We start from the raw sequence: 57,671 nt of genomic DNA on the forward strand, positions 1-57,671 counted from the left end.
GGCTCCTACGCCTTCGGCAGAAGCAGATCGCGAAAACGATACAGGCCCTGTAGGAGCGAACTTGTTCGCGAGAGATCTACCTGACGCCATAGATGCGTCGCCCTTACCAACGCCTCGCGAATGAATTCGCTCCTACAGAGCAGTCACGAAACCATGCGAATCCGTTGTGTCAGGTTCACCGCATTCACAGGGTTTTCTGCCGCTTCGCGCCAGATCGCCTGCAAGCAAGGCTCCTACGCCTTCGGCAGAAGCAGATCGCGAAAACGATACAGGCCCTGTAGGAGCGAACTTGTTCGCGAGAGATCCACCTGACGCCATAGATGCGTCGCCCTCACCAACGCCTCGCGAATGAATTCGCTCCTACAGAGTCAGGCACAAAACCCGTGAGAGCGGCCCCGTCCGCAAATAGGCCCGGACAGACGCCCCCTCTTCATCGCCTGCAACAGCATTCGCGGACAGGTCCGCTCCCACGCCTTCGGCAGAAGCAGATCGTCATGAAGTTCCGGCTTCTGATTCTGGCCGCAGGCCGTAGGAGCTCGGCTTGCCAGCGATTGGCTGCGCAGCAGTCATAAAACCATCCGCATCCGTTGTGTCAGGTTCACCGCATTCACAGGGTTTGCTGCCGCTTCGCGCCAGATCGCCTGCAAGCAAGGCTCCTACGCCTTCGGCAGAAACAGATCGCGAAGCCTACCGCCGAAACAGTTCGTGACGCTCAATCACGTCGCCCGGATAAGCGTCTGCATCAATTCCGCTTCCGTGGACAGGGTTTTTGAATTGGCCTGGTAAGACGTCTGAGCCTGGATCAATTCCACCAGCTCATCGGTCAATTGCACGTTGGATCCCTCCAGCGATCCCGAAATCACCGCCCCCATCGAACCCGTCCCCGCCCCGTCGTATTCGGCGACGCCGGAGTCGTGGGTTTCGCGCCAGCGGGTGTTGCTGGTCGGTTGCAAGCCCTGCTCGTTAGCGAACGATGCGAGCATGACCTGACCGATCTTGCGATGCAGGCCGTTGTCGAAACTGGCGCTCATCACGCCCTTTGCGTCGATGACCAACCCAACGATATGACCCGACGCATGCCCGTCGATCTGTGGAGAAATCCGCGCGGTTTCAGCGTTGTGCTGCGTGAGTTTATTGAAGTCGATCGTGATGCCATCGACATTGCCGGCCGCACCGTTGGCGATCCAGCGTCCGCCCTTGTTCACACCCTCCATTTTGGAAGGCACCCATCCGGCCAGCGTCAATTTCCCATTGCTGGCAGCAAGGCCCGGTCCGCCCACCAACGACTGCACGCCACCGTTGGAATCGAACACCACGCTGGCGGTCAGCGGATCGGTGCGCGATGGGTCCGCAGGATTGCGCCCGTTGACCAGCACATGCAGCTTCCAGCTGTTGCTGCCGTCCTTGACGAAGTACTGATCCAGGTCATGCCGATTGCCAAGACTGTCGTAAACGCCGCTGGTAAATGTCTTGTTGTAAGTGGTGATGTCGGTGCGGTCGAACGTCGGAACCGGTCGTGTCATCAGCGCATCGGCGTCATCGAGCAAGGGCGTGGCGCCGTCGACCAACGGCAAGCTGATCGGCCCGGTGCTGGCCGCGCCACTGGCACTCCAGTTGCCATTGACGATGTGCGCCGGCTTCCAGTCCCGCAGGGCAAGTTCGGTATCGGACACCTTGTCGATCGCCGCGCTGGCCGTGCTCAACACCACATTGCCGGACGGCGATTTGGTCAGGCCCATTTGCAACGGCGATCGTGTAGACGGGTCCAGCGGATTGACGCCATCGATCAGCAGGTAAGACGTCCACTGATTGTCGTCCGTGCGCACAAAATATTGCCGCAGCTCATGGTCCTGAGGCGGGATGGCCGCTTTGGCGGGCGTGGTGATCTCGACGTTGCCCTGATCGTCCTTGCCGGTAACTTCCTTGACCGCAGGCACCCCTGCATCCTGAACGGTCTGCGTGCGCATGCGGGTGTAGGTGCGCGCATCATCAGGATCGAACACCGGCAATGCCGCCAGCGACGCCGCCGATGAATCCAGATTGATGGTTTGCCCTACCGTGCTGGTGGCTTTGGGGGACATGTTGGCGGTGTCGATCCTGAGGTCGGTACGCACCCCGCTGATGACTTCGCCTTTGGCATTGACGCCATAACCCTGCAAACGGCTGCCGTGATTGTCGATGACGTAATCATTGGCATCCCTCTGAAACGCCCCGGCGCGGCTGTAACTCAAGGCGCCATCGTCGCTCATGACGAAAAACCCCTTGCCCTGAATGCGCATGTCGAGCTGCCGACCAGAGCTTGAGAGGACCCCACCGGCGCTGAAGTCCTGCGAGACGTTGGCCAGTTGCACCCCACTGCCTGCCGCTGTCCCTCCGCCCAGATGGGTTGACGCATACACGGCCGAGAATTCGGCGCGGGACGATTTGAAACCTGCTGTCCCGACGTTGGCGATGTTGTTGCCTGCCACTTCAAGCCGTTTATGAGAAGCCTTCAAACCGGCCACTGCAATACTGAAAGACATGAACACTCCCGAGCCGTCTAGGACGACACTTCCATTGATAGGCGTATTTATTCCCGCGAACCGCTCAGTTGCTCATGACTTAATGTGCAGTACCGGTGATTCGCGATTTTTATTCTCGCAGTATCGAAAGTAGGAATTTTCTAGTTATAGAGTGGGACGGCTCTATATATTTCCCGGCAAAACAAAGTTCTCACTGTATTCAAATCATTCAAATTTCAAGCAAAAAAAAGCCCCTGCGAGAGGGGCTTTTTCATTCGATTGCAGCGAGGGTCAATTAACCATCTGAATAGTGGTTTGCAAGAGCGTGCTTTCAGTCGAAATGGTTTTCGCGTTGGCCTGATAGTTACTTTGCGCTTTGATCAGGTTGACCAACTCGCCAGTCAGGTCGACGTTGGATTCTTCCAGCGCGGAACCGGTAATGTTCCCCAAGACACCAGTTTCCGGCGCGCCCGTCACGGGAATGCCTGAGGCATAGGTTTCACGCCATGCAGTGCCACCGGCAGGCGCAAGCCCTTGGGTGTTGGCGAAGCTGGTCAGTGCAACCTGGCCGATGGTGCGCGACAGACCGTTGGTGTACGTGGCGAACATGCGGCCGGAAGCATCAACGTTCATCGCGCTGATTTGCCCTACCGAGTTACCGTCCTGGGTTTTGCTGATGGCGCCCGATGCCGAATTGTTCTGCGTGGTCGCCAACATGTCCAGTTTCAGGCCGCCGGTGTTACCCACCGCGCCATTGGCCGTCCACGTCGTGGTCGCCCCAGTGGTGGTCTTGGTCGCCGGCACCCAGTTGTTGATCTGGAAGGTGCCATCGGCATTGACTGCAACGTTCGCCGTAGACGTTGGTGCAGGTGTAGTCACCAGCTTGCCGTAGGAGTCAAAACTGATCTGAGTCTGGTCAGCCACGACTGGCGTAGCGCCCGGATCGGAAATGCCACGACCGTCGATCATCGAATACATGGTCCAGGTATTGGTGCCCGTCTTCGTGAAGTACTGGTCCAGGGTGTGCTGGTTGCCTTGGCTGTCATAGATCGGCGTGTGCAACGGCGAGTTGTAAGTCGTTACATCATCGGGGTCAAACGCTGCGGTAATGACTTCCGACGTCGAGTTCAGGTTCGAGGCGATACTGACCGTACCGGTCGCCTTGGCAGCCATATCGGCGGTGTCAACGCGCAGATTGGTCAGCACGCCGGTCGCAAGATTGCCAGTGCCGTCCAGGCTGTAGCCCTGCAAGTTATTACCGCTGTTATCAACGATGTTGCCGGTAGTGTCGGTATGAAAAGCACCGGCGCGTGTATATAACTTCTCGCCGTTGTTGCTCATCATAAAGAAACCGTTGCCGTTGATTGCCAGATCCAGGTCGCGGCCTGTTCCAGTCGTCACAGCGCCTTGGGTGAACTGTTGAGTGACCGCTGCAGTCGTTACACCACTGCCCACATTACTGGTACCGGAAGTGCCACGAATCGAATTCGAATATTGGTCGGCAAACTCCGCACGGGAAGATTTGAAACCCACCGTCGCCACGTTGGCAATGTTATTGCCGGTAACGTCGAGACTTTTATTCGCTGCATAGAGCCCTGTAAGGCCGATATTGAAAGACATGTTTCAAACTCCTGCGCCGTCGAGTCGGCTCTATATTCCGATTTGTTTAACTTTGTCCATGAGGATACTGCTGCCATCAGCCAGATTCAGGGTCATGCCTGTGCTGGCAGTGCCCATGGTGACGCTGTTAACAGTGGCTGGCAGGTAGGTCGCCAACGATGTGCTGGTGCCATCGATGGTGGCGTCTGCCTTGAAGCTGTAAGTCCCGGACGGCAATACGTTGCCGCTTTCATCTGCGCCGTCCCAGGTGAACTTGGCATTGGTGGCCTTGGTTTGCTCGCCCATGTCGATGGTGCGAACGATGTTGCCGTCCGCGTCGTAGACCTTGACCGAACTCATGGTCGCGGCGCCCGGAACGATGACGGTACCGGTCAGCCCCTTAGCGGTATCGACCGTGGTCGAACCAACATCGACGATCACCGAACTGCCCACCAGCGACGAGGCTTGCAGTGCCTGCGACGACTGATACATGCCGCCGATCGCATCGACCGAGGTGCTCAGGTTCTGCATGGTTTCCAGGCTACTGAACTGAGCCAGCTGGGCCACGAACTCACTGTTGTCCTGTGGATCGAGCGGGTTCTGGTTCTGCATCTGGGTAACCAGCAATTTCAGGAACGAGTCCTTGCCCAGGCTGCTCGCGCCCGTCGCCGAATCACCCGCCGTGGTAGATCCCGGCGTTTGCAGCGACGTCAGGTAGGCGCTTGAGGCGGTGCTATCAACTGTGGTTGTCATTGCTTTCGTCCCTTATCACTGACCCAGGGTCAGGACCTTCTGCATCATTGTCTTGGCGGTGTTCATGATTTCCGCGTTGGTCTGGAACGAACGACTGGCCGAGATCATGTCTGCCATCTCGTTCACCACGTTGACGTTCGGGTAGTACACGTAACCGTTCTTGTCGGCCGCTGGATGATTGGGCTCGTAGCGCGCTTCAAGGTTGGAGGCGTCTTCGACGATGCCCGACACCTGCACGCCGGAACCCGACGCGCCCTGGTCTTCGAACAACGATGCGCTGCCACTGGAATCCTGACCCTGAAAAACGGTAGCAAACACCGGGTGACGGGCGCGGTAGGTCTGGTCCAGGCTCGAAGACACGGTCTCGGCGTTGGCGATGTTACTGGCGACGGTGTTGAGACGAGTGTTCTGGGCACTCATGCCGCTACCGGCGATGTTAAAAACACTGGCTAGAGACATGGCTTATTCTCCGCGAAGGGCTGCGACCAGCCCTTTGAACTTGCTGTTGAGCAACGTGAAGCTGGCCTGAAAACCAATGGCGTTTTCGGCGTAGTTGGCGTTCTCGACCTGGGCGTCGACGGTGTTCTGGTCCAGCGACGGCTGCGACGGCGTGCGATAAAGCAGTGAGCCTTGGTCGTTGCTCAAGCCTTCAGCTTCGATGTGATGGCTGTTGGTCATGTTCAGCGCGAACGTGCCCTTGGTGGCCTTGTCGTTTTCCGCCGCCAGCACCTTGGAAAAGTCCAGGTCACGCGCCTTGTAGTTAGGCGTGTCGGCGTTGGTGATGTTGTTGGCCAGCACCTCTGCACGTTGAGCGCGGAAGTTCAGCGCTTTCTCGTGGATGCCCAGTGCGTTTTCGAAGCTGATGCTCATGTCGGGAAACCTTTACCGGTTGACCAGATTTTCATGATTGAGTCATAGCAAACGCCGTGCCATCTACGCGAACGCTGATATTCCGGGGGTTTCAGGGGAGGTGCGATGGGCTGATGCCAGAAAAGCGGCAAGGGATTTCCGCTGTTAAGGGCGGAAGCGGCAAGGGCGGTGCCGTTTTTTTGCCGCTTGATGGGCTTGATCGTCGTAGGGCGGGTCACTCGGTCCCCTGTAGGAGCTGACGAGCCGCCGAAGGCTGCGATTGCGGTGTGGCTGACACTCCTCGGGATCGGGATCGGGATCGGGATCGGGTGAATATCCGTTATCGAGGGTGTTGCTGACATCGGTTCCGCCCTTACGGCGCGTCACTTTGTCGTGGCAAAGTAACCAAACCGTTTCGCTCCCGTGTCCGGCCCCTCCTTCGTCGGGGTTCCCTTGCTCCGGCATTGCTCCGGGGACACGCCGCCATCGGCCATCCATGGCCGGGGGCGGCTAGCGCGGCATCCATGCCGCGCTGTCCCCTACGCAACGCCTACGCTCGGCCTTCCAAAGTCGCACTTTGTGGCGCTCACAAAATCTCGGCACGGCTCGGATAAAAAGTGCAGAACGTTTTCCTGATCGCTCCCACGCTCCGCGTGGTAGCGCTTGTCGTGACGCTCCGCGTCACAGGGACGCGGAGCGTCCGGCTGCATTCCCACGCGGAGCGTGAGGAACGATCAGAGCAGAAGCGGAACGCGCGTTACTTTTGATCTTCATGCGCAACAGTCCAGACACCACAAAACGCGACTTGGGTGCAGGCCGAACGCAGGCGACGCGCAGTGGGATGGCGGGCAGGGACGCCCGCCAAGCGCCGTCAGGACATGGATGTCCGTTCGGCGCGTGCCCACGGAGCGTCGCCGGAGTGAGGGAACGCGACGAAGTCGGGCCAAACCAGGAGCAAATGGTTTTGGTTACTTTTCCCGAAAGAAAAGTGACCCGCTGTAAAAGCGGAACCGGTGTAAGCCCCACCTCCGATAACGGATATTCACACGATCCCAATCCGAAGCATGTCAGACCCACCGCATCGTCCGAATGCGGCCCAGACCGTCGTTACCTCCGAATGCTCCTACAGGGGACCGCATGATTTGCGCCCATAAAAAAAACCTCGCCAAAGCGAGGTCATCTTTCAATCCAGCTACCAGACTTCACTTGGCCTGATAAATAATCCCCGGACTGCACTGCACCATCTGATAGTGATCCGGCAACCCGTTCAGCGCCTCCGAAGCACCCAAAAACAGATACCCCCCGGGCTTCAACGTACTGTGAATCCGCAGCAGGATGTCCTTCTTCACCTCGGCCGAAAAATAGATCAGCACGTTGCGACAAAACACGATATCGAACTTGCCCATCACCGCATAACTGTCCAGCAGATTGAACGAGCGAAACTCCACCCGGCTCTTGATTGGCGTCTTGATCGTCCAGCGACCCGGCGTTTTCTGATCGAAGTAGCGCTGCAACCGCTCCGGCGACAAACCACGGCCAATCGCCAGACTGTCGTACTCCCCGGTCTTACAGGTATTGAGCATGCTGCCCGACAAATCGGTGGCGATAATCTGCGCGCCGCCTTTGAGCTGACCAGGATTGCTGCGCTCGAACTCATCAATCGACATCGACAGTGAAAACGGTTCCTGCCCCGACGAACACGCCGCCGACCAGATCCGCGGACGCAGGCCCGGGCTGGCTTTGAGCTGCTCAGGCAAAACCTTGTTCTTGAGCACTTCAAAAGGATAGGTGTCGCGAAACCACAAGGTTTCGTTGGTGGTCATGGCGTCCACCACCTGCTCGCGCAAACCGCTGCGGGGCTGGGACTGAATACGCGCAATCAACTCACCCAACGATTTGAAGCCCTGCTGTTCCATCAGCTTGTTGAGGCGGCTGGAAACCAGATATTGCTTATTTTCACCCAGCAAAATGCCACAGGCTTTTTCCAGGAATACCCGGAACTGTTCAAAATCCAAATTACCTGTAGACATGCCGCCTCTCAAATTTCGTGAACTACCAGGGACGACGCCCCTGGCTTGTCTAGCTGATGTCTGCTGCCTTGATGCGATCTACCACGCGGGCCGCCAGATCATCCGGGCGGAACTTGGCCAGAAAATCGTCAGCGCCCACTTTCTTGACCATTGCCTGGTTGAAGACACCGGACAACGAGGTGTGCAAGACGATGTGCAGCTTCTGCATGCGCGGATCATTACGAATCTCTGCAGTCAGGGTATAGCCGTCCATTTCCGGCATTTCAATGTCGGAAATCATCATCAGGAATTCTTCTTCCGGCTTCTTGCCCTCGTCCACCAGTTTGCGCAGGAATTCAAGCGCCTGACGACCGTCATTCAACGCGGTGACTTCCACACCGACCGTTTGCAGACAACGCGTAACCTGCTTGCGTGCCACCGATGAGTCGTCCACGGTCAAGACCCGCAGCGACAGCGCCTTGTGCTGAGTCTCCGCATCAATGACGCCTGCCGAGATGTTTTCGGAAACCGGCGCAACTTCGGCCAGAATTTTCTCGACGTCGATGATTTCCACCAGCTCGTTATCGATCCGCGTCACTGCCGTGAGGTAGTGATCGCGCCCCGTTCCCTTGGGTGGCGGATGAATGTCTTCCCAGTTCATGTTGACGATGCGTTCGACCGAATGCACCAGAAAACCCTGAATCTTGGTGTTGTACTCCGTGATGATCACGAAGGCATTTTCAATGCTGTCCAACGCTTTTGAACCGGTTGCCAAAGCCAGGTCGAGAATGGGAATGGTCCCACCACGAATATTGGCAATGCCGCGCACGATCGGACTGGATCTGGGCAAGTGGGTAAGTTTTGGGCACTGAAGCACCTCTTTTACCTTGAACACGTTAATCCCATACAACTGCTTGCCGTTCAGACGGAACAACAGCAATTCAAGGCGGTTCTGCCCTACCAGTTGAGTGCGCTGGTTCACTGAATCCATAACACCAGCCATGCCCAACTCCTTCCCAAAACGACCAATGACCCATCACCTGTCGGCAAGCGGCACGGGCCTTGCTATTTACCTTGTCATGAACAGACAAACGACAGTATTTCGACGCCTGACATCCGTAACCCGCAGCTTACTCTGCGCGACGGCCGCGTTGTGCCTGTTGAGCACTGCGGGCCTGAGTCGCGCCGACAACGTGACGTTGCCTGAAACCCTTATCGGCGTCACCCAGGGCTTTCTTGAATTCACAGTTGAAGACTACCTGGCAACCAGCCAGACCGCCGGGCGTTATGAAATCGAAGTCAAGCAGCTGGACCCGCGCCTGCGCATGCCACAGTGCGACAAGGATTTGACGGCATCCCTGGAAAACTCTCCCCGCCCTGTCGGCCGCGTCACCGTGAAGGTGCGTTGTGAAGGCAGCTCTCCGTGGACGGTGTTCGTGCCCGCGCAGGTACATCTGTTTCGCGAAGTGGTAACGGTCGTGCGCCCCATGAAGCGCGATGCGATCGTGTCCGATGGCGACGTTGCCTTGCGCGAGCGAGACGTAGGCCTGCTGGGGCAAGGCTTTCTGGATTCGCTCGATCAGGCGGTAGGACAGAAACTCGTCCGACCAACGGTCATCGACCAGATTTTGACCCCGGTGCACCTGCAACAGCCGGAAATGATCCGCAAAGGCGATCAAGTGGTGATCAGCGCACGTAGCGGTTCCATGAGCGTGCGCATGCCGGGTGAGGCTCTCTCTGACGGCGGTTTCAACGAGCAAATACGGGTGAAAAACCTGAATTCCCAGCGCGTGATAAAGGCTAACGTGACCGCTCCGGGACAGGTGGAGGTGCCTATGTGATGCGATGACCTCTGGCGCTGTGCCTGCGCTTTTTCTAGACTGGGAACCGATGCGCGCTGTGCGACGTCCATTTGAGACTGTTTTCGCACGGGCCCTAAAGTTATTCCGGGTTTGGCCGAAACCAAAGGCAAGCGTCCAAGAACCCAGAGGTTTTCTATCATGGTCATCGACTTCAATCGTTTAAATAGTTCCACTACCGTCGGCAGTACAACCCGTACTGCCGCCACCAAAGAAGCTGGCAAAACCGAAGCGGTAGCAGCACCGGTGAGCACTTCTGAAACGGTAAGTAGTGGTGAGGCAGTACATCTGAGCAGTGAAGCTCAACAGTTGCAGAAGATCACTGATTCGCTGCGCGATCAGCCAGCCGTCAACTCCGCCCGTGTGGCTGAATTGAAAGCGGCTATCGCAGACGGCAGTTACAAGGTCGACAGCAACCGCGTTGCCAGCAAGCTGCTTAATTTCGAAGCCCAGCGCTAAGCCCGCGCCGGGGCTTCTGGACGCTTAAATCCCAGAGCATGCGATGCAAGACACTACTTTGCTGCAACTGATCACCGACGATATCGCACCGGCCCAGCATCTTCTTGAGTTGCTCAAAGCCGAGTCGATTGCGCTGCATGGCCGCGACATGGTCGAAATGGAACACATCCTGGCGCAGAAACAGGCGCTGGTGATTGTTCTGGACCAGCACGGGCGCCGCCGCAGCCAGCTTCTGGCGAGCCTTGGGTTACCTACCAATCGTAACGGGCTGGAAGAAGTAGCCAAACATTCGTCAGTCGGCGCAGAGCTGCTCAAAGCAGGCGATGAGCTGAACGCCCTGATGACTGACTGCAAGGCGGCCAACGAAGAAAACGGCACGCTGATCCAGCTGCAGCAAATCAAGACTAGCCACCAGCTATCCATCCTGAACGGTGGCGACACGCCGACGCTGTATGACAGCCGAGGATCGACTTCCGGAAAAGCACGGCCACGTCCGCTTAGCCAGGTGTAAGTTCCTGTATCAAGGCGTGAAACATGCTGGCAAAATGCCGCACGCCTCACGCTGTCGTATTTTGCCTGGAGATGGATTACCCGTGAATGCCTCAAGCGCGGAAGATGTTCCGCAGCCCCCGAAGGTACTTGCAACGCCTTTGGAAATTGCCGCCACCCTGCGACTGCTGCTGGAAAGCCATGATCCGCTGATCATCACCTTTCACGAGCGAAGCCAGCGTTTCCAGAGCTACATCACCGACATTGACCGGGATGGCAACTCAGTTACCTTCGACGAAATGATCCCCCGCGACGGCGAACGCTTTTTGGCTGCCGGGGAGCCTTTCAAGGTCGAGGGTTTTCACGACGGCGTGCGCATCGCCTGGGAATGCAAAGCTCAACTGACCACCATCGACGATCCGCGCTGCTATCGCGGGCCGCTGCCTGAGGAAGTGGTTTATCACCAGCGCCGTAATGCCTTTCGCGCCGCCTTGAAGCTGGCGTCACTGGTGAACATCGAGATCGGTGGCGAGAGACTCAAGTCGCCGCTGCGGGGCAAGTTGTTGGACATTTCCGCCACCGGTTGCAAGCTGCGTTTTGAGGGCGATGTGTCCGAGCGCATGCAATTGGGCCAAGTGTACGAGCGGTTCATCGCCGCCCTTCCCTTCGGCAACATGACTGCCCCGGTGGAACTGCGCCATCTGCATTTCGAAGAGCGTATCAACACCACCTTCGCCGGCGTGCGCTTCCACAACATGAGTGGACTGGTGCAGCGCCAGGTCGAACGTTTCGTCTACCAACTCCAGCGCGAAGCCCGACGCTTCGACAAAGACGACGACTTCTGATCGCACGTCCTCACGGGGGCTGGTACCCAGCCCATCGCGAACAAGTTCGCTCCTACGGCCTGCGGCCAGAATCAAAAGCCCTCGCGAACAAGTTCGCTCCTACAGGGCCTGTGCTGTTGGCGCGATTCGCTTCTGTCGACGCGCGGGAGTTGTCCGGGAGTCGCTTCTGCCGAAGGCGTAGGAGCCCTGCTTGCAGGCGATCTGGCGCGCAGCGGCAGCAAAACCTGAAGAGCCGGTTTCGCCTGACACTCTTCGGTCGCCTATTTCAGGGCAGCTGCGCGCCCCATCGCGGACAAGTCGCGCTCCTACGGCCTGCGGCCAGAATCAGAAGCCCTCGCGAACAAGTTCGCTCCTACAGAGTTTTCGCGCTCTGCTTCTGCCGAAGGCGTAGGAGCCTTGCTTGCAGGCGATCTGGCGCGAAGCGGCAGCAAAACCTGAATCCGGTTTCGCCTGACACTCTCCAGTCGCCTATTTCAGGGCCGCTACGCGCCCCATCGCGGACAAGTCGCGCTCCCACGGCCTGCGGCCAGAATCAAAAGCCCTCGCGAACAAGTTCGCTCCTACAGAGTTTTCGCGCTCTGCTTCTGCCGAAGGCGTAGGAGCCTTGCTTGCAGGCGATCTGGCGCGAAGCGGCAGCAAAACCTGAAGAGCCGGTTTCGCCTGACACTCTCCGGTCGCCTATTTCAGGGCCGCTGCGCGCCCCATCGCGGACAAGTCGCGCTCCTACGGCCTGCGGCCAGAATCAGAAGCCCTCGCGGACAACTTCGCGCCTACAGGGTGTGTGTCATTTTGGCGATCTGATGCTGACCGGAGCCAACGCCTACCTACATCGGTCGATCAATACCCAGATCGTGTGACGCTTCGTGGGCGGGGTTTGGCCGTGCGGGTTGTGGCTCGGTGCTGGCTTCTTCCGAGGTCGCAGGCGCCATGTAGTCATCACTGAGCGGTGCTTCAGATTCCGACTCCGCTTCAGCTGCCGGCTCCCCACTTGGCTCGACTTCTGGCTCCGCGGTAGTCTGCATCTGGTCCTGAACCACCTGCTCATCCACGCGTGGATCAAGCGCCACAACCAGCGGCGAGCTGGACATACTGTCCGGCATGGCGATGTGGTGCAGCGGCGCGTCTTCGACCTGGTGCAGGTTGGTGACCGCTTTCGGACGGATTCTCAACGTCAGGATCAACGCCGTGAAGCACACGAAGGCGTAGAGCATGTTGCTGCCAAACATCTTCATCAGCACGCCAGAGGCCAGCGGCCCGATACTTGCGCCCACCCCGTAGGTCATCAGCAGCATGGCGGTCAGCGAAACGCGGCGCTCGCCTTCAACGTGGTCGTTGGAAAACGCCACCGCCAGCGGGTAAAGCGAGAACTGCAGCAGCGACGCTGCAAACCCCACCGAAAACAGCACTTCTATCGGCACGTCCGGGAAAATCGCCAGCGGCAGCGAGGCCAGCACCAACAGCCCCGCCACGCCACGGATCAACCACGCCCGGTCATAGCGGTCCGACAGCCAGCCCAGCGGCCATTGCACCAATAGCCCCGCGCCGATACAGCAACCCATGAACACACCGATATGTTCAGTAGTCAGGCCTTGTTGCGCGGCATACAACGGCGCCAGGCCGTAGAACGAGCCGATAATCATGCCCGCACTCAATACCGTAGTCAGCGACTGCGGCACCCTGCGCATAAAAAACAACGGTTCAAGCGGCGCAGGGTGCATCGGCGCCGGGTGAATGCTGCGGGTCATGGCGACCGGCACCAGACATAGCGCAAAACACAGCGCCACCAGCATCAGCAGTTCGAGGCCCAACTGCGGATGGATCACCAGAATCAACTGACCCAGCACCAGTCCCAGATAAGAGGCAATCATGTAGGCGCTGAAGACCAGGCCACGCTGTTTGGGCGAGGCCTGTTCGTTGAGCCAGCTCTCGATGACCATGTACTGGCACATCATGCCCAGGCCGACAATCATCCGCAGGAAGATCCATGCCGGCAGATAGTTGATCAACCCGTGCCCAAGCACCGCGGCTCCGACAATACCGGCGCAGGTAGCGTACGCCCGGATATGCCCGACACGACCAATCAGTCGGTGGCCGATCTTGCCACCCAAGGCCAGACCCACATAGTTGGCGGCCATCAGCGCGCCGACCCACAGGCCGTCGACCTGATCGGCAGCCAGACGCAACGCAAGGTAGGTACTCAACAGGCCCGAGCCGATCAACATCATCAGCGAGGCGAAATACAGCGCTCGAAAGGACTTCCAGATTTGGCGCATCAGTGTTCCAAAATCGTCCCTTCATCAAGAAAGGACGAACAACGGTTCTTAAGCCTGAGCCGCCAGAACGCGACGCTCCCAGGGAGTGATTTCATCGAAGAAACTGGTCAGTTCCAGGGTCTTCGATGCGACGTAGCCTTCGATGAACTCGGAACCGAACAGTTCCTTGGCCAATTGACTGCGTTTCAGACGTTCAAGCGCTGCGTGCAAGGTACATGGCAGCGACAAATGGTCCGGCACCAGAAACTCGCCTTGTATCTGCTCCGACGGTTCAAGGCTGTGCTCGATGCCATACAGACCAGCGGCCAGACTCGCCGCGATGGCCAGATACGGATTGGCATCGGCGCCTGGCAGGCGATTTTCTACCCTTCTGGCCACCGGCGCACTGGCCGGAATGCGCAAACCGGCCGCACGATTGTCGTGGGACCAGCAGGCGTTATTCGGTGAGGCGAAAGGATGACACAGCCGCTGGTAGGAATTGACGTTCGGCGCAAATAAAGCCGTGAAGTCTGCCATCGCCGCCTGCTGTCCACCGATGAAGTGACGGAACATCGCAGTCGGTTGGCCATCGGCGTCGCTGAATACGTTCTCTCCCGTCTCGGCGTCCACCACGCTTTGATGAATATGCATCGAGCTGCCCGGCGTGTGCGCCAAAGGCTTTGCCATGCACACCACGGTCAGGCCGTGTTTGAGGGCGACTTCCTTGAGCAGGTGCTTGAACAGAAACGTCTGATCGGCCAGCAACAGCGGATCACCGTGCAGCAGATTGATTTCGAACTGACTGACGCCCATTTCGTGCATGAAGGTGTCGCGAGGCAAGCCCAGCGCGGCCATGCATTTATAGACTTCGCTGAAAAATGGCCTCAGGCCGTTGTTGGAGCTGACGCTGAAGGCGCTATGGCCATCCTCGCGCCGACCGTCCAGACCCACCGGCGGCTTGAAGGGCTGGGTCGGATCAGGATTAGGCGCGAACACAAAGAACTCGAGTTCGGTGGCGACTACCGGAGCCAGGCCGAGCGCTGCGTATCTGGCAATGACCTTTTTGAGCTGGCCGCGAGTGGAGAGATTCGAGCTGCCCCCCTCAAGTTCGTCGGCGTCGCAAATCGCCAGCGCGCGGGGCTCGTTGCTCCACGGCAGGCGATGGACCTGAGCCGGGTCGGCCACCAGTGCCAGATCGCCGTCGTCGCTGCCGTAAAATTTTGCCGCTGGATAACCGCCCATGATGCACTGCAACAGCACCCCACGCGCCAGTTGCAGCCGGCGACCTTCGAGGAATCCCTCGGCGGTCATCACCTTGCCCCGCGGTACACCGTTGAGATCGGGTGTCACGCATTCAATCTCATCAATGCCCATCAATCGCTGCGCGAGTGAATTGTGGCCATCGCTGCTCATGACTCAAGTCCTTTGTCTTTACACAGGCCGCTCAGCGGCGAGGCGTACAAAATAAGCGGCAGGCGTTCGGAATATCAAGCGCGGTGACCACAGTTGACCGATCCCGCTTCAGGGCTTTGGTGAACTGGCCGGTACTTTCGGGGCTAAAGCGCGGCCCGCCCGGTAATGCCCCGGGCTTTCCCCTGTCCACTTTTTGAACGCGCGGTGAAAAGCACTGGGCTCCTGAAAGCCGACCAGAGAGGCGATGTCGACCACGCTCAAATCCGTCTCGCGCAGTTTTTGCTGGGCAATCCCCCGCCGCACATCGTCCTTGATCCCCTGAAACGCACAGCCCTCGCGCTCCAGACGGCGGCGCAAGGTGGTCGGGCTCAGCTTGAGTTCATCTGCCATTTCAACCAGCGTCGGCCAATGCCCGTAATGACGTGCGCGTAGCCGCTGGTACACCTGCGCCGCCAGACCGCGCTGATTACGAAAGCGGATGACCAGCCACTGGGGCGCCGTGCGCAGGAAGGTTTTCAACGTGGGCAGCGTTTGCACCACGGGCATGCGCAGGTAGTGGCTGGAGAATTCGATTTCGGTCTTTTCAGCCCCGAAGCTGAGGTTGAAGCCCCACAGCAACGAGTCGTCGCTTAACCGCTCGCGGGTATGGCGAAACTGCGCTCGGTCAATGCTGATGCGTCGCCCGCCGACCCAGCAGAGCAGACTGATCATTAACAGCAGGAAGGTTTCTTCGCCAAAGCGCTGTTTGATCGGGTCATCGCAGTGAGTGTCCACGGCGATGATCGCTCGCTGGCCGCGCACCACCAGACTGCCGCGAAAATCCCGCAGGAACAGGCCAAAGTTCGCCAGGCACTGGCGCAGGGCTTTTTCCAGATTCGGCTCCTGGATCAGGGCGCGGCAGATCAGCGCAAAACTGCCAAGCGGCATGCCGTGGGAGTCGAGGTCAAAAAACTCGTCGTTCAGCTCCTTGATCTGGATCAGCCACAACGCTGCGAACGCGGAAGCCGAGACCCGAGCCGCGGGATCGTCCAGCAGCGCCATATCGATGCCTGCCGCTTCCAATACCGATTGCAGGCGCAAGGGCTGGTCACGTAAAGCTTGCACGATCAATTGGACGAAGTAGATCGAGACTGAGTCCTTTTCCCGCATTACCAGCGCTTCCTTTTGTGAAGACATTCGCCATCCCGTGGGAGCGGACCTGTCCGCGAAGACAATCTGAAAGACGACATATTTCTATTAGCTTCAGGGCCCTTTCGCGGACAGGTCCGCTCCCACGGTTGATCGGTGTGAATCGGCCTGATTCTGTAGGAGCCAACTTGTTGGCGAGACGAAACATCAGGTGTATCCAGGCCTATCGCCTCACGAACAAGTTCGCTCCTACAGAAGCGGGGATTGCATTCGCCCATGGTAAAGAACGCCAGCGGATCTGGACAGTTTTGGCATAGGCCGCCGTCAGGGGTGCGATCTAGACTTGCTCACTATCACGACCGCGCTGCCAGGCGCCGGCCTCCTCAAACACAATAATTTCAAACACCTTGGAGTCGACATGAGCACTACTGCCACCCAGACCACCGACGTCTTCGTCGTCAGCGCATTGCGCACCGCCATTGGCGCTTTTGGCGGCTCGCTCAAGGACGTCTCGCCCATCGAACTGGGCACCCAGGTCAGTCGCGCCGCGCTGGCCAAATCGGGCCTCGCTGCAGAGCACATCGGCCACGTCGTCATGGGCCATGTCATTCCCACCGAAGTGCGCGACGCCTACCTGTCGCGGGTCATCGCCCTTGAAGCCGGCCTGACCAAGGAGACCCCAGCGTTCAACGTCAACCGCCTGTGCGGCTCCGGTCTACAGGCCATCGTGTCCGCCGCTCAATCACTGATGCTCGGCGACGCCAAGGCGGTGCTCGCGGGCGGTGCCGAGTCCATGAGCCGCGGCGCCTACATCATGCCGCAAGCCCGCTGGGGTGCACGCATGGGCAACATTCAAGCGCTCGACTACATGCTCGGCGCGCTGCATGACCCGTTCGCCAATATCCACATGGGCATCACTGCCGAGAACATCGCCGAGCATTACGGCATCACCCGCGCCGACCAGGACGCGCTGGCACTGACCAGCCAGCAACGTGCGGCTCACGCCATCGCCGAGGGCCGTTTCGAAGGCCAGATCGTGCCGATCGAAGTGCCTACGCGCAAAGGCCCAGTGTCATTCTCGGTGGACGAACACGTGCGCGGCGACGTCAACGCCGAGCAACTGGCGAAGATGAAAACCGCATTCAAAAAAGACGGCACCGTGACCGCCGGCAACGCTTCCGGGCTCAACGATGGCGCCGCCGCGCTGGTCATGGCCAATGGCGATATGGTTCGCGAACATGGCCTCAAGCCGATGGCACGATTAGTGGCCTACGCCCACGCAGGCGTTGACCCGGCCATGATGGGTCTGGGTCCGATTCCAGCCAGCCGCAAAGTGCTGGAGCGTGCGGGCCTGACCGTCGCCGATCTGGACGTCATCGAATCCAACGAAGCCTTCGCCGCGCAAGCCTGCGCAGTGTCCCGCGAACTGGGGTTCGATCCGGCCAAGGTCAACCCCAACGGTTCGGGCATTTCCCTCGGGCATCCGGTCGGCGCCACGGGTGCAATCATCGCCACTAAGGCCATCCATGAGCTGCACCGCATTCAGGGCCGCTACGCGCTGGTGACCATGTGCATCGGTGGCGGTCAGGGCATCGCCGTCATCTTCGAACGCGTGTGAGGAGTCAGTCATGAGCATGCAACAGATTGCCGTGATCGGCGCGGGCACCATGGGCAACGGCATCGCGCAGGTCTGCGCGCTGGCGGGTTTTGACGTCACGCTGCTGGACATCTCCGACGCCGCACTCGAACGCGGCTTCGGCACGGTGCGCAAAAACCTCGATCGTCAGACCAGCAAGCAGACGATCACCGCCGACGTCGCCGCTTCAGCGCTAAAGCGCATCCGCTGCACCACCGATTACGCTCAACTGGACGGTGCGCAACTGGTGATCGAGGCCGCAACGGAAAACCTGGAACTGAAGCTGCGGCTGTTGAAGCAGATTGCTGAACACGTCAGCTCCGAGTGCGTGATCGCGTCCAACACCTCGTCGCTGTCGATCACCCAACTGGCGGCCAGCGTCGCGCACCCTGAGCGCTTCATCGGCCTGCACTTCTTCAACCCGGTGCCGATGATGGGGCTGATCGAAGTCATCCGCGGCCTGCAAACAACCGACACCACCCACGTGGCCGCGCTCAAGCTGGCGGAGCGTTTGAACAAGACCGCGATCACCGCAGGCAACCGGCCAGGCTTTGTGGTCAATCGCATTCTGGTCCCGATGATCAACGAAGCCATTCTGGTGTTGCAGGAAGGCCTGGCCACCGCCCAGGACATCGACGACGGCATGCGCCTGGGCTGCAATCAACCGATCGGCCCTTTGGCACTGGCCGACTTGATCGGGCTGGATACGTTATTGGCGATCGTCGAAGCCTTTCATGAGGGCTTCAACGACAGCAAATACCGCCCTGCGCCGCTGCTCAAGGAAATGGTTGCAGCGGGCTATCTGGGCCGTAAAAGCGGGCGGGGATTCTTCGTCTACAACTGAGACAGCGGGCGCGGCGTGTTCGTCAATCGGCCAGGCCTTAGGGCAAAAAGAGGCTGAACAGGCCGCCGCCCAATACGCCGCCGTTGGCGATTTCAATGTGTCCGCGCACGCCTTGGCGTTGATGCTGATCGGCGATTTGCGCAGCGAAGTAAAGGCCTAGCCCCGTGCTGCCGGTGCTCTGGTTTATACCCAGAGCGCAATTGGCTTGCTCGATCATTTTCGCCGCGAACCCTTCTCCGTCGTCATTGACGCTGATGACCAGCTGTTCGCCAACCTGCGCGGCGCTGATCAGGATGTGCTGGCGGGCATAACGGATCGCGTTGACCAGCACATTCGAGATCACCGAGCCGATCAACTCGCGATCAAAAAAACCGGGCAATGACAGAGCATCCACCTCATAACGGGCGACGATGCCGCGGCTATTCAGCACCTCTTCATGCAACGCCAACTGCCCTTCGAGGAAGTCATCCAGCTCGTGGTAATCCGGGCGCAGGGGCAACTGATTGACGCCCAGTTTGTAGAGCCCGAGCAACTGCACCAGCATGCCGTTCAGGTGCGCGAACTCGTAATCGATGACGCCCTGCTCCGGCGTTTTACGCAAACCGGGGGGCAATTGCGCCTGCAACTGTCCATGGGCATGGATCAGGCTCGCCAGCGAGTTCTTCATGTCGTGAACGGTGGAGGCAATCACCATCGAAAAGTCGAGCCCCGGAGCGCGCGGCGTCATACGCCAAAGGCCCTGATGCGCAGTTTTTTGAAGCGCTCGAAACGCGAATCGGTGTCCGGCATCTTGCCGACCAGCTTCAGGCTGGCCTGGCATTCCTGAAGCGCCGCCGCATCCAGATTCTGCACCCCGATGTGCAACAGCGACTGCGCCATGTTCAACGCAATGCTGATGTTCCTCGGCTGCAACGCCAGGGCTCTGCGGAATAAATCCTGAGCTTCACCGAGATTGCCGGCGCGGTAACTGCGAATGCCCTGCGCATTGAGGTCCAGGGCAGCTTGGCCGATACCAAGGATTTGCGGATCGCTGGTCTGCAGGGAAATGCTTTTCATCACTGCCGGGTCGTCACCATAAATTTCGGCGCAACTCTTGAGAATGCCCGCGCCGACGTCGTCCAGACCCAACTGCTTGAGCTGAGAGGCGACCGCCAGTGCGGTGTCAGCGCTGAGCAATTGATCGGCGCCATCCAGACGCGCCACGGCTTCGTCAATCAATTTGGCGGCCAGCTCGGGGTCCGACGCTTTCACACTGGTGGCCTTCATCAGCCGCGCACGCACCTGCAAACCGTTGTCCTGCGCGTTATCTTTGGCGACTTCGGTCAGTGTCTGGTTGATCTCGATGCGAGCACGGGCATCAAGCCCGCGATCACCGCCTTTGCTGATCAGCGATTGAGCCAGACCGAGGTTGCTTTCCGGGTCTTTGAAGCGCGAGAACTGACCTTGCGCAACGGCATGCCGGTAAGCCTTGGACGCACCGTCAAAATCCTCGTTGGCCAACGCCAGCTTCCCGAGCAGACGCTGGCGTCGAACTGCATAAGGCGACAGGCGCACGGCCTCTTCGAGCGCCTGTTGTGCGCCTTTGGCATCGCCGTCGGCGACCAGCACATCCGCCAGCCCGTCGTACAACGCTGGCATCATGGGGAACGCTTTGATCGCTTGCTCGTAGACGACCAGGGCTTCTGAATGACGCGCGAGCTTGAACAGCAATTTACCCAACGCCGCATAAGCCCATGGCTGTGGGCGGTCGGCGATCAGAGTCTTGAGCAGCGCTTCGAGAGGTTCGTACTGATTGAGGTCACGCAAGGCGTCGGCCTTGTAGCGCAGGCACAGCGGGGTAAAACGCGGGTCTTTTTGCGCGATCTGCTCGCAGGCCGCCAACACCTCTGCCGGCTTGCGGCGATCAAGGGCTTGCAGAATCGGCTTCAGCAAATCCTTGCGCTGGACAATCTTCTCCAGCCGCTGCGCCAGACCGCCACGGTTGAACGGTTTGGTGAGGTACGCATCCGGCTCCCACTCCAGCGCGCTCATGACCATGGCCTGACCGTTTTCGGCCGTCACCATGACGAACACACTTTCATGGCTGATCAGCCTGTCGGTCATCAAGTCCTCCAGCACTTGTTGGCCGTTCTTCTTGCCGTCTCCGAGGTTGAAGTCATTGAGGATAAAATCGTAGCGCTTCTGCGCACACATCTTCAGCGCCTGCTCGCCCGAGTCGGCCGTATCCACTTCCTTGACGCCCAACTCGCGCAACATCGACCTGACCGAACTGCGAAAATCGGAAAAATCATCGACGATCAGAAAACTTCTTTTGTTCCACGCCAGCATCGAGATTCCTGTCAGGGGAAGGAGGAAAATTGCCGCTGCCCCGGCAGTGTGATTCCGCCGGGAGCGACTTATTGGGGTTATCGGCAGCCAAAGGGCGAAGCTTAGAGAAGCGAGGGCGCAAATGCGACACAGGCCACATGAATGTCGCGGGGGCGGGAATTAAAAACGGCCGCGTTCGGCGGCCGTGTTGTGGTGGTAAGCAGACGTCAGCGTGAACGGCGACGCCACCAGAGCCCGATAGCAATAACAATCAACAGAGCAACCACCGCGCCCAGCCCCAGCAGATAAGGCATGGCCTTGATCAATAACGGCGCCGGGCCGCCATTGCGCAGTTCCTGCACCTTTTGGGCTGAAACGCTTACGCCCTGATTGCCGAAGTGCTCGAGCACATAATTGCTGACTGCGGCGATCTGCTCGTTGTTCATCTGCTCGCCGAACGCCGGCATCGACACCTTGTAATCATTGGTATCGCGATGCACGCCGTCGACGATTGCCATGACCAGATTGTCAGCGCGCACATCCCCTACTGCGCTGTTGTTCATCAGCGACGGATAGAACTGATCGGCGGTGCCCTTGCCGTCAGGCTGATGACAACTGGCGCACGCGCCGCTGTACAGCTGAGCACCGTTGACGCTGCTGCCATCGGCCATATCGGTCGGCGTGCGGGGCGGCAACGGTTCCAGCGTCGAAGGTAACGATTGCGCATTGCTCTGCACGGCGGAACGCTGAACGGTCTGGCCGGCTTCGCGCAATGCGGGGACGGTTTTCAGATACGCCGCCATCGCTTGCAGATCGTCGTCCTGAAGATGGCGCAGGCTATGTTCGACCGCCTCAGCCATCCCGCCCGCTGCTTGTCCTTTGCCCTCGACGTGACCACTGCGCAGATACCGGGCCAGCTCATCCTCGCTCCAGTTACCGATACCGCTGACGGTGTCGGACGTGATGTTCGGCGCATACCAGCCGCCCACCGAACCGCCGCCCAAATTTTGGCTGCCGGACTCGGCCATCAATACGTTGCGCGGCGTGTGACAGGAGCCACAGTGACCGAGGGTGTCCACCAGATATTTGCCGCGTGCAACCTTGTCCTCAGCCACAGCATTGCTGGCAGCGGGTTGACCATGCAAAAACAGCAGGTTCCAGCCCTTCATCAGCCAGCGCTGATTGAACGGAAACGCCAGCTTTGTCTCGGGCACCGGCTGATCCACCGGCTGCACGCCGTGCATGAAGTAGGCATACATTGCATGGATGTCGGCGTCGGACAAACCGCGATAGGCGGTATAAGGCATGGCCGGGTAAAGGTTGGCGCCATCAGCCCGCACGCCATCACGTACAGCGCTGGCGAACTGGGATTCGCTGTAATTGCCGATGCCGTTCTGTGTGGAGGGCGTGATGTTGCTGGAGATGATCGCGCCCATTGGCGAATCGATCACATAGCCACCGGACAGCGGCAACTTGTTGGCATCTTCGGGGGTGCGGTGACAGGCCTGGCAATCCCCCGCCGTGACGAGGTATTTGCCACGCGCGATGAGGGCCTGTTGTTCGCCGTCCGCTGCCTGAGCGCTGGAAATCGCAATGCTTGAAAGGGCAGCCAGCAAAAGACCGAGGGCGAGAACTTTCATGTTCATAGCTCCCGTCCGATGATGTCGGCAATCCGGATGCTCAAGGCCACACCTGGCAAAGTCGGATTGATGACACCGGAGGCAGGAATCACTCCGGTCGTCGCCAGGAACAGGTTGTTGTGGTCCCAAGTCCGGCATTCGCCGTTGACCACCGAATCCTTGGCGTCATCGCCCATGATCACTGCACCCATCAGGTGGTCGCGGTTCTGCCAACCGGTTTCATCCTCCACCACGGTCCCGCCCATCAAACGCACGAAGTTGGCGTAGTCGCGCTTGGCGACATCCTTGCCCGCCTTCACGTAGTCATCCACGTCGTAGTTGATTTTGAGCATCGGAATACCGAGCGCATCCTTGCGCGCGCCGTTCAGGGTGACCCGATTGGCGGCGTGGGGGAGCATTTCAAATACCGTTGAGATGTCCACCCAGCGTGCGGCGTCGTGACGAATGCGGCTGTCGAGTTCTTCACCGACTACGCCCTGGGACAGCAGACGACGGGTGACGGCCTCGTTGGGAACCATGTTGGTCAAAGCGTGCTTGATGGCGGCGTGGCGCTTGCGGAAATCACCGTCGCGCCAATTGAAGATCCCGCCTTGCTGGACCTGTCCACGGCCCGGCCACAACGGCTCATCGGCGAGGAATTGCAGGCCCATGCCCGTGTGGTCCATGAGGTTGCGCCCGACCTGGTCAGAGGAATTGGCGACGTCGGAGAGCAGCAGTAATTTCGGCGTTTCAATACCATTGCACGCGACGATGAAGTAACGCGCAGTGAGGCGCACGTCACCGCCTTTCGACGTGCGGTAATGCACGGCGACAATCTTGCCGCCCTCGCCTTTCTCCAGCTTGTAGGCGGTCGCATCGGTGAGCAGCTTGGCACCTGAATTTTCGGCATGCCGGGCATGGACATCGCCGCTGTACATAGCGCCGATCGGGCACACCGGCATGCAGTTGTTGTTGCCGCTGCACGCAGGGCGACCGTCATAGGGCTGATTGGTACGGGCGTTGGGCTCGTGAATGAAGTTGTAGCCTTCAGGCGAGATACGGTCTTTCAGGCGCTGAAAGTAGTAGGTCTCCCCTTCAGGCGGGATTGGATATGGCGCCGATCGCGGCGGAAACGCCACACCACTGCCATGCCCGCTCTGGTCATCACTGTTGCTGCCCGCCACGCCCATCGCCAGTTCGGCGCGTACGTAATAAGGCTCCAGCTCATCGTAGGAAATCGGCCAGTCGCGTCCCACTCCGTAAAGCGTCTTGAGCTGCATGTCGTTGGGCAAAAATCGCCAGGTAGCCGCTGCCCAGTGCCAGGTGGTACCGCCTACCAGCTTGAGCATGCCAGGCAGCAAGTCGAACGAGCCGGTGTTTTCCAGATAGCCCTTGGCGAACGAGGTCGGCGCCCAAGGCTCATTTGGATAAGGGTCGTTGAAGTTGCCTTTGCGTGAAGAGTTTCGGAAGTTCTCGACGACTTTCCAGCGTGGAATCCGTTCGCCGGCTTCCAGGATGATCACTGACTTGCCTTTGCGCGCCAGTTCATAGGCAGCGTTGCTGCCCAACGCTCCCGAGCCAATGACGATGACGTCAGCGTCGTATTCAACAGCCATTTTTTACCTTCCAACAAATCGATAGCGGGACGCGAACCCGATCCGGGCCCTCGAAGACAACTGCACGAGCGCAGGCTCAGTCAGTGGCGAGAGTCGCTGGCGGCTTGACCCAATAATTGGTCTTGCCCCGCGAATAGGTCGGGATGACCGTGGCGTCAAGCGTGGGCTGGTACATCAGCGCATCGCGAAACGCTACAAAACGGGTCGGGTCATCGCTGCTGTGGCTGATAGGTTCGCCGGTGTAACCCAGGTACCAACCGGAGATGATGGTCATGGCCGTGCTCTTGACCTGAGGGTCATGCCGTTTCGCGAACGCAGCGAACTGATGCATGTCGCTGAAATTATCGGCAGTGATAGCTTGCTGCAGGGCCTGGAGACCGCTGGCGAAATTCGCGTCACCGGCTGATAGCGCGTCGAACAGACGCTGACCCTGCTCGGAACTGAGCGTGGTTCGGGTCGTCAGCAGAAGCGACAGATGCATGAAGTCATTGGCGGGGGTAGCGGCGAACGCACTGCGCGAAAAAGGCAGCATCGAGAGGCCGCCGACCAGCAGCGCACCACGTAAAAGGCCCCTGCGAGTGAGGGCGGAGGAAGAATCATCATTCATGGGTGAGGGGCTAACCTTTCAGGCAATACGGCGCGGTAGGAGCAGATCTAATAGGTATATGTGCGACAACCTACCGCAGGTGCTGAATCAATTCAGCAGCAATCGTATTAAGTTTTTTTAATGTGGGGGCAGGAGTAAAAGTCAGTGCAGGGAGATGCCCGCAACTGAAGATAGACTGTAGAGAAGGCCTTGAAGGCAAAAGGGTACTTAAATGGAGAGTGACGGCGATGCGAACAATATGGTGTCCCAGGGCAGGTTCGAACTGCCAGCCTTCCCCTTAGGAGGGGGATGCTCTATCCAATTGAGCTACTGGGACACATGGTCGGCACGCAGGGCGGCGCCAACAGAACGGCGTGCATGTTAACGGCACGCCATGGTTTTGTCATGTCGTCATTGGCGCCCAAGGCTGTAGTACACCGCCTGACGCAAGTAGTTCAGAAAATCATCGTGCAATTTGCAACACCCCAAAATGACATCATTGCAATGTGCAATGGGAGGAGCGTCGAGCCCATTCCTATCCAACTGATTTTAAAGGATATTTTTCTAAGATAATCATGGCATGCAGCGTGCACTATCTCCTTGTAGGAATTTCCCTTCAGAACAAACTCCAAGCTAGCCGCAGGTACCTTGAGATGAATAAGACACTCTCCTTGCTGAACGCCATGGCGCTGGTCGCACTGGTTGCTTTCCACTTCCATGATGATGGCAGCAAAACCGAGAATGTCGCCGTTCAGGCTCAACCGCACTACCTGATGAAGCAGGCTCCGCGCATTGCCTCGACGCAGGTGCAACGTGCTGATGCGATGCTGGCTAATGATGCCGACGCACCGATCAGCGTCGATCGCTCGCAGCGCTGGGTATTCTGAATACAAAAATTATCAGCTCAATTACTTTCAAGGGATGCGCCATGTCCAAAGCAGCATTATCGTTTTTCATCCTGACCATCATGGCTCTTGCCGTGGACCAGCTGCTATCCCCATCCATGGACACCTTCAGCTTGGTGGTTAAGTCCATCGCAGGCGTTTTCGCCGTTCTGTTCGTTGTCGCTCTGGTATTGGGAAGAAGAATAAAGTTTGATCCTGTGCTGCGCTGATTTGTACTCGGGCACCAAGGGCACAACATCTTGCCGCGATACGTTCGCCTCTCGCCAAAATACCCCGCCACCCTCAAGAAAGACCCTTCGTCTCTTTCTTGCCTGCGTTCTCGATAATTTCTCAGTACCCACCTACGCTGAAGACAGATAGCCATCACAGCACGCTTTCTGTGGGATCATGGCGTCGGCATGCGATCAGCGGTACGTAGGAACTTTGCATACTGGAACGCATTCCTGACATTTTGTGCTGGCTATACGCCTTTACGTGGTTCAATATTTGTCACAGATTTGACGCCAAGGATCCGTCAGAGTGATGCATTATGGCGGCCCCATTTGTTGGCTGGTTGAACATTTCGCCAAAATGACAGTCACAGGATGACATCTTGCGGCCAATGCTAGAACCGCCTCCCTCTTTGAACTAATTTGGTTAAATATATGAGCCCTATGAAACAGGCCAATTATTCAAGTCGCACAGCTGACAAGTTTGTTGTCCGCCTTCCAGAAGGCATGCGCGAACGTATCGCGGACGTCGCCAAGCAACATCATCGCAGCATGAATTCGGAAATCATTGCTCGTTTGGAACAAAGTCTTATCCAAGAAGGCGCACTGGGCGACGAGCCTACCCTGCGCCTTGACAGCCCTGAGCTGTCGCTGCACGAGCGCGAACTGCTCCAACGTTTCCGCCAGCTTGCACATCGTCAACAGAACGCCTTGGTTTCACTTATCGCTCATGACACCAGCCTGGCTAACGACGGCGAATAAGCTGACGCTACCCAGAGACTTAAAAGCCAGCATATAGCTGGCTTTTTTGTGCGCACGTTTTTTATTTAGTTAGTTAAATTGTGCATAACAAAAAACCGCCTTTAAGGGCGGTTTTTTTGTGCTTGCATCAAAGCAGAAAGATCGTGGCCAGACCCAGGAAGATAAAGAAACCTCCACTGTCGGTCATTGCCGTAATCATGACACTGGCGCCCATGGCCGGATCACGGCCAAGCCGTGCCAGGGTCATTGGGATCAGCACCCCCATCAGCGCAGCGAGTAGCAAGTTAAGCGTCATGGCAGCGGTCATCACCACGCCCAGCGACCAACTGCCGTACAGCAGGTACGCGACGATACCGATCACTCCGCCCCAAACCAGACCGTTGATCAAACCCACGACCAGTTCCTTGCGCATCAATCGCGAGGTGTTGCCGGTGCTGACCTGATCGAGCGCCATGGCCCGTACGATCATAGTGATGGTTTGATTTCCAGAGTTGCCCCCAATCCCCGCCACGATAGGCATTAGTGCAGCCAGCGCTACCAGCTTTTCAATGGAGCCTTCGAACAGCCCGATAACCCGCGAAGCAATGAACGCGGTTACCAGATTTACAGCCAGCCATGCCCAGCGGTTACGCAGGGATCGCCATACCGATGCGAAGATATCTTCCTCTTCACGCAGACCGGCCATGTTGAGAACTTCGGTCTCACTCTCCTCGCGAATCAGGTCGACCATTTCGTCGATGGTCAGACGGCCAATCAGCTTGCCATTCTTATCCACGACCGGAGAGGAAATAAGGTCGTAGCGCTCGAACGCCTGCGCAGCTTCATACGCATCGCCGTCCGGGTGGAAACTCACCGGATCATTGGCCATGACGTCGGCCACTTGCTTGTCCGGGTCATTGACCAACAGACGCTTGATCGGCAGCACACCCTTGAGCACGCCGTCATAATCGACGACGAACAACTTATCGGTGTGACCAGGCAGTTCTTTAAGACGACGCAAATACCGCAGCACGACCTCGAGACTGACATCCTCGCGGATCGTCACCATCTCGAAGTCCATCAGGGCGCCGACCTGATCTTCGTTATAGGACAAGGCCGAGCGCACACGTTCGCGCTGCTGGCTGTCAAGGGCTTCCATCAATTCGTGAACGACGTCGCGCGGCAATTCAGGCGCAAGGTCAGCGAGTTCGTCCGCGTCCATTTCTTTGGCGGCGGCCAGCAACTCGTGATCGTCCATGTCGGCGATCAGGGTTTCACGAACGGAATCGGATACTTCGAGAAGGATGTCGCCGTCGCGATCGGCCTTGACCAGTTGCCAGACCGTCAGACGATCTTCAAGGGGGAGCGCTTCGAGAATATAGGCGACGTCGGCAGAGTGAAGGTCTTCGAGCTTGCGTTGCAGCTCTACGAGATTCTGCCGGTGAACCAGTTTTTCAACCCGGTCCTGGTGCTGGCCTTCCTGGCGATGCGTCAGGTCTTCGACGACCCGCTGGCGCTGCAGCAAATCGATAACTTGAGCGAGACGATCCTGAAGGCTGTCCTGCGTTTTTTTTACTTCTACTTCGGTCATAGGCGAACTCCACTCCCAGCAGTGGAACACGCCGAGAGATCAATCAGTCGATTCTTGATTGGTGCAACTTAATTCAGAGTAACTACTGGGTAAGTCCATGGAGGTATTCCATAAGCCCCGGCGAGGCTGACGGGCGCAATCATACACCGCTTGCTGGAACTGCACGCTAAAAATTCACCTTGGAACAATCGGTTGCAACACAATCTTAACGAGTGTCCGAGTCGTTATTGCTACGGCGTCACATCCCGAGAGAAAAACACGCTCGCGTCACGAATATCCTCTGACTAGTCTGCCCGGACACCCGTCACGGAGGACGCAGAATGCTACCTACTCGCCCGCTGATCTTCAGCAGTTTGCTGATGCTGCCACTTTGCGCACTCGCCACCACAGTGCATCGCTGTGAGGACGAAGCCGGAAAAGTCACCTTCACTACGCTTGGCTGCCCGGAAGGTCAGGTGCTGGAATTGCAGGAAGCCTTCAACGCCCCGCCCGGTACGCCAGCGAGTTACCTGCCTTCTGCCGAGGCGACCTCTCGTAGCACTCAATCAGCGACCAGCACGCCAAAGGACCTGGTTGTTGTAGGACAGCGCGACGATGGCTGCGGCAATCGCTTGAACGCTGATCAACGAAGACGAGCGATCATCAATCTGCAGACCCCTGCCGGCATGACTAAGCGGGATGTGGAAAGCATGCTCGGCAAACCGGACAAGATCATCAGTCGCAATGACGAAGAACGTTACGTGTACAACCAGAAGAAAGGTCGCAGCAACCAAGTAACGTTCGACGAGAATGGCTGCGTAAAAGGAAAACGCTAGACAGCAAAAAGCCCGCATTTTCATGCGGGCTTTTCGTTTGTTGGTGCACTCGACAGGATTCGAACCTGTGACCGCTCGGTTCGTAGCCGAGTACTCTATCCAGCTGAGCTACGAGTGCAGATGGTGCTTGTTAAACCAGATCGCCACTGGGAAAAACATTAGCGGTTAAGCTAATACCTGTTGAAGCCAGGCTCTTTCAAAAGTAGTTGCTTATATTGCTATAAACAACTCTTAAATGGTGCACTCGACAGGATTCGAACCTGTGACCGCTCGGTTCGTAGCCGAGTACTCTATCCAGCTGAGCTACGAGTGCATTTGTTGCCGCGCATTATAGGCCGTCGAATCCTTTGGTCAAGCGCTTTTTCCAGTAAATTCAAACACTTACGGATCAAGCCAGAAACAACGTACTACGCAAATAATGGCGGAGAACGGGGGATTCGAACCCCCGACACCCTTTTGAGGTGTACTCCCTTAGCAGGGGAGCGCCTTCGGCCACTCGGCCAGCTCTCCGCAACACGGGGCGTATAATAACCACCCTTTTCCCCGTTTGCAAACCGAAAATTCAATAAAAATTAATGGCTTGGTTCTTCATCCTTCTCTTTCTTTATCCGCAGGTAAATCTCTTCGCGGTGAACAGCCACTTCCTTGGGCGCATTGACACCGATTCGCACTTGGTTACCTTTTACGCCCAGCACGGTCACTGTGATTTCACCATCACCAATGATCAGGCTCTCAGCGCACCGACGAGTCAGAATCAGCATACTTTTCTCCTCACGCCTTACATTCAGGGACAACAGTCTGCATAACGAACAGGCAACGGCCCGAGCCAGAATCAGCAGAGGTCACACCTGAGTATTGACGGGCGCCGGGACAATCAGAATTCTTGCGCGCATCAAAAAAAGCGAAGGGCGCCTAATCCGCGCCCTTCTTGTAGGCATTACTCGCCTTGGCGAGGAGCATCCAGTTCAAACGCGGTGTGCAATGCACGCACCGCCAACTCCAGATACTTTTCTTCGATCACGACCGACACCTTGATCTCCGACGTCGAGATCATCTGGATGTTGATGCTTTCCTTGGCCAGGGATTCGAACATGCGGCTGGCAACGCCCGCGTGGGAACGCATGCCGACACCGACGATGGAAACCTTGGCAATCTTGGCGTCGCCCTTGACTTCACGCGCGCCGATTTCGCTGGCGGTGTTTTCCAGGACCTGCAGGGCAGCCTGGTAGTCATTGCGGTGCACAGTAAAAGTGAAATCGGTGGTGTTATCGTGCGCAACATTCTGCACGATCATATCGACTTCAATGTTCGCGCCGCTGATAGGCCCGAGGATTTTGAACGCAACGCCCGGGGTGTCTGGCACGCCACGGATCGTCAGCTTGGCTTCGTCGCGATTGAAAGCGATGCCAGAAATGATCGGCTGTTCCATGGATTCCTCTTCATCGATGGTAATGAGGGTGCCCGGACCCTCTTTGAAGCTGTGCAGTACGCGCAGCGGGACGTTGTACTTGCCGGCGAATTCGACCGCGCGGATCTGCAGCACCTTGGAACCGAGGCTGGCCATTTCCAGCATCTCTTCGAAGGTGATCTTGTCCAGACGCTGAGCTGAAGAGACCACACGCGGGTCAGTGGTGTAGACACCATCGACGTCGGTGTAGATCTGGCATTCATCCGCCTTGAGCGCTGCGGCCAGCGCCACGCCCGTGGTGTCTGAACCACCGCGACCCAGGGTCGTGATGTTGCCGTTCTCGTCGACACCCTGGAAACCTGCGACCACTACCACTCGCCCGGCTTTAAGGTCGGCGCGAATTTTCTGATCGTCGATCTGCAGAATACGCGCCTTGTTGTGCGCGCTGTCGGTCAGGATGCGAACCTGGTTACCGGTGTAGGAAACCGCCGGCACGCCACGCTTGATCAGTGCCATCGCCAACAGCGCAATGGTCACCTGCTCGCCGGTGGACACAATCACGTCCAGCTCACGAGGCACCGGTTGATCATTGATCTGTTTGGCCAGCGCGATCAGGCGATTGGTCTCGCCGCTCATGGCCGAAAGCACGATCACCAGGTCATCGCCTGCTTCGCGGAATTTTTTCACTTTGTCGGCCACTTGCTCGATGCGCTCGACCGAGCCCACCGAGGTGCCGCCAAATTTCTGTACGATTAAAGCCATCTCAAAGCCGCCTCAGCCCGTGTGGGCGCCCATTAAACTTCTTCGACCTCTAATGTCAAAACCCGCTGACTGGCAGCGGGTTCCGGGAGATCGACTTAAATACCCTGCCCGGCAAACGGAACAGCCAGCGCAAGCGCTGCGTCCAGTGCAGAGGCGTCAACGCCACCGCCTTGTGCCATGTCAGGACGACCGCCACCCTTGCCACCCACGGCGGCGGCCGCTTGTTTCATCAAATCACCGGCTTTGAGTTGGCCAGTCAGGTCCTTGGTTACCCCGGCAACGAGGACGACCTTATCTTCATGCACACTGCCGAGCAGGATCACTGCGCGGCCGAGCTTGTTCTTCAACTGATCGACCAGCGCCAGCAGCGCCTTGCCATCCTGACCGTCGAGACGGGCAGCGAGGACCTTGACGCCGTTGACATCCACCGCAGAGGACGACAGATCGTCGCCTGCTGCGCTGGCCGCTTTGGCCTGCAATTGTTCCAGTTGTTTTTCCAGCAGACGATTGCGCTCAATGACAGCCGCAAGCTTGTCCAGCAGGTTGTCGCGGTTGCCTTTGACCAGCGTCGCGGCTTCCTTGAGTTGTTCTTCGGCGCCGTTCAGATAGGCCAGAGCCGCAGCGCCGGTAACCGCTTCGATACGACGCACGCCAGCGGCCACGCCACCTTCGCTGATGATCTTGAACAGCGCGATGTCGCCGGTGCGATTAGCGTGAATCCCGCCGCACAGCTCGACGGAGAAATCACCGCCCATACTCAACACGCGCACGTTGTCGCCGTACTTCTCGCCAAACAGCGCCATGGCGCCTTTCTTCTTGGCGGTCTCGATATCGGTTTCTTCGGTTTCGACCGGGGTGTTCTTGCGCACTTCGGCGTTGACAATGTCTTCCAGCGCCTTGATCTGCTCAGGTTTGATCGACTCGAAATGGCTGAAGTCGAAACGCAGACGCTGACTGTCAACCAATGAGCCCTTCTGCTGAACGTGATCGCCCAGCACTTGACGCAACGCGGCGTGCAGCAAGTGAGTAGCAGAGTGGTTCAGCGACGTGGCCTGACGCACTTCGGCCGCGACTTGCGTGCTGACCGTTGCGCCGACTTTCAAACTGCCCGACACCTGAACGCCGTGATGCAGGAACGCACCGCCGGTTTTGGTGGTGTCGCTGACGTCAAAGCGCACGTCGCCCGCGGTCAGATAGCCGCTGTCGCCAATCTGGCCACCGGACTCGGCGTAGAACGGCGTCTGATCAAGGATGACGACGCCATCCTCGCCTTCGTTCAATTGCTCGACCGCAATGCCTTCTTTATAGAGAGCAACGATTTTCGCGTCACCGGCAGTGGCTTTGTAGCCGGTGAATTCGGTGGCCACATCGACCTTGACCAGGCTGTTGTAGTCCATGCCGAACGAACTGGCAGAACGTGCGCGAACCCGTTGCGCGTCCATCTCGCGTTCGAAACCTTCCTCATCGAGAGTCAGGTTGCGCTCGCGGGCGATGTCGCCGGTCAGGTCCATCGGGAAACCGTAGGTGTCGTAGAGTTTGAACACCACATCGCCTGGCACGACGGTGCCTTTGAGCTCGGCCAGATCCTGCTCAAGGATTTTCAGGCCCTGCTCCAGGGTCTTGGCGAACTGCTCTTCTTCACCTTTGAGTACGCGCTCGATGTGCGACTGCTGGTTTTTCAGTTCCGGGAACGCGTCGCCCATTTCGGCGACCAGCGCTGCAACGATCTGATAGAAAAAGCTGCCGGAAGCGCCCAGCTTGTTGCCGTGACGGCAAGCGCGACGAATGATCCGGCGCAGCACGTAGCCACGGCCTTCGTTGGACGGCAAAACGCCGTCGGCAATCAGGAAGCCGCACGAACGAATGTGGTCGGCCACGACTTTCAGGGAAGCCTGATTGTCGTTGCTGCAACCGATCGCCTTGGCGGCAGCGGCCAGCAGGCTCTGGAACAAGTCGATCTCGTAGTTGGAATTTACGTGTTGCAGGACAGCGCTGACGCGCTCCAGGCCCATGCCGGTATCGACCGAAGGCGCTGGCAGCGGATGCAAAACGCCATCGGCAGTCCGGTTGAACTGCATGAACACGTTGTTCCAGATTTCAATGTAACGGTCGCCGTCTTCTTCAGGCGAACCCGGTGGGCCGCCCCAGATGTCGGCGCCGTGGTCGTAGAAAATCTCGGTGCAAGGGCCGCACGGGCCGGTGTCGCCCATGGTCCAGAAGTTGTCGGAGGCGTATGGCGCGCCTTTGTTGTCGCCGATGCGAACCATGCGCTCGGCAGGGACACCGATCTCTTTGGTCCAGATGTCGTACGCCTCATCATCTGACGCGTAAACCGTGACCCAGAGTTTTTCCTTGGGCAGGTTCAGCACGCCGGTGAGGAAGGTCCAGGCGTAAGTGATGGCGTCGCGCTTGAAATAGTCGCCGAAGCTGAAGTTGCCCAGCATTTCGAAGAAGGTGTGGTGACGCGCGGTGTAGCCGACGTTTTCCAGGTCGTTGTGCTTGCCGCCGGCGCGCACGCACTTCTGGCTGCTGACGGCACGGGTGTAGGCTCGTTTTTCCTGACCCAGAAAGCAGTCCTTGAACTGGTTCATGCCTGCGTTGGTGAACAGCAGAGTTGGGTCATTGCCTGGAATCAAGGAGCTGGAGGCTACACGGGTGTGGCCTTGCTCTTCGAAGAAGCGAAGGAAGGCTTCACGGATTTCTGCGCTTTTCATAGGTTCTTCCACGGGAACTGCGGCCAGAGGCAAATGCATAACGTCATCGACGTAGCGACGGCAAAGGGCCGCATTATATAGGCGTTGCACGCTCGGTACAGCGTGTTTATTCGATAGAAACAAGCAATTGGATTATCGGTCGTTCAAGCACCGGCGAACTCGGCAAATGCCGCAACGACCTGCTCGACTTGCGTGCGGCTGACATTCAAATGGGTGATCATCCGCAGGCGCGGTGCGGCGCTCAGAGTAATGCCCCGCTCGGCGCAGAATGCCTTCAACTGGTCGGCCTTATCGCCAATCTGCACGTACACCATGTTGGTCTGCACCGGCTCGATCTCGTACCCCAACTCGCTCAGGCGTTTGCCGAGCAACGCTGCGTTGTCATGGTCTTCAGCCAGCCGCTCGACGTGATGTTCCAGCGCATACAACCCGGCAGCCGCCAGGAAGCCCGCCTGACGCATGCCGCCGCCCACCATTTTGCGCAGACGGCGCGCTTTGCCGATCAGCTCTTTGCTGCCACACAGCACCGAACCCACCGGCGCGCCGAGGCCTTTGGACAGGCATACCGACACCGAGTCGAAATGCTGCGCGATCACTTGGGCATCGACGCCGAGTTTAACGGCGGCGTTATACAAGCGAGCGCCGTCCAGGTGCAGCTGCAAGCCCTTTTCAGTGGTGAGCTTGCGCGCGGCGGCGAGGTATTCCAATGACAGCACTTTGCCCTGCATGGTGTTTTCCAGCGCCAGCAGTTTCGTGCGGGCGAAGTGGAAATCGTCGGCCTTGATCGCGCCGACCACCTGATCCAGGTCCAGCGAGCCATCGGCCTGATTATCCAGCGGCTGGGGCTGAATTGATCCCAGCACTGCCGCTCCGCCGCCTTCGTATTTGTAGGTGTGCGCTTGCTGCCCGACGATGTATTCGTCGCCACGTTCACAATGCGCCATCAGGCCCAGCAGGTTGCTCATGGTGCCGGTCGGGACGTACAGCGCAGCCGCGAAACCCAGTCGTTCGGCCAGCCAGGACTCCAGACGATTGACCGTCGGATCCTCGCCATACACGTCATCGCCCAGCGGCGCACGCGCCATGGCTTCGCGCATGGCTGCTGTGGGCTGGGTCACTGTGTCGCTGCGCAGGTCGATAACCGTCACGAAGAAGCTCCCTGAAAAAGATGTCGAACCTCAGTTTTGAGGTCTTGAGGGAAGATAATCAAGGCAGCAGGCTGCAATTCCAAGGATTCGTTATAAGAAAAAGTCTGGTTCACTGTAAGAAAGCGTCCATGCACATCCGCGAAAACTGTGATAAAAACTGCCCGCCGACAACGATTAATGTCGGCAACGTTCTCAGGGCGGGGTGCGATTCCCCACCGGCGGTAATGGCGCGCAATGCGTCTAGCCCGCGAGCGCTTGGTTGGGTTCAATGCCCAGACAAGGTCAGCAGACTCGGTGTGATCCCGAGGCCGACGGTCATAGTCCGGATGAAGAGAGAACGGGATTGGCACCACAGGATCGCGTCGAAAGCACAGCCACGGGCGTACTACGCTCGTTCAGCGGCCGACCGAAACTGGCATCCCCTTCGATCCAAAGCGCCCTGTTTTTTAATTAAACAGGAGACAGAACAGATGCAACCCACAGCAATCGATAGCAAAAGCAAAGCCCACCCCAACGAACGCGTCGCCTTTATCCAGGCTTGCTGGCACAAGGATATTGTCGATCAGAGCCGTAAAGGGTTCGTCGCTGAAATGGCCAACCATGGTTACACCGAGAGCGACATCGACTTTTTTGAAGTCGGCGGTGCTTTTGAGATCCCTCTGCACGCCAAGCTGCTGGCCAATACCGGTCATTACTCAGGCATCGTTGCCGCCGGTCTGGTGGTCGATGGCGGGATTTATCGTCACGAGTTCGTCGCGCAATCGGTGATTAGCGCGTTGATGCAGGTTCAGCTGGAAACCGAAGTCCCGGTGTTCTCGGTGGTACTGACGCCGCATCACTTCCACGCAGGCGAGGAGCATCACAAATTCTTCTTTGATCACTTCGTGCACAAGGGCCAGGAAGCTGCGAAAACCGTTGCTGACACCCTGAGCAAACTGCGCGCGATTCGTCGCCCGGAAGCACAGAAGAAAGTGGCAAGCTAAAGCAAAGTCACTTCTGTAGGAGCCAACTTGTTAGCGAGGCAAGCGCTGAGGTACATCAGGCGAAATGCCTCGCGAACAAGTTCGCTCCTACAGAGATCCGCAGTGCCCCGGTAACCACCCCTACCCCAACTGCTCATCCGTCGTCGGCACGATCAATATCCCCGCCCGCAGTCCGTTCTTGACGTTTGGATTGGGAAAGATGATGCGTGCGCCCTCCTCCTCGACGACCCAGCGTGAGCTGGACGCGTCTTCAGCCAGCACAAAGCCCTTCTCCAGCACTGTGAAGTTCTCGACGTCGTTAGGCAGATTGAGCGTGAAAGCGTCGCTGCGCTTGATGATCTCCCGGGCAACGCTGAACAGCTTGAGCCCGTCGATCTCGTCACCCACCAACGGCTCAGTGCCACGAATCAGGTTGCTCAACAGCGTTCTCAACGGCGCAAGATTGACCGACTGATTCTGCCCAAAAGGCCGCGCCTTACCGAGTTCCAGCGTGAAGGATTCAGCGCCCAGCTGGTCGTAGGTGTAGGCGCTGAACACGATGGACGGTTTGTTCTGCAACAACACCGCCTCCATACCCGCGCCATGCAAACGCACCAGTTCGCGGCGCGAATGCCGGCGGCCTTCTTTCCAGGGATACAGCGCAAACTGCTCGATTTTCGAGCCGCGAATCGCCGTGTGCAGGTCGTAATGCAAACGGTCGCGATCCGGTTCGCTGAAAAACCCGGAGGCTAGACGCTCAAGCTCTCCGGCACGCAAGGCTTCTGCGCCGCTGCTCTGCTCGTGACGCCCGTTGAACAGACGGTTCACATCCTGCTCGACATACCGCTCACCGCGACGCATGGCTTCGGGGTTGCCGAACAGGAAAAGAAGACGTGCGCGTGGCTTGAGTTCGCCGCGTGCGATGCTCTGGATCAATTCATCCAGTAACTCGATGGGGGCTGTTTCGTTGCCATGGATGCCGGCCGACAACAGCAGATCAGTGCCATTGTCCCGCGCCTCTGGCGGTGTTACCTCCAGCGCGCCTTCGGCCAGCCAGCGCAGACGCACGCCTTCGACGGTGAGCTGAGTTTTCTCTGCCGGTTCATCGCCCGCGAGGGTCAGTTCAAGCAGTTTGCCGAGTGCGAGCATGGGCGCAGTTCCTGCTTAGTCGTGGGTGCAATCGGGGCCGTGGACGTGCTCGTCTTCGTCATCGCCCGCGTCCGCAGGTTCCATTTCCAGTTGCAGGCTGACCAGATTGGTGGCCAGAGGGCGCAGCAGCAGGTTGGCGTATTCGGCATCGCCTTCTTCGACGTCAACGCCGATCAGCAGCTGACCACGGCCGTCTTGCTGAATCCACAGCTCTTTGCCCTGCCAGATAACGGCAACGCGGGTGCAGGAAGTTTCCAGCTGAGTGCCATCGGTGTCTTCAAGGATCAAACGCAGGGCGTCGGTCATTTTTTACTCTCTCTTTAATTCAAGACCTGCGCGAACGGCGCGCAGGTCTGCGGAAATTCAATTGATCTGGAAAGGATAGACCGCGCCCAGCTTAAGGTGCCGGGTCAGTTCATCCAGCGCTGTGCGGCATTCGAGCAACAGTTGCGGATCAGCGAGATCGTTCTCGCTCATGCGGTCGCGATAATGCTTGTCCACCCACTGCGTCAGGGTCTCGTACAACGGGGCGGTCATGATAACGCCTGGGTTGACCGCCGCCAGTTCGGTTTCATTCAGCGCAACGCGCAGTCGCAGGCAGGCCGGCCCGCCGCCGTTCTGCATGCTCTGCTTGAGGTCGAAGACTTTCACTTCACCGATCGGGCTGTCGTCGGCGATCAGGCGTTGCAGGTAATTCCACACGCGCTCGTTGCCCCGACACTCCTCCGGCACGATCAGCAGCATCGAGCCGTCCTCGCGCGACAGCAACTGGCTGTTGAACAGATAAGAGCGGACTGCGTCTTCCACCGCCACTTCGCTGCGTGGCACGCAGATGGCGTGGAAACGTCCGCCGCGACGGCTGAGTTTGTCGTGAAGTTCGGTCAGCATGTGCTCGGTGTTGAGAAACGCATCCTCGTGGTAGAACAGCACTTCACCGTTACCCACGGCGATCACGTCGTTGTGAAACACGCCTTGATCAATCACTGCCGGGTTCTGCTGGGCATAGACCGTGCCCTCCTCGCTCAAGCCGTGCAGACGCGCCACCGCTTGCGAGGCCTCAAGGGTCTGGCGCGCCGGGTACTTTTGCGGCGCTGGGTAACGGGTATCGAATGCGCTGCGCCCGAAGACGAAAAACTCGACGCCAGCCTCACCGTAGTCACGGCAGAAACGCGTGTGGTTGGCCGCGCCCTCGTCGCCGAACTGGGCGACGGCAGGCAGGGCGGCATGATGGGCGAAGTGCTGCTGATTGGCGAACATCGCCCCCAGCACGCGGCTGGTCGTCGGGTGTTCGATGCTGCGGTGGTATTTGCAGTTGAGATTGGCGGCGGTGAAATGCACGCGGCCATCTGCAGTGTCAGCGCTTGGGCTGACTGTCGCGGCATTGGCTACCCACATGCTCGACGCTGAGCAACTGGCGACCAGCAACGGCATGTCGTGTTTGGCTGCGCTCTGGATCACTTGCGCATCGGTCCCGCCAAAACCCAGCGTGCGCAGGCCGGCAACGTCCGGACGTTCCTGCGGCGCCAGCACGCCCTGGGTGAAACCCATGTCCATCAGCGCTTTCATTTTCGCCAGGCCTTGCAGCGCGGCCTCGCGGGGATTGGACGATTGCTGGCAATTGCTCTGAGAGGCAACGTTGCCGTACGACAGCCCGCCGTAGTTATGGGTAGGCCCCACTAGACCGTCAAAGTTGACTTCACAGGATTTCATCGGTGAGGCTCCGTGGATCTGTTTTTATGTGCACATTCTTTGTGTAATACGACGCCCCGTGGGAGCGGACCTGTCCGCGAAGACTGACTTTCAGCCGACAGACATGTGTTGGTCTACCGGCCTCTTCGCGGACAGGTCCGCTCCCACGGATTCGTGCCAGACAGGGATTACATCGTGATCCCGGGCGTCAAACTCGCCGGCAGCGTCAACTGTTCAGCCTCAAGCGACGCCACCGGATACGCGCAGTAATCGGCCGCGTAATACGCACTCGCACGATGATTGCCTGACGCCCCTACCCCACCGAACGGCGCACTGCTGGCAGCGCCCGTCAGTTGCTTGTTCCAGTTGACGATCCCGGCCCGGCTTTGCAGCCAGAATTGCTGATAGCGCGCTTGGGAGTCGGACAGCAAACCCGCCGCCAGCCCATATTGCGTAGCGTTGGCTTCGGCAATCGCGGCATCGAAATCAGCGTAGCGGATAACCTGCAACAGCGGTCCGAACAGCTCCTCGTCCGGACGATCCGCGACATCGCTGACGTCCAGGATGCCGGGCGTCAGCAGCGCGGATTGCGCGGCCGGTTGCGTCATTTCCAACAGCGCCACAGCGCCGTTCGCCAGCAGGTGTTCCTGCGCATCGAGCAGCGCCTGCGCAGCAGCCAGAGAAATCACCGAGCCCATGAATGGCGCAGGCTGTTGATCGAACGCGCCCACCGCAATGGTCGCGCTCACTTCAACCAGCCGCGTCAAGAATGCATCACCCCACGCGTCTTCCGGCACCAGCAAGCGACGGGCACAGGTGCAGCGCTGGCCAGCAGAGATGAACGCCGACTGAATCACCGTGTACACCGCCGCTTCAACGTCCTGCACTTGATCGACGATCAGCGGATTGTTGCCGCCCATCTCCAGCGCAAGAATTTTATCCGGGCGCCCGGCAAATTGCTGATGTAACGCATTGCCCGTGCGGCTTGAACCGGTAAAGAACAACCCGTCGATACCCGCGTTGGCTGCCAGCGCGATGCCGGTTTCCCGCGCGCCTTGCAGCAGGTTGAGCACCCCCGCAGGCAGCCCGGCTTCGATCCAGCATTTGACGGTCAGCTCGGCGACTTTGGGCGTCAGTTCGCTGGGCTTGAACACCACGGCGTTACCCGCCAGCAGCGCCGGCACGATGTGACCGTTAGGCAGATGCCCAGGGAAGTTGTAGGGACCAAACACCGCTACCACACCGTGGGGCTTGTGGCGCAACACGGCGGTGGCGTCGCCCAGCGGGCCGCTCTTCTCGCCGGTGCGCTCGCGATAGCTCTGGATCGAGATCGCGACCTTGTTGACCATGCTGGTCACTTCCGTGGCCGATTCCCACAGCGGCTTGCCGGTTTCCTCACCGATGCAGCGCGCCAGTTCGTCGGCATGATCCTTCAGGCTGACAGCGAACGTTTCGAGCACACCGATTCGCTCTTCCAGGGGCAGCGACGCCCAAGCGGGAAACGCCTGACGCGCAGCAACAACGGCGGCATCGACCTGAGCAGCACTGGCGCCCTGGCCGGACCAGATCACCTGTTGCGTGACCGGATTGAGCGACTCGAAAGTCTCACCCTGCCCAGCTTGCCAAGCGCCTGCGATAAAAAGCGTGCTCATCAGATACCCTCCCGAGCCGGAGACAATGGAACCGCGCGCACATGATCACCCGCGCTCAGGCGCAGGCGTTTGGCGGTCTGCGGGTCAACCACCAGCGTGCCGGCGGCGAAACGGGCAGGCGCAGCAGTCACGCGGCAATCTTCGCGTTTGCGGTTATGAATAAGGAATGGCGTCGCGTCATCGCCCGGCGTCCCCACGGCCAACACCAGTGGCTGGCTGTCGCGAACTGCGCGAATCTTGCTGGTTTCGCACTCGATGGCCGGGCCCGCGTCGAAAATGTCGACGTAGCCCTGATAGCTAAAGCCTTCCGCCTTGAGCATGGCCAACGCCGGCTCGGTGCTCGGGTGAACGCGGCCAATGATGTTGCGTGCCTCTTCCGACAGGAAGCAGGTGTACAGCGGGAATTTCGGCATCAGTTCGGCGATGAACGCCTTATTGCCAACGCCGGTCAGGTAATCGGCCTGGCTGAATTCCATCTTGAAGAAGTGCCGACCCAGGCTTTCCCAGAACGGCGAATGACCGTGCTCGTCGGACATGCCGCGCATCTCGGCGATGATCTTGTTGCCGAACAACTCTGGGAATTCGGCGATGAACAACATCCGCGCCCTGGACAGTAAGCGACCGTTCAAGCCAGTACGGGCGTCATCGCGCAGAAACAGCGAGCACAGCTCCGAATTGCCGGTCAGGTCATTGGCCAGAAACAGCGTCGGGATCTCGCGATAGATGTTCAGCTCCTGGGACGCGCTGACAGTCAGGCCGACACGGTAGTTGTACCAGGGCTCACGCAGACCGACGGCACCTGCGATGGCGGAAATACCCACCACGCGCTCATCGTCGTCTTCGAGCACGAACAGGTAATCCGCATCGCCACGTCCGGCTTCGCCGCGGAAGGTTTTTTCCGCCCAGCCGACCCGGTGCGCCAGACGCTCTTCGTTGGCCGGTAAAGTGGTCAGGCCGGGGCCAGTGCTGCGCGCCAACTCGATCAGCGCCGTCAGGTCACTGCTGCGTACGGGACGAACGATCATGCTTTCTCCTCAACCCGGCCTCCTTGGGAAACCGGCGAAACTCGCTAACCTGCGATCCGCCGTCCGCGCTGGTCATTCAGCGGGCGGACAACGGTAATCAACCTGTCAAACCGCGACGATGCGCACGCTGGCGCCTTCACCCACGCCCAATGCTTCAGCCGCCCCGACACTGAGCGTGACCGGTTTGCCGGGGACCCAATCGAGCTCCAGCAACACAGCGCGGTAGTCCTGCAACTGACCATTGGCAACCAGATAAGGCCGCCCGCCCTTGACCGCATCGCCACTGTTGACGGTGTCGATCTTGACCGGCACCACGCGGCTTTGGGAGATCGAACGAATGCCCGAGACGCGCGCGTGCAAGGTCGGGCCGCCGTCGAAGATGTCGATGTAATGATCGGTCTCGAAGCCTTCGCGCATCAGGATGTCGAAGGTGATCTGCGCACGCGGATGCACTTGGCCCATGGCTTCTTGCGCGGTGTCCGGCAGCAGCGGCACGTAGATCGGGTAATGCGGCATCAGCTCGGCAAGAAAGGTCCGGCTTTTCAGGCCGCACAGACGCTCGGCTTCGGCGTAGTTCAGGTCGAAGAAGTTACGGCCAATGGCGTCCCAGAACGGTGAGTCGCCGTTTTCATCACTGTAACCCACTATTTCGGTGACCACCGAATCAGCAAAACGCTCGGGATGGTTCGCGACGAACAGCAAGCGGCCTCGGGAGTTGAGTTCCGACCAGGTCGTGCCCACCAGTTCGCGTACCACGTAGAAGCTGGTCAGCAGGCTGTTGCCTGTCAGGTCGTGGCACTGCGAGAGGACGTGAATCTTGTTGTGAATTTTCAGTTCACGGGAGGCATGAACGAAGGTTTCGTTACGAAAGCTATAGAAGGGCTCGGAGTAGCCCGCCGAGGCGACGATCCCTGAGCAACCGACCAGACGATTGGTTTCCAGGTCTTCGAGCACAAAGAAATAGGTTTCTTCGCCGTTGAAACTGACTTCTGCCGAAAACGACGCTTCCGAAGCGGCAATCTTGTCGCTCAAGCGGCCGGCGTCATCCGGCAAGGACGTGACACCAATCGGGCTGTCGGCAGCGAGGCGTTGGACCTCGGCCAGATCAGCCATTTGCGCGGGGCGCATCACCAGCATGGTGTCACTCCTAAAGAAAAAATCCGCCGGTGGTCCGGCGAGAGAGAAAACAAAAGCAAGCGCCCTGTAGGAGCCAACTTGTTGGCGAGCCAGACACCGCGATGTGTCAGGCAGGACGCCTCGCGAACAAGTTCGCTCCTACAGGTTATTTGTCGCCGGTTATGCCGCAGTCAGCTTCGCAATCGCACGCTCGAAGCGATTCAAACCTTCTTCGATGTCAGCTTCTTCAACCACCAGGCTTGGCGCGAAACGAATCACATCCGGGCCGGCCTGAAGGATCATCACGCCTTCATGCTCGGCAGCGTTGAAGATGTCCTTGGCGCGGCCTTTCCAGGCCTCGGTAAGCACGCAACCGATCAGCAGGCCAAGGCCACGCACCTGAGTGAAGATGCCGTACTGCTCGCCGATCTTTTCCAGACGGGTCTTGAACTGCTGATGCTTGGCATTCACGCCCGCCAGTACTTCTGGAGTGTTGACCACGTCCATCACTGCGTTGCCGACCGCGCACGCCAGCGGGTTGCCGCCGTAAGTCGTGCCGTGAACACCGACTGACAGGTGCTTGGCGAGCTTTTCGGTGGTCAGCATCGCCGCCATCGGGAAGCCGCCGCCGATGCTTTTCGCGCTGGAAAGAATGTCCGGGGTGACGCCGTAATGCATGTAGGCGAACAGATGACCGCTGCGGCCCATGCCGCTCTGCACTTCATCGAACACCAGCAGCGCGTTGTGCTTGTCGCACAGTTCGCGGGCGCCTTGCAGGTAGGACAAATCGGCCGGCAACACGCCGCCTTCGCCTTGAATCGGCTCCAGCACGACAGCGCAGGTCTTGTCAGTGACGGCAGCTTTCAGGGCTTCTAGGTCGTTGTAAGGAACGTGGGAGATACCGGTGATTTTCGGGCCGAAACCATCGGAATACTTCGGCTGCCCACCGACGCTGACGGTAAACAGCGTGCGGCCGTGGAAGCTGTTGATCGCCGCGACGATTTCGTATTTTTCAGTGCCGTACAGATCGTGGGATACGCGGCGGGCCAGCTTGAAGGCGGCTTCGTTGGCTTCGGCGCCGGAGTTACAGAAGAACACGCGCTCGGCGAAGGTCGAGTCGACCAGCTTACGGGCCAGTTGCAGCGCAGGCTCGTTGGTGAAGACGTTGGACACGTGCCACAGCTTGTTGCCCTGCTCGGTCAAGGCGTTGACCAAAGCAGGATGGCAGTGACCCAACACGTTGACGGCGATGCCACCGGAGAAATCAACCAGTTCTCGACCCGACTGATCCCAGACCCGGGAGCCGGCACCGCGCACTGGAATGAAAGCGGCCGGTGCGTAGTTGGGGACCATCACCTGGTCGAAATCGGCGCGTTGCACCGGAGCTTGCTCAACGGACATCGGAGTCTCCTGAAGAGGAACGCCTGCCTGGAACTGGCGAGCGATGAAAGGATTGTAGGGACAGTTTTCAGCCGGGCCTTGCCGCCAAGCGACAACTTGTTACAGCGCCAACCCGGCTTTTTTCGTGGCTTTCAGCAATGCGACAAATAGCGTCGCAATGGCGCAGTTTAAACGCTGAAGAGCTGTAGGAGCCAACTTGTTGGCGAGGCAATCGCGCACATGCCACGACTCGATCCCGTGGGAGCGGACCTGTCCGCGAAGCTTTGCCTGAGCCGGTGAACATGCGCTGAATGTAAGACTGTCTTCGCGGACAGGTCCGCTCCCACATTTGAAAGCAGTAAAAAGCTAACCCCGCTCTGCAGGCACCGGCGACAATTCGAACGGGCTGCTGCTGCGGCGCTGGTTGCGGTCTTCGCGGGGGGTGGCGCCGAAGAAGTTGCGGTAGGCGCTGGAGAAATGCGGGCCGGACGAAAAGCCGCAGGACAAACCAATCTGAATGATCGATTTGCTGGTCTGCATCAGCATCTGCCGGGCCTTGTTCAGGCGCAGTTCCAGGTAATACTGACTCGGCACGCGGTTGAGGTACTGCTTGAAAATCCGCTCCAACTGACGACGCGACACGCACACATGCTGGGCGATCTCGTCGGTGGTCAGCGGTTCTTCGATATTCGCTTCCATCAACAGCACTGCCTGGGTCAGCTTCGGATGACTGGAGCCCAAACGGTTCTGCAACGGAATGCGCTGACGCTCGCCGCCTTCACGAATGCGCTCGACCACCAGCTCTTCCGACACCGCTCCCGCAAGCTCAGCGCCATGATCACGGGCCAACACGGCCAGCAGCAGATCGAGTACTGACATCCCGCCGCACGCGGTCAACCGATCCCGATCCCAGTCGAACAAGTGGCTGGTGGCGATAACCTTCGGAAAGCGCTCGGCAAAATCGTCCTGCCAGCGCCAGTGCACCGCCGCGCGATAACCGTCAAGCAAGCCCAACTGCGCCAGCGGATAAACGCCCGCCGACAGCCCACCAATCACACAACCGGCGCGCACCACTTGCTTGAGCGCACTGCTCAGGGCGGAGGTCATGGGCGCTGGCGGCTCGTCGGCCAGCAGGAATAGCTTCTGAAAACCTTCCAGTCGCCCGGTCCAGGGCTCACCGGGCAATTGCCACGCGCCACCCTCAAGCGGCGGTTCTGCCTGCAGGAACGACAGTTCGTACACCACCTCCGGGTGAACCCGCTGGGCAACACGCAAGGCTTCCTCGGCCAGCGCCAAAGTCAGGGCTTTGGTGCTGGGCCAGATGAGAAAACCTATTCGATGGGCAGTCATGGCGGGCAGTCCGAAACGTGTCACAAGGGTGGGTCAAGCGCCGATGCGCTTGAGCTAAAACGGGTCCAGCCAGGTCATGTCGCTAACAGAGTTGCCGCGCAGCATGACCTGTTCCAACGCAAAAGGCACCGACGGTCGCTACTTGAGACTGCCCGAGAGAAACCCCTGCAACCGCTCGGATTTAGGATTGACCAGCACTTCGCGCGGATCGCCTTGCTCTTCGACCACGCCTTTGTGCAGGAAGATCAACTGGTTCGACACTTCTCGCGCAAAGCCCATTTCATGGGTCACGACGACCATGGTGCGGCCTTCTTGCGCCAGTGCCTGCATGACTTTGAGCACATCGCCGACCAGCTCCGGATCAAGCGCGGACGTAGGTTCGTCAAACAACATGACCTCGGGTTCCATCGCCAACGCACGGGCAATCGCCACGCGCTGCTGCTCGCCACCGGACATGTGGCCCGGATAGGCTTGCTTGCGATGGGAAACGCCGACCTTGGCCAGGTAATGTTCGGCTTTTTCCAGCGCCTCTTTCTTTGAAAGACCGAGCACGTGCATCGGCGCTTCGATGATGTTTTCCAGTGCAGTCATGTGCGACCACAGGTTGAAATGCTGGAACACCATCGACAGCCTTGAGCGCATGCGCTGCAGTTGCTTGGGGTCTGCGGCTTTCAAGCTGCCGTCTTTGTTGGCAACCAGTTTGAGCTCTTCATTGTTCAGCAGGATGCGGCCGGCATGGGGCTGCTCCAGCAAGTTGATGCAGCGCAGAAAGGTGCTTTTGCCCGAACCGCTGGAGCCAATGATGCTGATGACATCGCCGGCCTTGGCTGTCAGCGAAACGCCCTTGAGCACTTCGTGGCTGCCGTAGCGTTTATGCAGGTTCTGGATTTCCAGTTTGTTCATGCTTTCGGTTCTCAAAACTTTCGGTTAGCAGCGTTCAGTTCCCAAGGAACGTCAGTCGCTGAGCAAGCGACCCTGACGCAGCGCAATCCGCCCCGCCACTTTGGCCAGCCAGAAACCAGGCTGGGCGTAACGCAGTCGCTCGATAGCGAACAACACGCCTGCGGTGCCGGCACAGACGGTGGTGGCCTTGTCGGAGAGCGGATCAATCACCTCAAACAGCGGCTCACCGACTTCGACGCGGTCGCCGGCCTGACGCAGAAACGTCACCACGCCAGGATGCGGCGCGTACAACAATTCAGTGCCTTCGAAGGGCACGCCTTCGCAAGCCTCGGTTTCAGGCTTGGGCCACTCACCGTTGATCAGACCCTGCTCGGCGAGGAACGCCAGAATGCCCTCGGCATGGGCTTCGGCTTCCAGCCTGCCGGTATCAGCCTGACCGCCCAGTTCAACGGTGGTCGCCAGACACGCCAGCGAAATCTGCGCGTCGAGAAAGCGCCGCGACAAGCGCAGCCAAGGCAGCGAGCAGGCCTCATCGAACGAGCTGCCACCGGAATCTTCAGCCAGCAAACCGACGCGCACATCCAGGTGCGCTGCCAGCGATCGCCATTGCGGCCAGTGCTGCGGCAAGGCATACATGTGCAGCGCGGCGTCTGCATCGCAATGCAGATCGAGGACGATGTCGGCGGTACAGGCATGGCTCAGCAACAGTCGTTGCAAGCCCTGCAACTCACTGCTCGCAGGCGGCAATTGTTCAAGTACCGAGGTCATCGCCTGACGAATCAGGTGGATGTTGGCCCGCGGGTCATCGCCCAACTGGCCTTCGAGCATTTCTGCGACCGGTTCGCTTAACTCAGCGAAATCCCGGTTGAAGTTCTTGCCGCTGCCGAACTCAAAACGCCCCTGGTGGGCGCCTTGCAGCAGTTGGCCCAGGCCGATGGGGTTAGCCACGGGCACTAACTCGACAACGCCGTTCAGCAGGCCCTGCTCTTCAAGTTGGATCAGGCGTTTTTTCAACTCCCAGGCGGTGCGCATGCCGGGCAATTCATCGGCGTGCAAACTGGCCTGGATGTAGGCCTTGCGCTCGCCTTGGCCAAAACGAAAAACGCTCAGCGTGCGTTCGGTGCCGAGGGTGCTCCACGGCAGGACATGGTCGATGCGTTGCATATCAGTGCTTCCTCGGCGCGAGATAGCTCAGCCAGCGGCGTTCTGCCAGCTTGAACAGTCGCACCAGAATGAAGGTCAGGCACAGGTAGAAAACCCCTGCGGTGATATACGCCTCGAAAGGCAGATAGAACTGGGCATTGACCGTGCGGGCCGCGCCCGTGATGTCGATCAGCGTCACGATGGAAGCCAGACTGGTGGTCTGCAACATCATGATCACTTCGTTGCTGTACTGCGGCAGCGCGCGGCGCAAGGCCGAGGGCAGCAGAATCCGTCGATACATTTTGGCCCGCGACATGCCCATGGCCTTGGCCGCTTCGATTTCACCGGCCGGCGTGGCTTTAAGGCTGCCAGCGATGATTTCAGCGGTATAGGCGCTGGTGTTGATGGCAAACGCAAGGCATGCGCAAAAGGTCGCGCTGGACAGCCACGGCCAGAGGAAGCTCTCGCGCACGGCCGGGAATTGCGCCAGCCCGTAGTAGATCAAAAACAGCTGCACCAGCATTGGCGTGCCGCGAATCACGTAGGTGTACAGCCAGGCGCTGAAGTTGACCCAGCGCACTTTCGAGACGCGCATCAGCCCCAGCGGCAATGCGGCCAACAACCCGAAGAACAGCGAAATCGCCAGCAGCTTGAGGGTGATCAGCAGGCCGCCGAAATACAGTGGCAGGTTTTCCCAGACCACGTTGTAATCGAAAATCATAGGTCTGCCGCCCGTACGCCCACGGAGTAGCGTTTTTCGAGAAAGCGCAGTGCCAGCAGCGAAACGCTGGTGATCAGCAGGTACATCGCCGCGACTGCGAGGAAGAAAGTGAAGGGTTCGCGGGTGGCATCTGCCGCCTGCTTGGCCTTGAACATCATGTCTTGCAGACCGACCACTGAAATCAGCGCGGTGGCCTTGGTCAAAACCAGCCAGTTGTTGGTGAAACCGGGGATTGCCAGACGAATCATCTGTGGCACCAGAATGCGGAAGAACACCCGCGAACTGCTCATCCCATACGCCATGCCGGCTTCGGCCTGCCCTTTGGGAATCGCCATGAACGCGCCGCGAAAGGTCTCGGACAGGTAAGCACCGAAGATGAAACCCAGTGTTCCAACACCGGCTGCCAGCGGGTTCAAATCGATGTAGTCGTCATAGCCCAGCAACGGCGCGACGCGGTTGAGCAAATCCTGGCCGCCGTAAAAAATCAGCAGGATCAGCACCAGATCGGGGATGCCACGAATGACCGTGGAATACAGATCGCCCAGCCACGCCAGCCAGCGCACAGGGGAAAGGCGCAAAGCCACACCGATCAGGCCTAGGACGATCGCCAGGGCCATGGACGACAAAGCGAGCTGCAAGGTCAGCCATGCACCGTCGAGGATGACGGCCCCGTAGCCTTTCAACATGTTGTTTGGCCCTCTGGCGTGGGAAATGAAAATGGCGCAATCAGACAGCGCTTGGCCCTGCTGTTTGCGCCACTGGCGGCATTACTGACCGTAGATGTCGAAGTTGAAGTACTTGTCCTGGATCGCTTTGTACTTGCCGTTGGCGCGGATCGCAGCGATAGCGGCGTTGATCTTGTCCAGGTTGGCTTTGTCGCCTTTGCGCACGGCAATGCCGACGCCATCACCGAAGTAGTTCACGTCAGTGAAAGCCGGGCCCACGAAAGCGTAGCCTTTACCGGAATCGGTGTTGAGGAAACCGTCCTGCAGCAGCGTCGCGTCCGCCACGGTGCCATCGAGACGACCGGCGCCGATGTCCAGGTAGATTTCGTTTTGCGAGCTGTACGGTTTGATTTCAGCGCCCAGCGGAGCCAGGACTTCTTTGGCGAAACGCTCGTGGATCGAACCGCGCTGCACACCGATGTTCTTGCCCTTGAGTTCGGTCAGGCCGTCGGTGACGACAGTGCCTTGCTTCATGACCAGGCGGGCTGGGGTGTTGTAGTACTTGTTGGTGAAATCGACTGATTTCTTGCGGTCTTCAGTGATCGACATCGAGGACAGGATGGCGTCGATCTTGCGCACCTTGAGCGCCGGGATCAGGCCGTCGAACTCTTGCTCGACCCAGGTGCATTTGACTTTCATTTCTTCGCACAGCGCATTGCCGATGTCGTAGTCGAAACCGACGATGTTGCCGTCCGGCGCTTTCGAAGCGAACGGAGGGTAAGCTGCCTCGATGCCGATTTTCAGAGGCTTTTCATCGGCGAAGACTGGCTGGGCCAATACGGACAGCGCCAGTGCGCCAAGAAGCATGAGCTTTTTCATGGGTGAGACTCCATCGGTACAGCACGAAATAGGCAGAGTGAGCGAAACGCTCAATGTGCAGAAGGAAGATCATGAATTGCGGCGCAAAGTGCCATCGAGTCTTGGCTCGACATGCCCTGGGCGAAAGATCGGCATTTTAGCGGCAGGGCTGAAGTCGATATTTCCTCCAGGCGACAACTAGTTACAGAAGCACCGAGAAAGCCGATCAGCTTGATTGACAGCCCATTTTTTTCATGAGAAGGCGACGACATTCGCCTTTACGCAGCAAAAGCGCGCGCATTATTGGCAAAGTCACTGCAAGAGGCAAATCTGTGGGGGCCAACGTGTTGGCGAGACGACCAACGTAACCGTTAGCGATATGGCGTTGGCAGGGTTGGGGCCGCTGCGCAGCCCATCGCGACCGTCGTTACCTCCGATTGCTCCCACGCGCTTCGCACAGAAGCGGATCGCGGTGCATACGCAAGCTCCACTCAGAACCGGGACCCATGCGCTCCCATATCCTGTTGGAGCGAGGCTTGCCCGCGAAGCTTTTGATTCTGGCCGCAGGCCGTAGGAGCCTGACTTGTCGGCGATCTGCCGTACAGCAGCAGTAAAACTTGCGGAGGCCACACCGAGGTGCCTGAAGTTGGGGCCGCTGCGCAGCCCATCGCGACCGTCGTTACCTCCGATTGCTCCCACAGGTATTGCGCCAGGCTCAGCATCCGCGGGCGCTCTGGCTTTTGATTCTGGCCGCAGGCCGTAGGAGCGTAGCTTGCTCGCGATCTGGCGGGAACCGGCAGTAAAACCTGCGCATGCGGTATGTCAGCCGGGACGCCGCGCGAACAAGTTCGCTCCTACAGAATGGCACAAGCCTGCCAAACAAAAACGCCCCGCCCGATTTTCGTCGGGCGGGACGTTTGTTTTAGCCGCGTATCAGGCGACGTTCATGGTCTTGTGGGTCTCGACCAGATGGGCCACCACGCCCGGATCGGCCAGGGTGGAAATGTCGCCCAGCGAATCATATTCGCCAGTGGCGATCTTGCGCAGGATGCGGCGCATGATCTTGCCCGAGCGAGTTTTCGGCAGGCCCGGCGCCCACTGAATGACGTCTGGCGAGGCAATCGGGCCAATCTCTTTGCGCACCCAGTTGCGCAGTTCAATGCGCAGCGCTTCGTCTGGCACTTCGCCGGCGTTCAGGGTGACGTAGACGTAGATGCCCTGCCCTTTCAGGTCATGAGGCACACCGACTACCGCCGCTTCGGCAACCTTCGGATGCGCAACCATCGCGCTCTCGATTTCAGCCGTGCCCATGCGGTGGCCGGAGACGTTGAGCACGTCGTCCACGCGCCCGGTGATCCAGAAATAACCGTCCTCGTCACGACGGGCGCCGTCACCGGTGAAGTACATGCCGCGGAAGGTCTTGAAGTAGGTGTCGACGAAGCGGTCATGGTCGCCATACAGCGTGCGCGACTGCCCCGGCCATGAATCGAGTATCACCAGATTGCCTTCCGCCGCGCCTTCGATCAGGTTGCCCAGGTTATCCACCAACGCCGGTATCACGCCGAAGAATGGACGCGTTGCCGAACCCGGTTTCAGCGCCGTGGCGCCTGGCAACGGGCTGATCAGAATGCCGCCGGTTTCGGTCTGCCACCAGGTGTCGACAATCGGGCAGTTCTTCTTGCCGATGGTGTTGTAGTACCAGTTCCAGGCTTCCGGGTTGATCGGCTCGCCCACCGAACCCAGCAGACGCAGACTCGAACCGTCGGCACCTTCAACGGACTTGGTGCCCTCGGCCATCATGGCGCGGATCGCAGTTGGCGCGGTGTAGAGGATATTGACCTTGTGCTTATCGATGATTTTCGACAGGCGGGTGATATCCGGATAGTTCGGCACGCCTTCAAACAGCAGCGTGGTCGCGCCGTTGGCCAGCGGGCCGTAGACGATGTAGCTGTGACCGGTCACCCAGCCGACGTCGGCGGTGCACCAGTAGATTTCACCCGGTTTGTAATCGAACACCCGCTCGTGGGTCAGCGCGGCATACAGCAGATAGCCCGCGGTGGTGTGCAGCACGCCCTTGGGTTTGCCGGTGGAGCCGGAGGTATAAAGAATGAACAGCGATTCTTCGGCGCCCATTTCTTTTGGTGCGCAGGTGCTTGACGCCACTTCCAGGAGCGAGTGGTACCAGATATCACGGTGACGGTTCCACTCGATGTCGCCGCCGGTGCGTTTGCAGACGATGACCTTCTGTACGCTGGCGGTTTCGGGGTTGGTCAGGGCGCGGTCGACGTTGGCTTTCATGGCGGTTTTCTTGCCGCCGCGCAGACCTTCGTCAGCGGTGATCACCACTTTGGATTTGCAGTCGATGATCCGACCCGCCAGGGCTTCTGGCGAGAAGCCACCGAACACCACCGAGTGAATCGCGCCGATCCGCGCGCAGGCCAGCATCGCGACCACGGCTTCGGGGATCATCGGCATGTAGATCGTCACGACGTCGCCGCGATGCACATCCTGGCCGCGCAAGGCGTTGGCGAACTTGCAGACTTCTTCGTGCAGCTCGCGGTAGGTAATGTTGCGGCTTTCAGAAGGGTCGTCGCCTTCCCAGATGATGGCGAGTTGATCGCCGCGCTCGGCCAGATGACGGTCCAGGCAGTTGTAAGACACGTTCAAAGTGCCGTCGGCAAACCATTTGATGTCGACACGGTGGTCGTCGAAGGAAGTCTGTTTGACAGTAGTGAAAGGCTTGATCCAATCCAGGCGCTTGGCCTGCTCACGCCAGAAACCATCGGGGTTGACCACCGACTGCTGGTACATGGCCTTGTAGGTCGCCTCGTCAGTGAGCGTGTTCGCTGCCACTTCGGGGCGGACGGGGTAAAGGGAAGCCGCACTCATCTTTCTTACCTCGGTGGATATGTTGTTGTTTTATGGCCCTGTTGTATCCGGCGAGGACTACAAAGGCCATTCGACGATGGTCTTACCGCTTGTCAGCATAAGCCTCTGCCGGGCTGAAACGCTCAGGCCACAGGTCTTACTGATAGTGGGACTACGACCAAAGCACTAGATTCCCGAATGCCTGAACACCGTGCCTGGCGATTGTTACCGATTCGCTCAACAGTGTTTATCAAAAGGGTTTGTATATGAATACCGGCAACCGGCCTAGAATCCATCTCGCCAACAAGGCAAATGATTGACAACTAACCCCCCACAACGGTTTGTCGATCCAGTTACTTAAAGCGCAACTAACACGGTTCCACGCAGAGTCCCACAAAGATTCTGTGCACCCTGCCGAGCAGAATTCCTGCAACGCAGAACTCACTCGTTAATCTAGAGGTAACTTGTAATGAAAGCTGCACTGGTTGTAATGGCTCTTTGTGGTTTCAGCACCTTGGCGATGGCGGAAGAATCAAACGCGAAAATCGCCGCGCAGAACCAACGCCAAGCGGTCGAGCAATACACTTACTCGACGCACCTGGACATCGCAAAAGTCATTTCAGTCGATCAAGTCCCTAACGTCTGCCGCGTGGTGCCACAGCACATGACCTACGAAGATTCCCACGGCCAGCGCCATGTCATGGAATACCAGGTAATGGGCAACGGCTGCAGCAACGGCTGATCGCTTCACCCAATTGCGCTATACGCCTCGCAGGTTGTCCATGCGGGGCGTGCCTGTCTTTGCTGACAGCGTTTTATACACCTGTTCCCAATGCACGCGCGTAGCGCAAACATCGACACTGACTTAGATAACTATGTAACACCTCACCCCGTGATTAATAAATAACGTGAAGCCTAGAACTTACGCCCACCTGCAAGTGGCGCAAGACCGTTAGAGATTAAACACGGGAGCTTCATACATGACGAGCCATCAAAGTGCAGCGAGCGCACTTAGCCTTCAGCAGCGACTGAAAAAACTAACCCCAACCGACATTATTGTCGTCAGCGACATCACCGGACCACAGTCCCTCGAAATTTCGCTCAACGATCTGCTCACCGACTACTTGAAATCCAGTGCGGGGTTGCGCACCGTGCTTCGCGATGCGGACTTCCTGAAGCTGATCAACCGAAGTGTCGATTCGCGTGAAGTAGAGCGCTATATCAGCAGCAAGCTTTACGAGGGCGATTCCACTCAAAGCATTGACCACCGCAGCCGCGTCACCTTTTTCAAAACGCTGTGTCGCCTGGCAGTCGAGCACACGCGCCCTGGCATCCTGAGCCGCGCGCTGACGGATCTTCGGGCAGCCAACGTTCCTTTCAAAACCTTATCATTGGCCCACACACTATTGAGCGCCTGGCCCAGATTGAATCGAATTGACGCGCTGTGGGTGTCGGCTTTCATCCTTGCTGACGATCTGACCCTCGCTCAATCGGTACCCGCGCTGACACAGCCCACCGAGCCACTGGACCTGCGCGGGTATCAGGATCTGCGCACGGTCGTCAGTCACCTGCTGACGGTTCAACCCGGCCAATCGCTCTTCGACAGACTGATGCAGCAGTTACCCACCGACATCCTTATGCTTGCCTCCGGCCAGTTCCGTCTGCTGACCAAAAAGGAAAAAGTGAGCGCCCTTCGGGCAAAACAACAGATGGACGTCAACGCAATTGCTCGCGTGCGCGGCATCGACCTGACCCACGCCCCCAGCCTGGCCCTTGAGGCGACCCTCAACAGCGCGCCTTTTCAGAAATTCCAGAAGCAGTTAGTCGCCGCTTTGGAGTGGTACGCACCCGCGAACCCTCAACACGCCTCGCAATCGATGAGCCGGCAACTGGCCGTCCAGGCTTTGATCGACTGTATCTACCCCATCGAGCAACGGCGTGTCGGTTACATTCTTGATTTTCACCTGTTCGATCCCGACACCGCGGACTGCACTTTTGCAGACATCCGCATTGATCTGACCAACAGCCTCAGCCAGACACTGGGCTGCTCCACCGGGTACGCGCAGATTGCCATGCAACTGCTGCTGCACCGATTTGCGCCGGAACTGCTGCTGAACGATGCGCCTGCAGATTTTCGCTATCAGCCCGATCTGCGCTGGGTCAACCTTCGTCACGCCATGCAACTGCGTAACGTTGAGCCTCATGCTCAGAGCTTCACTCAATGGGAAAACCTGCCGACACGCCAGGCCGAAACAGCCGCTACCGCCCATGAAAAAATGCGCCTGGCCATTTCCCGAATCGAGCCCATGATCGTCTGGGGCGTTTACGCCGGGGTCATCGCCGACAAACGGGATTACCCGTCCGATGAGCTTGAGCGCCTGACGCGACACTTTGAATCCGCCTGCAACCGGTACGCGCTCAATGTACTGCCGGATCGCCTGACCGATGCTCGTCAGTTGCTGAGGGACGCTGGTATCAATCCGGACGCCATCACGACCGGAGGTGATGGCAACACTACCGAACTGGAAGCCTACCTGGACGGCGGCAAGCACTACCGACCGCCTTATGCGCTGAAAGCCCTGCTACCCAATGCCACGCAACGGTTCAATCAGGCTTTCGACCGCTATCTGGAAGAGGCGCGGCGGACCTATACGGATTTGATCACGCTGTTCTTTGATGAACTGCCCAAACAGGATCGCACCCGACTGACGTCCGGAAAACTGAACTGCTACGCCGTGGTCTGGCGCCAATATGTGGGTCCTGTGACAGGCGGCATCCCTGCTTATGACAGCAGCTCGGACCTCGACTGGCAGGAGTGTCGGGGCGGAAATGGCTGCGTGGTACACGTCAGTGTCGAGGGCCAGCACTCGCTCTACGAACTGTTCCCGGAAACCAACAGCCTGCAATGCACGGCGCTGGGTTCGCAGGAGGCACAGCAACTGCAAGATCCCCATCTTGCTCCGCTCGCCCTGACCTCGCTGATCGACCCGGATTACATGTCTTACAACGGCGAACCGTTGCCTTACGACAAGTCGGGCCTGGTTCGGTTTGTGCGCCTGACCACAAACCCCGATGCCGACAATAAGGAGCAGCTGGTACAGGCGATGGTAGAACCTGTTTTCCTCTATCACGCCGACGCATTACGAGCGGCCTGCAAGGGCACGACGAAGCTGGAAACCCGGGCGCGGCTGCGTGAAGCCACGTCAGGCGGGGCTTATGCCTGGAAGCTGATCAGGTCGGTGATTCCCATCGTCGGTTGTTTCGATGTTAAAACCGGCGCCGATGCGGCAAGTTGCGTCGCCGACGTGGCCGGAGAGATCGGCACGGCCATCACCATTGCCGGGCGCACATTCAAGCCGCTGGTCAAACTGGGCGGCAAGACCCGGCTGAAGTCCTCGCACCCCGCGTCGCTATTGAGCCCGCGCAAGCAACACGCCAAATGGTTTGCCGGGCAGCAAAGCGACCTTCCACACTTCGAACAGCGGGTGCTGAGTGCCCACGATGCCGTAGCGGCGGGAAAGCACCTGCAACGCAAAACCGCTTTCCAGCATGGGACTGGGGACAGTCCGACCGCGCAAGGGGCTTGGCAATCAGCCACCGTGGACGGCGTCGACGACGTGATGGTGCGCAATATTTCAACGGCACAGACCCCGGACTACCGTTGGTGGAATCCACTGGATGAACAGCCCTATGGCCCTCGATTGACCGCCATCAGCCAGCCCCATGCCGACGAGCCCGCCACCTTTGCCACGACGCAAAATGCGCTGCTGCCAGGCCAGTTCCCAGGCGCGGTACAGCTGAGCGAAGCCGGCGAACACGGGCATGATCTGTCCATCACCGCCAACCGAAACATCAAGCTGGTGCGTCGCGATGAAGCCGTGTCCGATCTGATCATCGATAACGTGAGTTACCGCTTCACCCACGACCAAAACAGCCTGCTCCGCAAAATCGAACTTGAGCCACGCAGCGCGCGACTGCGCTCACTGGACGAAATACCGGTGGTCTGCAGAGTCAAACGCGACCTGACACAAGTCGATTGCACCGGGCCGTTGATTCTCTTGTCGACAACCCGCCCCAGCGCCGAATTAGCACAAGCGCCGCTGTTACAGGGCGAGCACGCCAGCCACGCCTTCATGACTCGTCGATATCGGCCGGCGATTCAGCGCCGCGCCCAGCGAGGAAACACGCAGCCCGTGGAAACCAACGTACTGGTGGATGACGGGAAAATCAGCACCTGGATTGAGGAAGTAGTGCCCAGCAGAGGCGGAACCAGCACGCAGAAGACCGGCCGAAAAATACTCAGCCCGTTGCGCGCCCAGGACACCCTTCATTTAGGGTTGAGCGCCACAGCGCAATACCGGGCGCGAGTCAGTGGCAGGCTGATGAAAGATCAGCGCCTGGGTCTGCCTGAGGTACTGGACGATACCTGGCGAACGCAAATCGATGAGCAGCTTCCGGTCGTGCAGCTGGATTCGATCTGCAGCACGATCAACGATCAACGTGAGCTGCGCGGGGTCTGGCTGACGCTGCCCGAGGGTCGTTGCATCGCAGTGGAAGCGGACACGGGCCAGTTCTATAAGGCCCTGGAACCGTCAGCCGATGGCAATTTGTCGTTCACACGCATGACATCCGAACGCGATATCGACGCTTACCTGACTGCCAGCGAAGGTTACCGCCTGGGGGCGGGCCGGCGAACACTCAACAAGGACATGGATAACATCGCCCGGATGCTGTTCGATCTGGAGTTTGATCAAGGCACGTTCAAGCCTGGCGGGACGTACGAGCGCAGTCGTCCTGAACTGGAAAGCTACGCCCGGAAAATCCTGACTCAGGAGGATGCGCTGCAGACATTCGTCAAACTGACCAAAAGCAGCTTACCCAATTTTAAACAGCTGGCTGACGTTGACCCGGTCATGCGTCAGCACGTGGCAAGCGTGTTCGATGCCTTGCTGCCTGCCACCGGCGCAAGAAACCCGTGGCTGCCTGTGAGTTCTGCCGAACTGCCGTTTATCAGCACCGGGGAAACCATACGCAAGCACCTCAACTCCACCAATCTGGCCTTTCTTCTGGCCGAGACGCTGGAAGGAAAACACCACGTCTATTACGCACTGGCGGGGGGCAGACGAGGGAGAG

48 protein-coding genes, 4 tRNA genes and 1 riboswitch (1 of these 53 running past the window's edge) are annotated in these 57,671 nt (G+C 58.7%); of the genes, 14 read left to right on the forward strand and 38 right to left on the reverse strand.

Features of this window, described 5'->3' with window-relative positions; translation table 11 throughout:
* Positions 1-716: 716 nt before the first annotated feature.
* From ACWKWM_RS10615 to ACWKWM_RS10645, 7 genes are all read right to left on the reverse strand, one after another.
* Complete coding sequence (locus tag ACWKWM_RS10615) at positions 717-2,522, reverse strand: flagellar hook protein FlgE (RefSeq protein ID WP_483846111.1); 1,806 nt, start codon at positions 2,520-2,522, stop codon at positions 717-719.
* A 270-nt stretch (positions 2,523-2,792) separates the two neighbouring features.
* Complete coding sequence (gene flgE, locus ACWKWM_RS10620) at positions 2,793-4,121, reverse strand: flagellar hook protein FlgE (protein ID WP_483846112.1); 1,329 nt, start codon at positions 4,119-4,121, stop codon at positions 2,793-2,795.
* 30 nt (positions 4,122-4,151) lie between these two features.
* Positions 4,152-4,853: a flagellar hook assembly protein FlgD gene (locus ACWKWM_RS10625; RefSeq protein WP_483846113.1), complete on the reverse strand. Its 702-nt coding sequence runs from the start codon at positions 4,851-4,853 to the stop codon at positions 4,152-4,154.
* A 15-nt stretch (positions 4,854-4,868) separates the two neighbouring features.
* Complete coding sequence (gene flgC / locus ACWKWM_RS10630) at positions 4,869-5,312, reverse strand: flagellar basal body rod protein FlgC (protein WP_483846114.1); 444 nt, start codon at positions 5,310-5,312, stop codon at positions 4,869-4,871.
* A gap of 3 nt (positions 5,313-5,315) precedes the next feature.
* Positions 5,316-5,723, reverse strand: a complete 408-nt coding sequence (gene flgB, locus ACWKWM_RS10635) for a flagellar basal body rod protein FlgB (protein WP_483846115.1) — start codon at positions 5,721-5,723, stop codon at positions 5,316-5,318.
* Between the two features lie 1,181 nt (positions 5,724-6,904).
* A complete protein-coding gene (gene cheR / locus ACWKWM_RS10640; RefSeq protein WP_483837396.1) occupies positions 6,905-7,732 on the reverse strand; it encodes a protein-glutamate O-methyltransferase CheR in 828 nt (275 codons plus the stop codon).
* A 49-nt stretch (positions 7,733-7,781) separates the two neighbouring features.
* The gene (locus ACWKWM_RS10645; RefSeq protein ID WP_483837395.1) at positions 7,782-8,714 is read right to left on the reverse strand and encodes a chemotaxis protein CheV; all 933 of its coding nucleotides are present in this window, start codon (positions 8,712-8,714) and stop codon (positions 7,782-7,784) included.
* Positions 8,715-8,790: 76 nt separating this feature from the next.
* On the opposite strand from ACWKWM_RS10645, the gene flgA reads away from it, so the two are divergent.
* The 4 genes from flgA (at position 8,791) to ACWKWM_RS10665 (ending at position 11,363) form a co-directional block, all read left to right on the forward strand.
* Complete coding sequence (gene flgA / locus ACWKWM_RS10650) at positions 8,791-9,552, forward strand: flagellar basal body P-ring formation chaperone FlgA (protein WP_483846116.1); 762 nt, start codon at positions 8,791-8,793, stop codon at positions 9,550-9,552.
* A 159-nt stretch (positions 9,553-9,711) separates the two neighbouring features.
* On the forward strand, positions 9,712-10,029 hold the full coding sequence (gene flgM, locus ACWKWM_RS10655; RefSeq protein ID WP_483846117.1) for a flagellar biosynthesis anti-sigma factor FlgM: 318 nt from the start codon (positions 9,712-9,714) through the stop codon (positions 10,027-10,029).
* Between the two features lie 43 nt (positions 10,030-10,072).
* Positions 10,073-10,540 carry a flagella synthesis protein FlgN gene (locus ACWKWM_RS10660; RefSeq protein ID WP_483846118.1) on the forward strand — a complete coding sequence of 156 codons (468 nt, stop codon included), beginning with the start codon at positions 10,073-10,075 and terminating at the stop codon, positions 10,538-10,540.
* A gap of 82 nt (positions 10,541-10,622) precedes the next feature.
* Complete coding sequence (locus tag ACWKWM_RS10665) at positions 10,623-11,363, forward strand: flagellar brake protein (protein ID WP_483846119.1); 741 nt, start codon at positions 10,623-10,625, stop codon at positions 11,361-11,363.
* Positions 11,364-12,187: 824 nt separating this feature from the next.
* Here the strand turns inward: ACWKWM_RS10665 and ACWKWM_RS10670 are convergent.
* From ACWKWM_RS10670 to ACWKWM_RS10680, 3 genes are all read right to left on the reverse strand, one after another.
* Complete coding sequence (locus tag ACWKWM_RS10670) at positions 12,188-13,636, reverse strand: MFS transporter (RefSeq protein WP_483846120.1); 1,449 nt, start codon at positions 13,634-13,636, stop codon at positions 12,188-12,190.
* Between the two features lie 48 nt (positions 13,637-13,684).
* Positions 13,685-14,926, reverse strand: coding sequence for a glutamine synthetase family protein (locus tag ACWKWM_RS10675; protein ID WP_483846270.1), 1,242 nt, complete (start codon positions 14,924-14,926; stop codon positions 13,685-13,687).
* Positions 14,927-15,136: 210 nt separating this feature from the next.
* On the reverse strand, positions 15,137-16,177 hold the full coding sequence (locus ACWKWM_RS10680; RefSeq protein ID WP_483846271.1) for an AraC family transcriptional regulator: 1,041 nt from the start codon (positions 16,175-16,177) through the stop codon (positions 15,137-15,139).
* Between the two features lie 397 nt (positions 16,178-16,574).
* Here ACWKWM_RS10680 and ACWKWM_RS10685 point away from each other — a divergent pair, with 397 nt between their 5' ends.
* Together ACWKWM_RS10685 and ACWKWM_RS10690 are read left to right on the forward strand one after the other, a co-directional pair.
* Entirely contained in the window at positions 16,575-17,774 is a 1,200-nt protein-coding gene (locus tag ACWKWM_RS10685) for an acetyl-CoA C-acyltransferase family protein (RefSeq protein ID WP_483846121.1), read from the forward strand.
* 10 nt (positions 17,775-17,784) lie between these two features.
* On the forward strand, positions 17,785-18,636 hold the full coding sequence (locus tag ACWKWM_RS10690) for a 3-hydroxybutyryl-CoA dehydrogenase (protein WP_483846122.1): 852 nt from the start codon (positions 17,785-17,787) through the stop codon (positions 18,634-18,636).
* Positions 18,637-18,673: 37 nt separating this feature from the next.
* On the opposite strand, the gene ACWKWM_RS10695 is transcribed toward ACWKWM_RS10690, so the two are convergent.
* From ACWKWM_RS10695 to ACWKWM_RS10720, 6 genes are all read right to left on the reverse strand, one after another.
* Positions 18,674-19,363, reverse strand: a complete 690-nt coding sequence (locus ACWKWM_RS10695; protein WP_483846123.1) for a sensor histidine kinase — start codon at positions 19,361-19,363, stop codon at positions 18,674-18,676.
* Entirely contained in the window at positions 19,360-20,964 is a 1,605-nt protein-coding gene (locus ACWKWM_RS10700) for a response regulator (RefSeq protein WP_483846124.1), read from the reverse strand. The genes ACWKWM_RS10695 and ACWKWM_RS10700 overlap by 4 nt, the downstream gene beginning before the upstream one ends.
* Positions 20,965-21,170: 206 nt before the next feature.
* Complete coding sequence (locus ACWKWM_RS10705) at positions 21,171-22,583, reverse strand: c-type cytochrome (protein ID WP_483846125.1); 1,413 nt, start codon at positions 22,581-22,583, stop codon at positions 21,171-21,173.
* A 2-nt stretch (positions 22,584-22,585) separates the two neighbouring features.
* Positions 22,586-24,178, reverse strand: coding sequence for a GMC family oxidoreductase (locus ACWKWM_RS10710; protein ID WP_483846126.1), 1,593 nt, complete (start codon positions 24,176-24,178; stop codon positions 22,586-22,588).
* 76 nt (positions 24,179-24,254) lie between these two features.
* Positions 24,255-24,785 carry a sugar dehydrogenase complex small subunit gene (locus tag ACWKWM_RS10715; protein WP_483846127.1) on the reverse strand — a complete coding sequence of 177 codons (531 nt, stop codon included), beginning with the start codon at positions 24,783-24,785 and terminating at the stop codon, positions 24,255-24,257.
* A gap of 239 nt (positions 24,786-25,024) precedes the next feature.
* Positions 25,025-25,101: transfer RNA gene (locus ACWKWM_RS10720), tRNA-Arg, on the reverse strand.
* Between ACWKWM_RS10720 and ACWKWM_RS10725 the strand changes: the two genes are divergently transcribed.
* The 4 genes from ACWKWM_RS10725 (at position 25,074) to ACWKWM_RS10740 (ending at position 26,640) form a co-directional block, all read left to right on the forward strand.
* Positions 25,074-25,337 (forward strand): hypothetical protein, encoded by a 264-nt coding sequence (locus ACWKWM_RS10725; protein ID WP_483846128.1) that lies wholly within the window; start codon positions 25,074-25,076, stop codon positions 25,335-25,337. The two genes, ACWKWM_RS10720 and ACWKWM_RS10725, sit on opposite strands and share 28 nt — an antisense overlap.
* Before the next feature lie 80 nt (positions 25,338-25,417).
* Positions 25,418-25,651: a hypothetical protein gene (locus tag ACWKWM_RS10730; protein WP_483846129.1), complete on the forward strand. Its 234-nt coding sequence runs from the start codon at positions 25,418-25,420 to the stop codon at positions 25,649-25,651.
* A gap of 41 nt (positions 25,652-25,692) precedes the next feature.
* Entirely contained in the window at positions 25,693-25,878 is a 186-nt protein-coding gene (locus tag ACWKWM_RS10735; RefSeq protein ID WP_483846130.1) for a PA3371 family protein, read from the forward strand.
* Between the two features lie 435 nt (positions 25,879-26,313).
* Positions 26,314-26,640, forward strand: a complete 327-nt coding sequence (locus tag ACWKWM_RS10740) for an Arc family DNA-binding protein (RefSeq protein ID WP_483837379.1) — start codon at positions 26,314-26,316, stop codon at positions 26,638-26,640.
* Positions 26,641-26,767: 127 nt separating this feature from the next.
* Here the strand turns inward: ACWKWM_RS10740 and mgtE are convergent, their stop codons facing one another.
* Entirely contained in the window at positions 26,768-28,210 is a 1,443-nt protein-coding gene (gene mgtE, locus ACWKWM_RS10745) for a magnesium transporter (protein WP_483846131.1), read from the reverse strand.
* 320 nt (positions 28,211-28,530) lie between these two features.
* Here mgtE and ACWKWM_RS10750 point away from each other — a divergent pair, with 320 nt between their 5' ends.
* Positions 28,531-29,025 (forward strand): DUF4124 domain-containing protein, encoded by a 495-nt coding sequence (locus tag ACWKWM_RS10750; protein WP_483846132.1) that lies wholly within the window; start codon positions 28,531-28,533, stop codon positions 29,023-29,025.
* 41 nt (positions 29,026-29,066) lie between these two features.
* On the opposite strand, the gene ACWKWM_RS10755 is transcribed toward ACWKWM_RS10750, so the two are convergent.
* From ACWKWM_RS10755 to ltaE, 7 genes are all read right to left on the reverse strand, one after another.
* Positions 29,067-29,143: transfer RNA gene (locus ACWKWM_RS10755), tRNA-Arg, on the reverse strand.
* 118 nt (positions 29,144-29,261) lie between these two features.
* A tRNA-Arg gene (locus ACWKWM_RS10760) sits at positions 29,262-29,338 on the reverse strand.
* Positions 29,339-29,444: 106 nt separating this feature from the next.
* Positions 29,445-29,535: transfer RNA gene (locus ACWKWM_RS10765), tRNA-Ser, on the reverse strand.
* 62 nt (positions 29,536-29,597) lie between these two features.
* Positions 29,598-29,786: a carbon storage regulator CsrA gene (csrA, locus tag ACWKWM_RS10770; RefSeq protein ID WP_002554426.1), complete on the reverse strand. Its 189-nt coding sequence runs from the start codon at positions 29,784-29,786 to the stop codon at positions 29,598-29,600.
* Positions 29,787-29,962: 176 nt separating this feature from the next.
* A complete protein-coding gene (locus ACWKWM_RS10775) occupies positions 29,963-31,195 on the reverse strand; it encodes an aspartate kinase (RefSeq protein ID WP_483837376.1) in 1,233 nt (410 codons plus the stop codon).
* Between the two features lie 95 nt (positions 31,196-31,290).
* Positions 31,291-33,909, reverse strand: coding sequence for an alanine--tRNA ligase (gene alaS, locus ACWKWM_RS10780; RefSeq protein ID WP_483846133.1), 2,619 nt, complete (start codon positions 33,907-33,909; stop codon positions 31,291-31,293).
* A gap of 143 nt (positions 33,910-34,052) precedes the next feature.
* Positions 34,053-35,057, reverse strand: coding sequence for a low-specificity L-threonine aldolase (gene ltaE / locus ACWKWM_RS10785; RefSeq protein ID WP_483846134.1), 1,005 nt, complete (start codon positions 35,055-35,057; stop codon positions 34,053-34,055).
* Positions 35,058-35,241: 184 nt separating this feature from the next.
* Positions 35,242-35,400: riboswitch (FMN riboswitch) on the forward strand.
* 127 nt (positions 35,401-35,527) lie between these two features.
* Between ltaE and ACWKWM_RS10790 the strand changes: the two genes are divergently transcribed.
* Positions 35,528-36,040: a 6,7-dimethyl-8-ribityllumazine synthase gene (locus tag ACWKWM_RS10790; protein WP_483846135.1), complete on the forward strand. Its 513-nt coding sequence runs from the start codon at positions 35,528-35,530 to the stop codon at positions 36,038-36,040.
* Positions 36,041-36,160: 120 nt separating this feature from the next.
* On the opposite strand, the gene astE is transcribed toward ACWKWM_RS10790, so the two are convergent.
* From astE to acs, 14 genes are all read right to left on the reverse strand, one after another.
* Positions 36,161-37,168, reverse strand: a complete 1,008-nt coding sequence (astE, locus tag ACWKWM_RS10795; RefSeq protein ID WP_483846136.1) for a succinylglutamate desuccinylase — start codon at positions 37,166-37,168, stop codon at positions 36,161-36,163.
* Positions 37,169-37,183: 15 nt separating this feature from the next.
* Positions 37,184-37,474 carry a topoisomerase II gene (locus tag ACWKWM_RS10800; RefSeq protein WP_483846137.1) on the reverse strand — a complete coding sequence of 97 codons (291 nt, stop codon included), beginning with the start codon at positions 37,472-37,474 and terminating at the stop codon, positions 37,184-37,186.
* 57 nt (positions 37,475-37,531) lie between these two features.
* Positions 37,532-38,878 (reverse strand): N-succinylarginine dihydrolase, encoded by a 1,347-nt coding sequence (gene astB, locus ACWKWM_RS10805; RefSeq protein WP_483846138.1) that lies wholly within the window; start codon positions 38,876-38,878, stop codon positions 37,532-37,534.
* Between the two features lie 167 nt (positions 38,879-39,045).
* Positions 39,046-40,512 (reverse strand): succinylglutamate-semialdehyde dehydrogenase, encoded by a 1,467-nt coding sequence (gene astD, locus ACWKWM_RS10810; RefSeq protein WP_483846272.1) that lies wholly within the window; start codon positions 40,510-40,512, stop codon positions 39,046-39,048.
* Positions 40,509-41,534, reverse strand: a complete 1,026-nt coding sequence (gene astA, locus ACWKWM_RS10815; RefSeq protein ID WP_483846139.1) for an arginine N-succinyltransferase — start codon at positions 41,532-41,534, stop codon at positions 40,509-40,511. The genes astD and astA overlap by 4 nt, the downstream gene beginning before the upstream one ends.
* Positions 41,535-41,639: 105 nt before the next feature.
* The gene (gene aruF / locus ACWKWM_RS10820; RefSeq protein ID WP_483837368.1) at positions 41,640-42,671 is read right to left on the reverse strand and encodes an arginine/ornithine succinyltransferase subunit alpha; all 1,032 of its coding nucleotides are present in this window, start codon (positions 42,669-42,671) and stop codon (positions 41,640-41,642) included.
* Positions 42,672-42,830: 159 nt separating this feature from the next.
* Positions 42,831-44,051 carry an aspartate aminotransferase family protein gene (locus tag ACWKWM_RS10825; protein WP_483846140.1) on the reverse strand — a complete coding sequence of 407 codons (1,221 nt, stop codon included), beginning with the start codon at positions 44,049-44,051 and terminating at the stop codon, positions 42,831-42,833.
* A 345-nt stretch (positions 44,052-44,396) separates the two neighbouring features.
* Positions 44,397-45,380, reverse strand: coding sequence for a transcriptional regulator ArgR (gene argR, locus ACWKWM_RS10830; protein ID WP_483846141.1), 984 nt, complete (start codon positions 45,378-45,380; stop codon positions 44,397-44,399).
* 138 nt (positions 45,381-45,518) lie between these two features.
* Entirely contained in the window at positions 45,519-46,283 is a 765-nt protein-coding gene (locus ACWKWM_RS10835; protein ID WP_483846142.1) for an ABC transporter ATP-binding protein, read from the reverse strand.
* 51 nt (positions 46,284-46,334) lie between these two features.
* Entirely contained in the window at positions 46,335-47,447 is a 1,113-nt protein-coding gene (locus ACWKWM_RS10840) for a peptidase M14 (protein WP_483846143.1), read from the reverse strand.
* Between the two features lies 1 nt (position 47,448).
* Positions 47,449-48,147, reverse strand: coding sequence for an ABC transporter permease (locus ACWKWM_RS10845; RefSeq protein ID WP_483837363.1), 699 nt, complete (start codon positions 48,145-48,147; stop codon positions 47,449-47,451).
* A complete protein-coding gene (locus ACWKWM_RS10850; protein ID WP_483846144.1) occupies positions 48,144-48,833 on the reverse strand; it encodes an ABC transporter permease in 690 nt (229 codons plus the stop codon). The genes ACWKWM_RS10845 and ACWKWM_RS10850 overlap by 4 nt, the downstream gene beginning before the upstream one ends.
* A gap of 81 nt (positions 48,834-48,914) precedes the next feature.
* Positions 48,915-49,691: an ABC transporter substrate-binding protein gene (locus ACWKWM_RS10855; RefSeq protein ID WP_483846145.1), complete on the reverse strand. Its 777-nt coding sequence runs from the start codon at positions 49,689-49,691 to the stop codon at positions 48,915-48,917.
* A gap of 912 nt (positions 49,692-50,603) precedes the next feature.
* Positions 50,604-52,559, reverse strand: a complete 1,956-nt coding sequence (gene acs / locus ACWKWM_RS10860) for an acetate--CoA ligase (RefSeq protein WP_483846146.1) — start codon at positions 52,557-52,559, stop codon at positions 50,604-50,606.
* A gap of 448 nt (positions 52,560-53,007) precedes the next feature.
* Between acs and ACWKWM_RS10865 the strand changes: the two genes are divergently transcribed.
* Together ACWKWM_RS10865 and ACWKWM_RS10870 are read left to right on the forward strand one after the other, a co-directional pair.
* Positions 53,008-53,280 carry a DUF2790 domain-containing protein gene (locus ACWKWM_RS10865; RefSeq protein WP_483837359.1) on the forward strand — a complete coding sequence of 91 codons (273 nt, stop codon included), beginning with the start codon at positions 53,008-53,010 and terminating at the stop codon, positions 53,278-53,280.
* Between the two features lie 238 nt (positions 53,281-53,518).
* Positions 53,519-57,671 carry the 5' portion of a deaminase domain-containing protein gene (locus ACWKWM_RS10870; protein WP_483846147.1) on the forward strand. Its footprint extends 356 nt past the window's final position, so the window shows 4,153 of its 4,509 coding nt (coding positions 1-4,153); the start codon lies at positions 53,519-53,521; the stop codon falls past the right edge of the window.

Source organism: Pseudomonas rosaeacicularis (assembly GCF_057128745.1).

Excerpts from the sequence above, each read along its gene's own strand:
- ACWKWM_RS10615 (WP_483846111.1), bottom strand. The coding sequence starts at position 2,522 with ATGTCTTTCAGTATTGCAGTGGCCGGTTTGAAGGCTTCTCATAAACGG.
- flgE (WP_483846112.1), bottom strand. The coding sequence starts at position 4,121 with ATGTCTTTCAATATCGGCCTTACAGGGCTCTATGCAGCGAATAAAAGT.
- ACWKWM_RS10625 (WP_483846113.1), bottom strand. The coding sequence starts at position 4,853 with ATGACAACCACAGTTGATAGCACCGCCTCAAGCGCCTACCTGACGTCG.
- flgC (WP_483846114.1), bottom strand. The coding sequence starts at position 5,312 with ATGTCTCTAGCCAGTGTTTTTAACATCGCCGGTAGCGGCATGAGTGCC.
- flgB (WP_483846115.1), bottom strand. The coding sequence starts at position 5,723 with ATGAGCATCAGCTTCGAAAACGCACTGGGCATCCACGAGAAAGCGCTG.
- cheR (WP_483837396.1), bottom strand. The coding sequence starts at position 7,732 with ATGTCTACAGGTAATTTGGATTTTGAACAGTTCCGGGTATTCCTGGAA.
- ACWKWM_RS10645 (WP_483837395.1), bottom strand. The coding sequence starts at position 8,714 with ATGGCTGGTGTTATGGATTCAGTGAACCAGCGCACTCAACTGGTAGGG.
- flgA (WP_483846116.1), top strand. The coding sequence starts at position 8,791 with ATGAACAGACAAACGACAGTATTTCGACGCCTGACATCCGTAACCCGC.
- flgM (WP_483846117.1), top strand. The coding sequence starts at position 9,712 with ATGGTCATCGACTTCAATCGTTTAAATAGTTCCACTACCGTCGGCAGT.
- ACWKWM_RS10660 (WP_483846118.1), top strand. The coding sequence starts at position 10,073 with ATGCAAGACACTACTTTGCTGCAACTGATCACCGACGATATCGCACCG.
- ACWKWM_RS10670 (WP_483846120.1), bottom strand. The coding sequence starts at position 13,636 with ATGCGCCAAATCTGGAAGTCCTTTCGAGCGCTGTATTTCGCCTCGCTG.
- ACWKWM_RS10675 (WP_483846270.1), bottom strand. The coding sequence starts at position 14,926 with ATGACCGCCGAGGGATTCCTCGAAGGTCGCCGGCTGCAACTGGCGCGT.
- ACWKWM_RS10680 (WP_483846271.1), bottom strand. The coding sequence starts at position 16,177 with ATGCGGGAAAAGGACTCAGTCTCGATCTACTTCGTCCAATTGATCGTG.
- ACWKWM_RS10685 (WP_483846121.1), top strand. The coding sequence starts at position 16,575 with ATGAGCACTACTGCCACCCAGACCACCGACGTCTTCGTCGTCAGCGCA.
- ACWKWM_RS10690 (WP_483846122.1), top strand. The coding sequence starts at position 17,785 with ATGAGCATGCAACAGATTGCCGTGATCGGCGCGGGCACCATGGGCAAC.
- ACWKWM_RS10695 (WP_483846123.1), bottom strand. The coding sequence starts at position 19,363 with ATGACGCCGCGCGCTCCGGGGCTCGACTTTTCGATGGTGATTGCCTCC.
- ACWKWM_RS10700 (WP_483846124.1), bottom strand. The coding sequence starts at position 20,964 with ATGCTGGCGTGGAACAAAAGAAGTTTTCTGATCGTCGATGATTTTTCC.
- ACWKWM_RS10705 (WP_483846125.1), bottom strand. The coding sequence starts at position 22,583 with ATGAAAGTTCTCGCCCTCGGTCTTTTGCTGGCTGCCCTTTCAAGCATT.
- ACWKWM_RS10710 (WP_483846126.1), bottom strand. The coding sequence starts at position 24,178 with ATGGCTGTTGAATACGACGCTGACGTCATCGTCATTGGCTCGGGAGCG.
- ACWKWM_RS10715 (WP_483846127.1), bottom strand. The coding sequence starts at position 24,785 with ATGAATGATGATTCTTCCTCCGCCCTCACTCGCAGGGGCCTTTTACGT.
- ACWKWM_RS10725 (WP_483846128.1), top strand. The coding sequence starts at position 25,074 with ATGCTCTATCCAATTGAGCTACTGGGACACATGGTCGGCACGCAGGGC.
- ACWKWM_RS10730 (WP_483846129.1), top strand. The coding sequence starts at position 25,418 with ATGAATAAGACACTCTCCTTGCTGAACGCCATGGCGCTGGTCGCACTG.
- ACWKWM_RS10735 (WP_483846130.1), top strand. The coding sequence starts at position 25,693 with ATGTCCAAAGCAGCATTATCGTTTTTCATCCTGACCATCATGGCTCTT.
- ACWKWM_RS10740 (WP_483837379.1), top strand. The coding sequence starts at position 26,314 with ATGAGCCCTATGAAACAGGCCAATTATTCAAGTCGCACAGCTGACAAG.
- mgtE (WP_483846131.1), bottom strand. The coding sequence starts at position 28,210 with ATGACCGAAGTAGAAGTAAAAAAAACGCAGGACAGCCTTCAGGATCGT.
- ACWKWM_RS10750 (WP_483846132.1), top strand. The coding sequence starts at position 28,531 with ATGCTACCTACTCGCCCGCTGATCTTCAGCAGTTTGCTGATGCTGCCA.
- csrA (WP_002554426.1), bottom strand. The coding sequence starts at position 29,786 with ATGCTGATTCTGACTCGTCGGTGCGCTGAGAGCCTGATCATTGGTGAT.
- ACWKWM_RS10775 (WP_483837376.1), bottom strand. The coding sequence starts at position 31,195 with ATGGCTTTAATCGTACAGAAATTTGGCGGCACCTCGGTGGGCTCGGTC.
- alaS (WP_483846133.1), bottom strand. The coding sequence starts at position 33,909 with ATGAAAAGCGCAGAAATCCGTGAAGCCTTCCTTCGCTTCTTCGAAGAG.
- ACWKWM_RS10790 (WP_483846135.1), top strand. The coding sequence starts at position 35,528 with ATGCAACCCACAGCAATCGATAGCAAAAGCAAAGCCCACCCCAACGAA.
- astE (WP_483846136.1), bottom strand. The coding sequence starts at position 37,168 with ATGCTCGCACTCGGCAAACTGCTTGAACTGACCCTCGCGGGCGATGAA.
- ACWKWM_RS10800 (WP_483846137.1), bottom strand. The coding sequence starts at position 37,474 with ATGACCGACGCCCTGCGTTTGATCCTTGAAGACACCGATGGCACTCAG.
- astB (WP_483846138.1), bottom strand. The coding sequence starts at position 38,878 with ATGAAATCCTGTGAAGTCAACTTTGACGGTCTAGTGGGGCCTACCCAT.
- astA (WP_483846139.1), bottom strand. The coding sequence starts at position 41,534 with ATGATCGTTCGTCCCGTACGCAGCAGTGACCTGACGGCGCTGATCGAG.
- aruF (WP_483837368.1), bottom strand. The coding sequence starts at position 42,671 with ATGCTGGTGATGCGCCCCGCGCAAATGGCTGATCTGGCCGAGGTCCAA.
- ACWKWM_RS10825 (WP_483846140.1), bottom strand. The coding sequence starts at position 44,051 with ATGTCCGTTGAGCAAGCTCCGGTGCAACGCGCCGATTTCGACCAGGTG.
- argR (WP_483846141.1), bottom strand. The coding sequence starts at position 45,380 with ATGACTGCCCATCGAATAGGTTTTCTCATCTGGCCCAGCACCAAAGCC.
- ACWKWM_RS10835 (WP_483846142.1), bottom strand. The coding sequence starts at position 46,283 with ATGAACAAACTGGAAATCCAGAACCTGCATAAACGCTACGGCAGCCAC.
- ACWKWM_RS10840 (WP_483846143.1), bottom strand. The coding sequence starts at position 47,447 with ATGCAACGCATCGACCATGTCCTGCCGTGGAGCACCCTCGGCACCGAA.
- ACWKWM_RS10845 (WP_483837363.1), bottom strand. The coding sequence starts at position 48,147 with ATGATTTTCGATTACAACGTGGTCTGGGAAAACCTGCCACTGTATTTC.
- ACWKWM_RS10850 (WP_483846144.1), bottom strand. The coding sequence starts at position 48,833 with ATGTTGAAAGGCTACGGGGCCGTCATCCTCGACGGTGCATGGCTGACC.
- ACWKWM_RS10855 (WP_483846145.1), bottom strand. The coding sequence starts at position 49,691 with ATGAAAAAGCTCATGCTTCTTGGCGCACTGGCGCTGTCCGTATTGGCC.
- acs (WP_483846146.1), bottom strand. The coding sequence starts at position 52,559 with ATGAGTGCGGCTTCCCTTTACCCCGTCCGCCCCGAAGTGGCAGCGAAC.
- ACWKWM_RS10865 (WP_483837359.1), top strand. The coding sequence starts at position 53,008 with ATGAAAGCTGCACTGGTTGTAATGGCTCTTTGTGGTTTCAGCACCTTG.